The organism is Paenibacillus lycopersici, from assembly GCF_010119935.1.
Classification (GTDB): domain Bacteria; phylum Bacillota; class Bacilli; order Paenibacillales; family Paenibacillaceae; genus Paenibacillus_Z; species Paenibacillus_Z lycopersici.
In genome coordinates this window covers 195,001-252,335 of sequence record NZ_CP048209.1, presented here as the reverse complement: position 1 = coordinate 252,335, position 57,335 = coordinate 195,001, and the positions used below count along the sequence as shown (strand labels likewise).

General features: G+C 57.9%; 55 protein-coding genes, 2 rRNA genes, 1 pseudogene and 1 riboswitch (1 of these 59 running past the window's edge). Of the genes and pseudogenes, 4 read left to right on the top strand and 54 right to left on the bottom strand.

The annotated features are described in order from the left end of the window. Positions 1–188: 188 nt before the first annotated feature. The 18 genes from cysK to yabP all read right to left on the bottom strand — a co-directional run bounded on the left by cysK (position 189) and on the right by yabP (position 19,511). Positions 189–1,127, bottom strand: a complete 939-nt coding sequence (gene cysK / locus GXP70_RS01130; protein ID WP_162354791.1) for a cysteine synthase A — start codon at positions 1,125–1,127, stop codon at positions 189–191. A 115-nt stretch (positions 1,128–1,242) separates the two neighbouring features. Further along, a complete protein-coding gene (locus GXP70_RS01125) occupies positions 1,243–2,205 on the bottom strand; it encodes a peptidylprolyl isomerase (protein ID WP_162354790.1) in 963 nt (320 codons plus the stop codon). Positions 2,206–2,244: 39 nt separating this feature from the next. After that, a complete protein-coding gene (hslO, locus tag GXP70_RS01120; protein ID WP_162354789.1) occupies positions 2,245–3,159 on the bottom strand; it encodes an Hsp33 family molecular chaperone HslO in 915 nt (304 codons plus the stop codon). Between the two features lie 61 nt (positions 3,160–3,220). Then, positions 3,221–3,988, bottom strand: a complete 768-nt coding sequence (locus GXP70_RS01115; RefSeq protein ID WP_162354788.1) for a type III pantothenate kinase — start codon at positions 3,986–3,988, stop codon at positions 3,221–3,223. Then, the gene (nadC, locus tag GXP70_RS01110) at positions 3,985–4,881 is read right to left on the bottom strand and encodes a carboxylating nicotinate-nucleotide diphosphorylase (RefSeq protein ID WP_162354787.1); all 897 of its coding nucleotides are present in this window, start codon (positions 4,879–4,881) and stop codon (positions 3,985–3,987) included. The genes GXP70_RS01115 and nadC overlap by 4 nt, the downstream gene beginning before the upstream one ends. After that, positions 4,874–6,493, bottom strand: coding sequence for an L-aspartate oxidase (gene nadB, locus GXP70_RS01105; RefSeq protein WP_162354786.1), 1,620 nt, complete (start codon positions 6,491–6,493; stop codon positions 4,874–4,876). Before nadB ends, nadC begins: the two co-directional genes overlap by 8 nt. A 40-nt stretch (positions 6,494–6,533) precedes the next feature. Continuing rightward, on the bottom strand, positions 6,534–7,472 hold the full coding sequence (gene nadA, locus GXP70_RS01100) for a quinolinate synthase NadA (protein WP_162354785.1): 939 nt from the start codon (positions 7,470–7,472) through the stop codon (positions 6,534–6,536). A 474-nt stretch (positions 7,473–7,946) separates the two neighbouring features. After that, the gene (gene ftsH, locus GXP70_RS01095) at positions 7,947–9,959 is read right to left on the bottom strand and encodes an ATP-dependent zinc metalloprotease FtsH (protein WP_162354784.1); all 2,013 of its coding nucleotides are present in this window, start codon (positions 9,957–9,959) and stop codon (positions 7,947–7,949) included. Between the two features lie 98 nt (positions 9,960–10,057). Next, positions 10,058–10,597, bottom strand: a complete 540-nt coding sequence (gene hpt / locus GXP70_RS01090; protein WP_162354783.1) for a hypoxanthine phosphoribosyltransferase — start codon at positions 10,595–10,597, stop codon at positions 10,058–10,060. Between the two features lie 68 nt (positions 10,598–10,665). Beyond that, the gene (gene tilS, locus GXP70_RS01085; RefSeq protein WP_404822303.1) at positions 10,666–12,096 is read right to left on the bottom strand and encodes a tRNA lysidine(34) synthetase TilS; all 1,431 of its coding nucleotides are present in this window, start codon (positions 12,094–12,096) and stop codon (positions 10,666–10,668) included. A gap of 110 nt (positions 12,097–12,206) precedes the next feature. After that, complete coding sequence (locus tag GXP70_RS01080; RefSeq protein ID WP_162354781.1) at positions 12,207–13,145, bottom strand: serine/threonine protein kinase; 939 nt, start codon at positions 13,143–13,145, stop codon at positions 12,207–12,209. Next, on the bottom strand, positions 13,129–13,851 hold the full coding sequence (locus GXP70_RS01075; RefSeq protein WP_162354780.1) for a vWA domain-containing protein: 723 nt from the start codon (positions 13,849–13,851) through the stop codon (positions 13,129–13,131). Before GXP70_RS01075 ends, GXP70_RS01080 begins: the two co-directional genes overlap by 17 nt. Positions 13,852–14,070: 219 nt before the next feature. Further along, complete coding sequence (locus GXP70_RS01070; RefSeq protein ID WP_225442619.1) at positions 14,071–14,436, bottom strand: hypothetical protein; 366 nt, start codon at positions 14,434–14,436, stop codon at positions 14,071–14,073. Between the two features lie 184 nt (positions 14,437–14,620). Further along, positions 14,621–17,119 (bottom strand): stage II sporulation protein E, encoded by a 2,499-nt coding sequence (spoIIE, locus tag GXP70_RS01065; protein WP_162354778.1) that lies wholly within the window; start codon positions 17,117–17,119, stop codon positions 14,621–14,623. 422 nt (positions 17,120–17,541) lie between these two features. Next, on the bottom strand, positions 17,542–18,066 hold the full coding sequence (locus tag GXP70_RS01060) for a S1 domain-containing RNA-binding protein (protein WP_162354777.1): 525 nt from the start codon (positions 18,064–18,066) through the stop codon (positions 17,542–17,544). 174 nt (positions 18,067–18,240) lie between these two features. After that, on the bottom strand, positions 18,241–18,558 hold the full coding sequence (locus tag GXP70_RS01055) for an FtsB family cell division protein (RefSeq protein WP_162354776.1): 318 nt from the start codon (positions 18,556–18,558) through the stop codon (positions 18,241–18,243). A 24-nt stretch (positions 18,559–18,582) separates the two neighbouring features. Beyond that, positions 18,583–19,230 carry a spore cortex biosynthesis protein YabQ gene (gene yabQ / locus GXP70_RS01050; RefSeq protein WP_162354775.1) on the bottom strand — a complete coding sequence of 216 codons (648 nt, stop codon included), beginning with the start codon at positions 19,228–19,230 and terminating at the stop codon, positions 18,583–18,585. Continuing rightward, entirely contained in the window at positions 19,227–19,511 is a 285-nt protein-coding gene (yabP, locus tag GXP70_RS01045) for a sporulation protein YabP (protein WP_404822345.1), read from the bottom strand. Before yabP ends, yabQ begins: the two co-directional genes overlap by 4 nt. A 300-nt stretch (positions 19,512–19,811) precedes the next feature. On the opposite strand from yabP, the gene GXP70_RS01040 reads away from it, so the two are divergent. After that, positions 19,812–20,354 carry a hypothetical protein gene (locus GXP70_RS01040; RefSeq protein ID WP_162354773.1) on the top strand — a complete coding sequence of 181 codons (543 nt, stop codon included), beginning with the start codon at positions 19,812–19,814 and terminating at the stop codon, positions 20,352–20,354. A gap of 67 nt (positions 20,355–20,421) precedes the next feature. Here GXP70_RS01040 and GXP70_RS01035 read toward each other — a convergent pair whose 3' ends face one another. From GXP70_RS01035 to pth, 10 genes are all read right to left on the bottom strand, one after another. Further along, a complete protein-coding gene (locus tag GXP70_RS01035) occupies positions 20,422–20,700 on the bottom strand; it encodes an RNA-binding S4 domain-containing protein (RefSeq protein WP_162354772.1) in 279 nt (92 codons plus the stop codon). Further along, the gene (locus tag GXP70_RS01030; RefSeq protein WP_162354771.1) at positions 20,701–20,973 is read right to left on the bottom strand and encodes an HU family DNA-binding protein; all 273 of its coding nucleotides are present in this window, start codon (positions 20,971–20,973) and stop codon (positions 20,701–20,703) included. A gap of 177 nt (positions 20,974–21,150) precedes the next feature. After that, positions 21,151–22,629 (bottom strand): bifunctional methyltransferase/pyrophosphohydrolase YabN, encoded by a 1,479-nt coding sequence (locus GXP70_RS01025; RefSeq protein WP_162354770.1) that lies wholly within the window; start codon positions 22,627–22,629, stop codon positions 21,151–21,153. 245 nt (positions 22,630–22,874) lie between these two features. Further along, complete coding sequence (locus GXP70_RS01020) at positions 22,875–25,061, bottom strand: polysaccharide biosynthesis protein (protein ID WP_162354769.1); 2,187 nt, start codon at positions 25,059–25,061, stop codon at positions 22,875–22,877. Positions 25,062–25,265: 204 nt separating this feature from the next. Then, a complete protein-coding gene (gene spoVT, locus GXP70_RS01015; protein ID WP_162354768.1) occupies positions 25,266–25,808 on the bottom strand; it encodes a stage V sporulation protein T in 543 nt (180 codons plus the stop codon). A gap of 308 nt (positions 25,809–26,116) precedes the next feature. Beyond that, positions 26,117–27,160 carry a lactonase family protein gene (locus GXP70_RS01010; protein ID WP_162354767.1) on the bottom strand — a complete coding sequence of 348 codons (1,044 nt, stop codon included), beginning with the start codon at positions 27,158–27,160 and terminating at the stop codon, positions 26,117–26,119. A 97-nt stretch (positions 27,161–27,257) separates the two neighbouring features. Beyond that, positions 27,258–28,385, bottom strand: a complete 1,128-nt coding sequence (locus GXP70_RS01005; protein WP_162354766.1) for a peptidylprolyl isomerase — start codon at positions 28,383–28,385, stop codon at positions 27,258–27,260. Further along, positions 28,372–31,920, bottom strand: a complete 3,549-nt coding sequence (mfd, locus tag GXP70_RS01000; protein ID WP_162354765.1) for a transcription-repair coupling factor — start codon at positions 31,918–31,920, stop codon at positions 28,372–28,374. The genes GXP70_RS01005 and mfd overlap by 14 nt, the downstream gene beginning before the upstream one ends. Before the next feature lie 177 nt (positions 31,921–32,097). Beyond that, a complete protein-coding gene (locus tag GXP70_RS00995) occupies positions 32,098–32,328 on the bottom strand; it encodes an anti-sigma-F factor Fin (protein ID WP_162354764.1) in 231 nt (76 codons plus the stop codon). A gap of 141 nt (positions 32,329–32,469) precedes the next feature. Next, positions 32,470–33,030, bottom strand: a complete 561-nt coding sequence (gene pth / locus GXP70_RS00990) for an aminoacyl-tRNA hydrolase (RefSeq protein ID WP_162354763.1) — start codon at positions 33,028–33,030, stop codon at positions 32,470–32,472. A gap of 157 nt (positions 33,031–33,187) precedes the next feature. On the opposite strand from pth, the gene GXP70_RS00985 reads away from it, so the two are divergent. Continuing rightward, positions 33,188–33,388 carry a hypothetical protein gene (locus tag GXP70_RS00985; protein ID WP_162354762.1) on the top strand — a complete coding sequence of 67 codons (201 nt, stop codon included), beginning with the start codon at positions 33,188–33,190 and terminating at the stop codon, positions 33,386–33,388. Between the two features lie 47 nt (positions 33,389–33,435). Here GXP70_RS00985 and GXP70_RS00980 read toward each other — a convergent pair whose 3' ends face one another. The 14 genes and pseudogenes from GXP70_RS00980 to GXP70_RS00915 all read right to left on the bottom strand — a co-directional run bounded on the left by GXP70_RS00980 (position 33,436) and on the right by GXP70_RS00915 (position 46,046). After that, positions 33,436–34,092, bottom strand: coding sequence for a 50S ribosomal protein L25 (locus GXP70_RS00980; RefSeq protein WP_162354761.1), 657 nt, complete (start codon positions 34,090–34,092; stop codon positions 33,436–33,438). A gap of 201 nt (positions 34,093–34,293) precedes the next feature. Beyond that, on the bottom strand, positions 34,294–35,694 hold the full coding sequence (gene glmU / locus GXP70_RS00975; protein WP_162354760.1) for a bifunctional UDP-N-acetylglucosamine diphosphorylase/glucosamine-1-phosphate N-acetyltransferase GlmU: 1,401 nt from the start codon (positions 35,692–35,694) through the stop codon (positions 34,294–34,296). Between the two features lie 125 nt (positions 35,695–35,819). Continuing rightward, on the bottom strand, positions 35,820–36,104 hold the full coding sequence (gene spoVG, locus GXP70_RS00970) for a septation regulator SpoVG (protein ID WP_018759486.1): 285 nt from the start codon (positions 36,102–36,104) through the stop codon (positions 35,820–35,822). Between the two features lie 129 nt (positions 36,105–36,233). Then, positions 36,234–36,626 (bottom strand): RidA family protein, encoded by a 393-nt coding sequence (locus GXP70_RS00965; RefSeq protein ID WP_162354759.1) that lies wholly within the window; start codon positions 36,624–36,626, stop codon positions 36,234–36,236. Between the two features lie 16 nt (positions 36,627–36,642). Continuing rightward, positions 36,643–37,479, bottom strand: a complete 837-nt coding sequence (gene purR / locus GXP70_RS00960; RefSeq protein ID WP_162354758.1) for a pur operon repressor — start codon at positions 37,477–37,479, stop codon at positions 36,643–36,645. 83 nt (positions 37,480–37,562) lie between these two features. Beyond that, positions 37,563–38,417, bottom strand: coding sequence for a 4-(cytidine 5'-diphospho)-2-C-methyl-D-erythritol kinase (gene ispE / locus GXP70_RS00955; RefSeq protein WP_162354757.1), 855 nt, complete (start codon positions 38,415–38,417; stop codon positions 37,563–37,565). Between the two features lie 319 nt (positions 38,418–38,736). Further along, positions 38,737–38,910, bottom strand: a pseudogene (locus GXP70_RS00950) (small, acid-soluble spore protein, alpha/beta type); the annotation flags it as partial. Positions 38,911–39,095: 185 nt separating this feature from the next. Continuing rightward, entirely contained in the window at positions 39,096–39,368 is a 273-nt protein-coding gene (gene veg, locus GXP70_RS00945; protein ID WP_090648920.1) for a biofilm formation stimulator Veg, read from the bottom strand. A gap of 187 nt (positions 39,369–39,555) precedes the next feature. Beyond that, positions 39,556–40,431, bottom strand: a complete 876-nt coding sequence (gene yabG / locus GXP70_RS00940; protein WP_162354756.1) for a sporulation peptidase YabG — start codon at positions 40,429–40,431, stop codon at positions 39,556–39,558. Between the two features lie 100 nt (positions 40,432–40,531). Continuing rightward, a complete protein-coding gene (gene rsmA / locus GXP70_RS00935; protein ID WP_162354755.1) occupies positions 40,532–41,428 on the bottom strand; it encodes a 16S rRNA (adenine(1518)-N(6)/adenine(1519)-N(6))-dimethyltransferase RsmA in 897 nt (298 codons plus the stop codon). Further along, positions 41,425–41,988, bottom strand: a complete 564-nt coding sequence (gene rnmV, locus GXP70_RS00930; protein WP_162354754.1) for a ribonuclease M5 — start codon at positions 41,986–41,988, stop codon at positions 41,425–41,427. The genes rsmA and rnmV overlap by 4 nt, the downstream gene beginning before the upstream one ends. 195 nt (positions 41,989–42,183) lie before the next feature. Then, positions 42,184–43,149: a resuscitation-promoting factor gene (locus GXP70_RS00925; RefSeq protein ID WP_318652400.1), complete on the bottom strand. Its 966-nt coding sequence runs from the start codon at positions 43,147–43,149 to the stop codon at positions 42,184–42,186. A 413-nt stretch (positions 43,150–43,562) separates the two neighbouring features. Continuing rightward, a riboswitch (cyclic di-AMP (ydaO/yuaA leader) is annotated at positions 43,563–43,771 on the bottom strand. A 187-nt stretch (positions 43,772–43,958) separates the two neighbouring features. Further along, a complete protein-coding gene (locus GXP70_RS00920; protein WP_162354752.1) occupies positions 43,959–44,723 on the bottom strand; it encodes a TatD family hydrolase in 765 nt (254 codons plus the stop codon). A 21-nt stretch (positions 44,724–44,744) separates the two neighbouring features. Then, positions 44,745–46,046: an HD domain-containing protein gene (locus GXP70_RS00915; protein ID WP_162360242.1), complete on the bottom strand. Its 1,302-nt coding sequence runs from the start codon at positions 46,044–46,046 to the stop codon at positions 44,745–44,747. Between the two features lie 288 nt (positions 46,047–46,334). Here GXP70_RS00915 and GXP70_RS00910 point away from each other — a divergent pair, with 288 nt between their 5' ends. Continuing rightward, entirely contained in the window at positions 46,335–46,589 is a 255-nt protein-coding gene (locus GXP70_RS00910; RefSeq protein WP_161705218.1) for an AbrB/MazE/SpoVT family DNA-binding domain-containing protein, read from the top strand. Between the two features lie 113 nt (positions 46,590–46,702). On the opposite strand, the gene rsmI is transcribed toward GXP70_RS00910, so the two are convergent. From rsmI to GXP70_RS00860, 10 genes are all read right to left on the bottom strand, one after another. Then, entirely contained in the window at positions 46,703–47,602 is a 900-nt protein-coding gene (gene rsmI / locus GXP70_RS00905; protein WP_162354751.1) for a 16S rRNA (cytidine(1402)-2'-O)-methyltransferase, read from the bottom strand. Beyond that, on the bottom strand, positions 47,599–48,378 hold the full coding sequence (locus GXP70_RS00900) for a tRNA1(Val) (adenine(37)-N6)-methyltransferase (protein ID WP_162354750.1): 780 nt from the start codon (positions 48,376–48,378) through the stop codon (positions 47,599–47,601). Before GXP70_RS00900 ends, rsmI begins: the two co-directional genes overlap by 4 nt. 106 nt (positions 48,379–48,484) lie before the next feature. Next, positions 48,485–48,835, bottom strand: coding sequence for an initiation-control protein YabA (locus GXP70_RS00895; RefSeq protein ID WP_162360241.1), 351 nt, complete (start codon positions 48,833–48,835; stop codon positions 48,485–48,487). A 97-nt stretch (positions 48,836–48,932) separates the two neighbouring features. Then, on the bottom strand, positions 48,933–49,736 hold the full coding sequence (locus tag GXP70_RS00890) for a PSP1 domain-containing protein (RefSeq protein ID WP_162354749.1): 804 nt from the start codon (positions 49,734–49,736) through the stop codon (positions 48,933–48,935). Between the two features lie 4 nt (positions 49,737–49,740). Then, positions 49,741–50,715, bottom strand: a complete 975-nt coding sequence (gene holB, locus GXP70_RS00885) for a DNA polymerase III subunit delta' (protein ID WP_162354748.1) — start codon at positions 50,713–50,715, stop codon at positions 49,741–49,743. A 108-nt stretch (positions 50,716–50,823) separates the two neighbouring features. After that, positions 50,824–51,267 (bottom strand): YaaR family protein, encoded by a 444-nt coding sequence (locus GXP70_RS00880; protein ID WP_162354747.1) that lies wholly within the window; start codon positions 51,265–51,267, stop codon positions 50,824–50,826. Positions 51,268–51,284: 17 nt separating this feature from the next. Beyond that, the gene (locus GXP70_RS00875) at positions 51,285–51,614 is read right to left on the bottom strand and encodes a cyclic-di-AMP receptor (protein ID WP_162354746.1); all 330 of its coding nucleotides are present in this window, start codon (positions 51,612–51,614) and stop codon (positions 51,285–51,287) included. 140 nt (positions 51,615–51,754) lie between these two features. Further along, positions 51,755–52,417 (bottom strand): dTMP kinase, encoded by a 663-nt coding sequence (gene tmk / locus GXP70_RS00870; protein WP_162354745.1) that lies wholly within the window; start codon positions 52,415–52,417, stop codon positions 51,755–51,757. Between the two features lie 28 nt (positions 52,418–52,445). After that, on the bottom strand, positions 52,446–53,957 hold the full coding sequence (locus GXP70_RS00865) for an aminotransferase class I/II-fold pyridoxal phosphate-dependent enzyme (RefSeq protein ID WP_162354744.1): 1,512 nt from the start codon (positions 53,955–53,957) through the stop codon (positions 52,446–52,448). 163 nt (positions 53,958–54,120) lie between these two features. After that, positions 54,121–54,309: a sigma factor G inhibitor Gin gene (locus tag GXP70_RS00860; protein ID WP_162354743.1), complete on the bottom strand. Its 189-nt coding sequence runs from the start codon at positions 54,307–54,309 to the stop codon at positions 54,121–54,123. Between the two features lie 266 nt (positions 54,310–54,575). On the opposite strand from GXP70_RS00860, the gene GXP70_RS00855 reads away from it, so the two are divergent. After that, the gene (locus tag GXP70_RS00855) at positions 54,576–55,106 is read left to right on the top strand and encodes a transposase (RefSeq protein WP_162354742.1); all 531 of its coding nucleotides are present in this window, start codon (positions 54,576–54,578) and stop codon (positions 55,104–55,106) included. A gap of 120 nt (positions 55,107–55,226) precedes the next feature. Here the strand turns inward: GXP70_RS00855 and rrf are convergent. Both rrf and GXP70_RS00845 read right to left on the bottom strand, forming a co-directional pair. Next, positions 55,227–55,343, bottom strand: a 5S ribosomal RNA gene (gene rrf, locus GXP70_RS00850). A gap of 106 nt (positions 55,344–55,449) precedes the next feature. Beyond that, positions 55,450–57,335, bottom strand: a 23S ribosomal RNA gene (locus GXP70_RS00845) (it continues 1,040 nt past the right edge of the window).

Sequence of the window (57,335 nt, the reverse complement as noted above, 5' to 3'; positions counted from 1 at the left end):
CTCCGCTTCTACTTCCGTTCCGCAAGAGCGGTCGCTCTTTGTTGGAAGCTAGTATACCGAAATTGCATGGAAAAGGGAAGCGCGAAGAGACCGCGCCAAAACGTGCCTTCGATCCGCTTACTTGCCCCATGCAAAAGAGGACCTTCGCCGATGAAGGTCCTCTTCCGTATGTTCGGCAATGGCCGGAATTAGTTCTCGAAGTTGAACAGCGGCGTGGACAGGTAACGTTCGCCGTTGGACGGAACGACCGCAACGACGCGCTTGCCTTTGCCCAGCTCTTTCGCGACTTTCAATGCGGCGAAGATTGCAGCGCCGGACGAAATGCCGCACAGAATGCCTTCTTCTTTCGCAGCGCGGCGAGCTGTTTCGAACGCTTCCTCGTTCTCGATCGCAATGACTTGATCGTAGATGTCGCGGTTCAGGATTTCAGGGATGAAGTTGGCGCCGATCCCTTGGATTTTGTGACCGCCCGGATTGCCGCCGGACAGCAGCGGAGATGCCGCCGGCTCAACCGCAACGACGCGGATGCCAGGGAAGTTCTCCTTGAGCACTTCGCCTGCGCCGGAGATCGTGCCGCCGGTGCCGATCCCTGCAACGAACGCATCCAGCTTGCCGTCAAGCGAGTTGATCGCTTCGACGATTTCCGGACCCGTCGTTTCGCGGTGCACTTTCACGTTCGCTTGGTTCTTGAATTGTTGCGGAATGAAGTAGGAAGGATTCTCGGCTTGCAGCTCTTCTGCACGGCGAACAGCACCGTTCATGCCTTCTGCTCCTGGCGTCAGCACAAGCTCTGCGCCATAGGCGCGAAGCAGGTTGCGGCGCTCGATGCTCATCGTTTCCGGCATAACGAGAATCGCTTTGTAGCCTTTCGCCGCAGCGACCATCGCCAAACCGATACCGGTGTTGCCGCTCGTAGGCTCAACGATCGTATCGCCCGGCTTGATGCGTCCTTCTTGCTCGGCAACCTCGATCATGCTGATCGCGATCCGGTCTTTTACGCTAGCGCCTGGATTCTGGTATTCAAGTTTCACGTAAATTTCCGCGCTATCCTCAGGCACCAAACGGTTCAGACGGACAAGCGGCGTATCCCCGATGAGTTCTGTTACGCTTTGTACAATTTTAGCCATGAAAAGTAGCTCCTCCTTATTCCGACTAAATCAGTTGGTTTTGCTACTATCTTATCAATTCCCCCCAGTAGTTGTCAATAGTCAGTTTGGGAACGACAGGCTGTCGGCCCCCGTTCTACGGGATGACGACGGCGTTGTATTTGGTCAGCAATCCGTCCTCGATCGCCTGTTCGCCGTTCAGCTTGGCGATGGCGAGCTCGGTGCGCGCCTTATCGTGCATTTGTTGTTGATCCAGCTGCTCTTCCGTCTTCTTCTCCGTGAGCCTGATGATCGCCTGACCCTGTTCCACCTTGATCGGTCCTGCCGTCTCGCCGACCTCCAGCTTCTTCGCCGCAGCCAGCAAAGCGGGATCTATGATCGGATCGTCGGCGTCGATATAGCCCAGATCGCCGCCCTCGGGAGCCGTATCCGCATCGATGGAATAGGTCTGCGCCATCAAGCCGAAATCTTCGCCGTCCTCCAGCTTATCGAGCACCCCGTCGGCCGCCTTCCCGGTATCCGTTACGATCCAAGAAACGCGCAGCTGCGTATGCGCTGCGAATTCCTGATCGTTCTCGGCGATATACGCATCCTCCTCGGCCTCGCTGACCGAGGCCGTTCTCACCGCGATCTTCCGCAGCAGCAGCCTGTACTTCGCATCTTCTCTGATGTCGTCCGGCGTCAAGCCCAGCTGTTCCTTCATGGCATCGTAATATTCCTCTTCGCTGCCGTATCCCGCTATGGCAGAAGCCAGCTCCTGATCCAGCTCGGCGCTTGTGACCTGAAGCCCGTAAGCCAGCGCATCCATGCGAATCGCGGCGCGCACCATCAGCGTTCGCAGCGCGAGGTCGCCATACTGCCGCCGCAGCTGATCGTTCAATTCCTTGACCGTGATCGATTCGTCGCCGACTTTGGCCGCAATCGGTTCGGACGGTTCCGCGGAGGGCGGAATGACATTGTGATCCTGCGCATTGCCCCGCGGCACCTGCGGCTTCTCTTTCGGCGGCAAGAGCACGCGGAAGACGACGATAAACGCCAATATCATCAAACACAATGCTTGAAGCAGCACGATGCGCTTCAGCACCCGGTCTTTATTCATAATTGCTCGGCCTCCGATTAATGCATGGTCCATGCATCGTTATTGCATCGGTCTCGGCTTCGCCTGTTCGAGCAGCATCTCCAGCTGCGGTTGGTCAAATACATACTTCTCGTTGCAGAAATGGCACTCGACTTCAGCTTGTCCGTCCTCTTCGATGATCTTGTTGAGCTCATACTCGCCCATGCTGATCAAGGTGCGTTCTACGCGCTCTCGGGAGCATTGGCATCGGAAGACGATGGTGAGCTCGTCCATGAGCTGCACGTCTTCGCCAACAATCCGGCGCAATAATCCTTCCGGCGTCTCGCCCTGCTCCATCAGCGTAGAAATCGGCGGAAGCGCGGCAAGGGCCGACTCGAGCCGCTCGATCTCCGCGTCCGGCATGCCCGGCATGACCTGCACGATAAAACCGCCTGCCGTGATGACGCCGCCATATTCGTCGACCAGCACGCTTAGGCCGACGACGGAAGGCGTCTGCTCGGACGTCGCGAAGTAATACGTAAAGTCTTCCGCCAGCTCTCCCGAAACAATCGGCGTGCTGCCGCGATAAGGCTCTTTGAGTCCCAGATCCTTAATAATATGGATGTAACCCGAACGGCCCACGGCGCCCGCCACGTCGAGCTTGCCCAGCGCATTGCTTGGCAGCAGCACCTCGGGATTGTCCGCATAGCCGCGAACCTCTCCGTCCGCGTTGGCGTCCACGACGATTTGCCCGACCGGTCCGTCGCCTTTGACCTGGATGGTCAACCGTTCCTTGCCCTTCAACATGGCGCCCATTATCGCCCCGGCCGTAGCGGTGCGTCCCAGTGCGGCCGTAGCCGTCGGCAGCGTCCGATGCCGCCTGCGCAGTTCCTCCACAAGCTCCGTCGTCTGCACGGCAAATACGCGAAGCTGCCCGTTCCATGCGGTGCCTCGAACGAGGTAATCGTGCTTTGTTGTTCCCTGTACCATGTTCATGGCCTCCTTACCGGCATGCTTGTCTCTCTATGATGAATATACCGTCATGCGACAGCGCCCATTATTCCTGATTGCGCTCGTAAATCATTCTCAGGCCTTCCAGCGTAAGCAGCGGATCGACCTCTTCGATCGTCTCCGATTCCGCAGCGATCAAATCAGCCAAGCCGCCGGTTGCAATAACCCGGGGCTTGACATTGAATTCTTTCCGGATGCGGTTCACGATGCCGTCCACCTGACCCGCATAGCCGTAAATGATGCCGGCCTGCATGGACGTGACGGGATTGCGGCCGATGACGCTCTTCGGCTTGACCAGCTCGATGCGCGGCAGCTTCGCGGCGCGCTGGTACAGCGCCTCCGTCGAAATGCCGATGCCCGGCACGATCGCCCCACCCAAATAATTGCTGTCCGCGTCGATGTAATCGAACGTCGTCGCCGTGCCGAAATCGACGACGATCAGCGGCGCGCCGTATTTCTCGATGCCCGCCACGGAATTAACGATCCGGTCGGCGCCTACCTCGCGCGGATTCTCGTAGCGGATGTTCAGCCCCGTCTTGACGCCCGGCCCGACGACAAGCGGCGATTTCCGCATATATTTCAGGCATAGCTGCTCCAGCGTGCGCATCAGCGGCGGCACGACGGAGGAGATGATGACGCCTTGAATTTGCTCCAGCTTCACGCCCGCGATCGTAAACAGGTTGTGAATCATGATGCCGTATTCGTCCACGGTCGCCGAGCGGTTCGTGCTGAGGCGCCAGTGATACACCAGCTTGCGCCCTTGATAGATGCCAAGCACGATATTCGTGTTGCCAACGTCAACGACTACGATCAAGCGGTGACGCCTCCTTTTTTGCCATGCAAGTCCAAGCTGATGTCGAGCGACTGGAACGAATACGTCAAACCGCCGACCGAAATAACGTCCACGCCACATTCCGCGATCCCGCGAACCGTGTCCAGCCGGACATTGCCCGAGGCTTCCACGATCACATGCGGAGCGCGGGCCTTGATCATCGCGGAAGCTTCGCGCATCCGATCATGCGGCATGTTGTCGAGCATGATAATGTCGGCGCCGCATGCGATCGCCTCTTCGACCTGCGCCAGCGACTCCGTTTCCACCTCGATCTTCATCGTATGGGGAATGGCATGACGCGCCGCCTGCACCGCGCCCGTAATGCCGCCGGAGCCCTTGATATGATTGTCTTTGATCATGACGGCATCATACAGGCCGAACCGGTGGTTGAAGCCGCCGCCCACGCGAACGGCGTATTTCTCCAGCATCCGGTGCCCAGGCGTCGTCTTGCGCGTATCCACCAGCCGCGTCGGCAGGCCATCGAGCGCATCGACGAATGCGCGGGTCTTCGTCGCGATGCCGGACAGCCGCTGCATCAAGTTGAGCGCAAGCCGCTCGCCCGTAAGGATGCTGTGCGTGCTGCCTTCGACTTCGGCGATCACGTCGCCTTTCGTCACGGCATCGCCGTCTGCCCTAAGCGGACGGAATTCAAGCGCCGCGTCGACAACTTCAAAGACGAGCCGCGCAATCGGAATGCCGGCCAGAATGCCGGGTTCTTTCACGTGAATGACGGCTTTCGACTGGCTTCCCGCAGGAATGGTCGCCCAGCTCGTAATGTCGCCGGAACCGATATCTTCGGCAAGCCATGCCCGGATCTGCGCGCGCACCGCATCGGCGTTAACGCCTCCGGCCGCGGCCAACGATGGTTCAAACATGTTCGATCGTCTCCTCTGTTAAGCCGCGCTCCCGATGGAGCACGACGTGCTTGCGCCAAGCCTTATCGTCCCGTTCCGGGAAATCCTCGCGGCTATGCGCGCCCCGGCTCTCCTCGCGGGTGATGGCGGCCTTCGTCGTCAACATCGCGCAGGTAAGCAAATTCGCAAACTCGTATTCTTCGCGTTTCGTGATAACCGACCGGAAAATCGAGCTCAGCCGGTTCAGTTCTTCGGCTCCCTTATGCAGTCCGCGCGCATTGCGCCTCAAACCAGCGTAACGCACCATGATCTTCTGCAGCTTCAACCGTTTCTCGACGGCCGGCTGAATCGGGGTCTCGTGCCGTCCCAGCGAATTCATGCCCAGCCGTACATCCTCGTCTTCAAGCGGCGCCAGCGTGTTAATCCGCTCGACGATCCGGCGTCCGAAGACGATCGCCTCCGACAGCGAATTGCTTGCCAGCCGGTTCGCGCCATGCACGCCCGTCGACGAGCATTCGCCGCAGGCAAACAAGCGGGACAAATTCGTTTCGCCGTTCAGATCGGTTTTGACGCCGCCCATCATATAATGCGCCGCCGGCGCCACCGGAATCCAGTCCGATGTCAAATCGAGCCCGTAATTCAGGCAGAATTCATAGATGTTCGGAAAACGGTGCCGTACCATATCGGCCGATTCATGCGTGACATCCAGGAAGACGAACGTCGATTTGGTCGCTTCCATCTCGCTGACGATCGCCCTGGCCACGACATCCCGCGGCGCAAGCTCGAGCTGCTCGTGATACTTCTCCATGAACCGTTCACCGCGGATATTGCGCAGCACGGCCCCTTCGCCGCGGACGGCTTCCGATATCAGAAACCGCGGCGCGCCCGGGTAGCAAAGCGACGTCGGATGGAACTGCACGAATTCCATGTCCCGGATATCGGCGCCTGCCCGGTAAGCCATCGCGATGCCGTCTCCCGTCGCGACCTCCGGGTTGGTCGTATACCGGTACAATTGGCCCGTTCCTCCGGAACAGAGCACCGTCGCTTTGCCGCGCACGATGAGACGCTGCCCGTCCGGCTTCTGCACGAGCGCGCCGACGCAAACGTTTTCGTCCGTAACCAAATCAATGACAAAATGATCGTCCCACACTTCGATGCGGGGGTTGGCCACCGCTTTCTCCGATAGTGCACGAACGATCTCGAATCCGGTGGCATCGCCGTTGGCATGCAGAATACGCCGCTGGCTGTGCGCCCCTTCCTTGGTAAGCGCGAATTCGCCGTTCTCGACATCGAACTTGGTGCCCATCTTCACCAAATCCTCGACGCCCTTCGTACCTTCATGCACGAGCACGTCCACCGCCTCGTCCGAACACAGTCCGGCGCCTGCGATCAGCGTATCCTGGCGGTGATAATCCGGCGAGTCGTCTTCGGAGATGACCGCCGCGATGCCGCCTTGGGCATAACGGGTGTTGCTGTCGAGCAGCGATTTCTTCGTAATCATCAGCACGTCATTGTCATCGCTCGCTTTAATAGCGGTAAAAAGACCGGCGATGCCGGCCCCGATGACAATAACGTCTTTGTAAACAACCGGCAGCTCTTCGAGCCGCTCGTCGACAAGGTAACGTGGAATCATAGTCGATGCTTTCCTCTCTTCGGAAAGTAGCCCCCGCATCTTACTTCACCTGCAGCATTCGTTCCAGGGATAGACGAGCTTTGCTGGCGACATCTTCCGGTACGTAAATCTGAGGCTGCATCGTCTCCAGGCATTTGACAAGCTTCTTCAAGTTGTTGACCTTCATGTTCGGACAGACCAAATACTTCGTTGCGAAGTGGAATGTCTTGTTCGGGCTGTCAAGGCGCAGCTGGTAACCGGTTCCGTCCTCGGTGCCGACGATGAACTCCTGACAGTCGGATTCCTTGCAGTACTTAATGATCGCGGTCGTGCTGCCGACAAAATCGCCAAGCGCCACGACTTCCGGCCGGCATTCCGGATGCACGACGAACTGCGCGTTCGGATGCTTCGCCTTCATCTCCTCGACGTCTTTCACCGTCAGCATATCGTGGGTGTTGCAATAGCCTTCCCAGATGATCATCTTCTTGTCGGTCTTCTGCTGGACGTAGTGGCCCAGGTTCTTATCCGGCACCCAGATGATTTCTTCGGCATCGACCGAATTCACGACACGCACCGCATTGGCCGACGTGCAGCAAATATCGGTTTCGGCTTTGATCTCGGCGGAAGAGTTGATGTACGTAACCACTTTCGCGTTCGGATGCTGGGCTTTGAGCTTACGCAAGCCGTCGACGTTCACCATGTCGGCCATCGGGCAGCCCGCGCGTTCGTCGGGGATGATGACCGTCTTGTTCGGCGCAAGGATTTTGGCGCTTTCGCCCATGAAGTGAACACCGCAGAACACGATGACATCGGCGTCGGTTTCGGCCGCCTTCTGGGCAAGCAGGAACGAGTCTCCCCGGAAATCGGCGACTTCCTGAATTTCGTCACGCTGATAATAATGGGCGAGAATAATGGCATTGCGTTCTTTCTTCAGCTGCATCAAACGTTCCCGCAGTTCGCGGTTTTGTTCCGCTTTCCGCTCGAGAGCTAATGCTTCCATGGCTTCTTCTCCTCTTTTCACTAACTTTGTGAACAGATGCACAAACTCTGCCATAATAAAACGGGCGATTCGCCCTGATGTCTGTTTGTGCAGCTATATAATCGAGAATTGCGAGTCGCGCGCAGAAGAGCTGCCATTAGCATGCCCTCTTCGCCAAACCCTTGATTCACAGTCGGTGTTACAAGTGATTAACATTTAATTTACACAAGGCGCGGTATGCTGTCAACATACAAAAGCGGCCGTTTTGGCCGGTATTGGCAGGTTTACGCGGATTTCGATCGCACGCATCCCCTACGCTTGTTTCTTCTTGGTTTCCGGCCGCTTCATCGCCGATTGCGCATCGCGGATAAGCGGCAGCTCGTTTCCTTCCCGCAGCGCCTGGCTGAAGAACGCGGATCGCCACTAACGACAACAAAGGCTGCCCTTCGCGGATCGATCCGCGATGGACAGCCTTCTCGTTCTTACGCTTGTGCATTATGACTGCTTCGAGCCGTCGTCGTTGCCGCTGTCCGGATCGATCGGAGGGCCGATATCGCCGGCTTCCTTCGTCTGGATGCGCACTTTCACGCCGCCGATCGTGTCGACGATCGGTTCGCCCTTCGGCTCCTCGGTCGCCGTTACCGGTCCGCCCGTAGAGTCGTCTGCATCGCCGGCGATCGAGCCGCTCTCGATCAAACGCTTGATCTGATCGATGTCCAGCGTCTCTTCGCTGAGCAAGGTTTGCGCGATCAGATGCACTTCCTTGCTCTTCTCGGTGAGCAGCCGCTTCGCTTTATCGTAGCAGCCCTGAATGATCGACTGCATCTCTTGATCGATTTCGTAAGCAATGGCATCGGAGTAGTTCTGCTCATGTCCGATGTCTCTGCCCAGGAACACTTGCCCTTGCGAGCTGCCGAACTGCATCGGGCCGAGCTTGTCGCTCATGCCGTATTCCATGATCATGCTGCGCACGATGCTTGTCGCCTGCTTGAAGTCGCTGTAGGCGCCTGTGCCGATCTCGCCGATGAAGATTTCTTCGGCTACGCGGCCGCCGAGCAAGCCCGTGATCTTATCGAGCAGTTCCTGCTTGGTCGCCAGCATGCGGTCTTCCTTCGGAAGCATGATGACATAGCCGCCTGCGCGTCCGCGCGGGATAATGGTTACTTTATGAACCTGATCGGCATGCTCCAGGAAGTAGCCGACGATCGTATGGCCCGCTTCGTGGTAAGCGACGATCTTCTTCTCGCGGTCGCTGATGACGCGGCTGCGCTTCTCCGTGCCGACAATGACGCGATCGATGGCATCGTCCACTTCCAGCATGCCGATGTCTTTCTTGTTGCGGCGGGCCGCAAGAAGAGCCGCCTCGTTCAGCAAATTCTCCAGATCCGCGCCGGTGAAGCCGGTCGTGCGCTTCGCGATCACATCGAGCTTCACGTCGCGAGTGAGCGGCTTATTGCGCGCATGCACTTTCAGTACCGCTTCGCGGCCTTTCACGTCCGGACGGTCAACCGTAATTTGACGGTCGAAACGGCCTGGGCGGAGAAGTGCCGGGTCAAGAATGTCCGGACGGTTCGTCGCCGCTACGATGATGATGCCTTCGTTCGCGCCGAAGCCGTCCATTTCAACGAGGAGCTGGTTGAGCGTTTGTTCCCGCTCGTCATGTCCCCCGCCGAGTCCGGCGCCGCGCTGACGGCCGACGGCGTCAATCTCGTCAATGAAGATGATACAAGGCGCGTTCTTCTTCGCGTTCTCGAACAGGTCGCGTACGCGGGATGCGCCGACGCCGACGAACATTTCCACGAAATCGGAACCGGAGATGCTGAAGAACGGCACGCCCGCTTCGCCCGCAACCGCGCGCGCAAGGAGCGTTTTACCGGTACCCGGAGGTCCGACGAGGAGCACCCCTTTCGGGATGCGTGCGCCGACGGCCGCGAACTTGCGCGGATCCTTCAGGAACTCGACCACTTCGACAAGCTCTTGCTTCTCTTCGTCGGCACCAGCCACGTCCTCGAACGTGACGCGTTTCTTCTCTTCGTTATATAGACGGGCCCGGCTCTTGCCAAAGTTCATCACCTTGCCGCCGCCGCCTTGGGCTTGATTAATGAGGAAGAAGAACAGGATGAAGATTATGACGAACGGAATGATCGACGTCAGGAATGTGAGCCAGATGCTCTGTCCTTGCATCGGCTTGGTGTTGATCTGGAATCCGTTCTTGGCCTGCGCGTCGTAAACTTCCTTGACGACGAACTCTTCGACGTTGGAGTGGGTGTAGAATTGGTTGGAGTCTACGTTCTCCGGCTTCTTCTTGTACTCACCCGTAATCAAGTACGAATAGCCGTCGAACTGATACTTCAGCTCCGCGATATTATTGTTCTGCAGCTCCGTCCTGAATTGGTCGTAGCTGAGCTCGCTGCTGGAATCATTTTGGCTGCTGATAAACTGGAAGATCCCGACGGTCACCAAAAAAATAATCAAATAAAAGCCAGTATTGCGGATGATCCGATTCATCCCCTACCTCCTCTCAAGACGCAAAAAATAAGTGGACCCTGGAGAGGAGCCCCCGTGTCGGGAGCCGCCCCGCAAGGCGAATTGCATCTTCGCTTGCTTTATTTCTCGTAAACCTCGGGCTTCAAAATGCCGATGATCGGCAAATTGCGGTATTGTTCCGCATAATCGAGCCCATACCCGACGACGAACGCGTCAGGGAGCACAAAACCTTTATAGTCCGCTTCCAGCTCCACCTTGCGCCCCGCCGGTTTATCGAACAGCGTGACGAGCGTGATGGATTTGGCGTTGCGGCGCTCAAGCACGTCAATGAGGTAGCTGAGCGTAAGCCCGCTGTCGATAATGTCTTCGACAATAAGCACGTCTCGTCCCTGCACCGATGCGTCAAGGTCCTTGATGATCTTGACGACGCCGCTGGTCTTGGTCGATTGTCCGTAACTGGACACGGCCATGAAATCGATCTCGAGCGGAATCGTGATTGTCTTTACCAGATCTGCCATAAAAATAAATGCGCCTTTAAGCACGCAGATGACAAGCGGATTGCGTCCTTCAAACTCTTGGCTGATGGTTGCGCCAAGCTCTTGTACCTTCTGCTGAATCTGGTCTGCGTCGTAAAGCACCTCTTGAATGTCGTTCAGCAATACGGGCCCTCCTAATGTTTCTTGCCTATACTTATGAATGGTTCCGCGCACCTTATTCGGACAATTGGTCATCCGGTAAAATTCGACGCAAACCGCGCTTTCATGCGAATGACGCGTTGTGTCGAATCGGTAACCGGCGCCAGGCTCGACCTGCGGATGCCCGGAATCCATAGCACAGTTCCATTGGCGTCGGCAACGATCGGCACCGTCTCGCGGCGCGAGGGAGCAACACGATCGTCAACGAACATATCTTGTACTTTTTTGGTGCCGTTTAAACCAAGCACCGCCATACGGTCCCCGGGCCGCCGGTTTCGTATCGTGAGCGGGTAATGAAGGGCGTCGGCATCGAACAGCGCCTCGAGCCGGGTTCCCGGTCTTCGCGCGGATGCCGCCGAAGTTTCTTCGAACGTCAATATCCCTTCCGCCTCGGGCAGCTCCAAGGCAGCGTCGCCTCTTGCCACCGCATATGCGTATCCGCCCGGGGAGCGCTTCTCCCCTCGATCCGGACGGACAAAGAGCAAATGATCGTACTCGCGCACGAAACGGATTCCGCCGCCGGCATCGAAGCTCCACGTCGCGGCTCGGCTCTCCGAAGCTGCATGCCGCACCGTTTCGACGATGTCGAACGAAGTGGATTCCGCTTCCAAGCCCATATAGTTCAATATTAGTTTAATCAATCTCCTTTGTAAAGCGACGTGCAGACCGAGCAGCGCTTTGCGATTTAATTGGCATCCCTCGCGGTGCGGCAGGACATGGCTTTCGTAAACCGCCTTCGTTTCTTGCGCCAGCCAGTCGTCTTCGGCCGTCGCCAGCTCCGCCAATCGCACGAGCGACTGCGGGAGCTGCGGGTTGAAGCCCGACAAGTACGGCAGCATATCCAGGCGGACAAGGTTGCGGAAGTAATGCCGCTTGCCGTTGCTGCTGTCATGGCTGTACGGGATGGCCCACATTTCGCAGTAGCGCAGGATGTCTGCCTTGTATCTACGCAAAAGCGGCCGAATAAGTTCCACGTTTTTTTCGTATCTTGAAATGGGAATCCCGGCCAGGCCGCCGATGCCGGTTCCCCGCACGACGCGCATGAGCACCGTCTCCGCCTGGTCGTCGGCATGATGGGCGAGCGCGATGCGCGACGCGCCGTATGTATGGGCGACGCGATGAAGGTATTCGTAGCGTTTCTCGCGTGATGCCGCTTGGCCGTTCATGCGAGATTCTTCTATATAAGCAGGCATATTGATATAAGTAGATTCGCAAGGAACGCCGAGCTCGGCGGCGTAGCGCCGGACCGCTTCGGCTTCGTTCGCGGACTCCTCCCCGCGAAAGCCGTGATCGACATGGGCGGCAACGAGGCTCAGGCCTTCCGGACCGGACAGGCGATGCAGCAGATGAAGCAGCGCCATGGAATCCGGTCCGCCGGAGACGGCCACGACGACCGCGTCGCCCCGCTCCCACAATCGTTCTTCCCTGGCAAGTTCGATAAGATCGCTCAACCATTCGTCCACTGCGTTCATCCCTTCCTTCTCGTCTTGTTGCCAGTCACAGCGTCGATCCGATGAACATGATGCGTGATAATGCGAGGAATGGAGCAAGCATTCGGCCGATACGCTCCCGCCTACAGCCCGGAGCGCAGCAGCCAATAGACCGTCATAGCCAGGACAACCGCCGATAAAGCGAATAGCCCCTTCATCCAGCCCGGGGCGGGAGCGGCCGCATCGGAACGCTGGCGGCCCGGCCGGCGCATCAGCTGATGCCAGGACGCGGCGGCTTCGCGGGCGCTGCCGAACTCGCCGTACAGCGCCTTGCGCAGCCAGCCGCTGAACGGCCTCAGCTGCGGGCTCGTCGCCGCGAGCTTCGCAAGCTCTTCGTGCGTCCGCATCTGCGGAATCAGTCCCGCCGTCAGCTGCGCCAGCCTGCGGCCTTCATGCAGCTGCACGCAAAGAACGGCGAACGAGAACAGATCGTAGTCCGCGTTCGCCGTACGCGAGCCCGCATTCCAGTAGCCCCGGTCGTAGATTTCTGTAAACTGCCGCACCCCTTTGCCGAAGGCGGTGGCGCCGCCGTAATCGACCAGCTCGGGCCGCCCGTAATCGGCGACGATGACGTTCTCGACCTTCAAATCCCCGAAGGCCCAGCCCGCCTCGTGCAGCTCCGCCAGCTTGCCCAGCAGATGATAGCCGACGACGGGAAACCATTCCTTGCCCTGGCGCTGCAAGTAATCGCCCAGCGTCATGCCTTTGATATACCGCATGACGTAGAACGGATAGTCCTTCCCGTCCGAGGCCTGGTAATCGTCCACGTCGACAAGGAACGCGCCGGACTTGCCCTGCTTTTGCTTCTGCTTCGCGATCGATTGGAGCACGTTGACTTCGGACTGCAGGTCCACGGCGTCGGCGCCGATCTTCAGCGCATATAAGTATCGCTGCCGCTCTACCAGAAACACTTTGCCGTTGGCGCCCTCCCCGAGCGGCCTCTCGACCCGGTAAGCGCCCTGCTTCCACTTGCCCCGGACGAGCGTGCCGCGAGGGAGGCTCCAATCAAACGACGTAGTCACTCATCATCCCGTCCGTTTCATCATTCTTCCTACTACCATAATCGGCTTTCTGATAAAAATCAATGACATGCAAAATCGCCGGCCCCGTCGGCGTCGTGCCGCGCATCTGCAGGCGCGGGAAAATCGCGTGCACGCCGCCGATGTCCGTCGTCCAGTCCAGATCCATTCTGCAGTCCTCGCCGTAGGAGGAGCCCGGAAAATGAAACACGGACAGCTCGCTTCCGCCCTGCCGCGATTTCAAGCTGATGGCCAAGTCCCGGATCGCCTCTTCGACGGCATGCAGCTTCGGCTTCATGCTGGCGCTGGCGTCGATCAGCAACGCCACGCGCAGCTTGCTCGTCTCGCTCAGCTCGTCGATGACGCGGACCACCTCGCCGCGCTTCTCCGGCGGGAGCTCCTCGATCGAAGAGGTGCCGAGCACTTGCTTCAGCTCGCGGTGCACCGCATGCTGAATCGTCTGAACGACGGTCTTGCGCGTCAGCATCTGCACCGTCTGCGACAATTGACGCGTATGGGACAGCCGGCTCAAACCGCCGCCGGCTTTGGCGATTTCCTCGATTTCCGTCGTGCCGAATTCGGCAAGATCGCCATCGACGATGCCGACGACATTGACCGTAATGCCGGCGGCATGAGCTTCGGCTGCGGCGATGACGGGGCTTACGCCTACATTGGAACATCCGTCGGTCACTAATAGAATCTGCTTCATTGTTCATTCCCCCACTTGCATGAGATTCAAACGCTGGCGAAGGCTAGCACTCGTTCTATCAGCATTGCCAGATTCGAGAGGGGATAACCCTATTTCGGATCGAAAGACACGATAGGCGGCGGCCGGCGGGCAGCTCTCCGGTCGTCTGCGGCGCGCATGCAAAAAGCCCGCCGAATGAGGCGGGCTTCCGCTGCGCAGGCCGCCGCAGCGGCCCTGCTATCATTGATCCCACAGGATTGCCGGTTCACGTCCCGGCTTGAACGGTATGACGGTCGTTCGTTTCCGCTGCCTCTCGTCGGATACCGGCTTCGGCTTCGGCTGGCTGGATACAGCCTTCAGATGAAGCTGGCCGGCTGGCGGCTCCAGCTGATCCCCGCCGAAGAGCGGCTGCGGCTGCGGCTGCTGCTTAATCGTGCCGAACAGCGGTTTCTCCAGGGCCGCGCCCTTCATCTGCTTCCGGATCTCCGCGATCGGATCGAGCATGCGCGCCTCCGGCGCGCGCGGCTTGTTCTTATATGTGACGGGCGGCTGCTCGTGCGTCCATACGTGGATCGGAACCGTCTCGCGCGCCCGTTCATCCGGCATGCGCTGCTCCTTATCGCGAGCGCGGCGCTGGCGGGCATTCCTTCGTTCCAATGGAATGACCTGGGCCCTCTGCACCGCCGCTTCGGTTCCTCCGTCCGCTGCCGTTCCGCTGATGTCGGGCTCCATAGCTGGCTTTTTGCTTCTATTAAAAAATGCGTTTCGCATGAATTTAAAATTGATCATTTCAGCTCACCGTCCTTGGACGCTCGACCGTGGTTCTACCAGGCCAGCGGAATGTAGCCCACTCGGGCTGATGCTTGTCCACTCTCGCGACGACAACCGTCATATCGTCCACAATGTCGCCTTTGTGGTGCCGTACGACCGTATCCAGCAGCGTATCGGCGATTTCCTGCGGGTGATCCGTCTTGATATCGTGAATGATGCGCTTCATCCACATTTCCTTGTTCACGGCATATCCCGGCGCATCGTAGACACCGTCGGTCATCATGATGAGCGTGTCTCCGGGCTGTAATTGAACGCGTACCAGATCTATGTCAATGTCCTGCAAAATCCCTACCGGCAAATTGTTGGCCGAGATCGGAATCACTTCGTTCCCGCGCTTGATAAAGCTGGGCGTTGATCCGATTTTCATGAAGGTGGTCTTCGCCGAATACATGTCGATGAGAGCGACATCGACCGTCGCGAACACTTCGTCCGAGGAACGGAGCAGCAATACGGAATTGACTGACTTGATGGCCAGCTTCTCGTCCATGCCGGACTGCAGCAGCTGCTGCAAAATCGTGAGCGCCGTGCTGCTTTCCTGCTTCGCCCGCTCGCCGTTGCCCATGCCGTCGCTGATGGCTACGGCAAATTTGCCGTTGCCGAGCTCGACGGTGCTGAAGCTGTCTCCCGACAGCAGGTCGCCGCCTTTGGCGAGTCCGGCTACGCCGGTTTCCACCTCGAACGCCTTGGCCGTCCCGAAGATAACCAGCGCGGCCGCGCCGTCCCTCTCCGGAAGCCGTTCCGACATAACGGCGATCGGTTCGCCCAGAATGTCGGAGAGCAGCGGCGCGATAATTTTGCGGCACTCGTCATAGCCTTGTCCGAAGGTGTGGTACACCTCGATCTCGACATTTCCCTCCTCCAGATTAATGACTTCAATGCCCTGTATCGATAAACCGAGCCCCTCCAGCGCCTCTCGGATCTGTTCTTCCTGCAAATGAAGCTGCTGCCCTTCCCGCTGAATCTCCCTCGCCAAGTCTTCCATGACCTGCGAGACGCCGGACAACTGCTCCGCTACGAGCTGACGCGAATCGTTCAGCTGTTTCCGCCATTGCATATCGTGCTGATACAATTCATACTGCTGCTGCATAACCGTGAGCACCTGATGCGATTTGACGCAGTGCGTGCTCCACTCCTTCGGCACCTCCTTCGGCCCGACACGCCTTCCCTCCTCCACCGTGCTCATCATGCTCGTCATCATGCGGTACGTTTCATAAAATTTCCCCTCCCAACATAAGTCTTTCCGATGGCACGTGCTGCATGTCCGCTCTGCGGCTGCATTCATGAAGTGGCCGACGGTTTCTTCCTTGCTGTCCTTCGCTTCCCGGTCGCCGCCGAATTGCCCGAAGCTTCGGGACAGCTGGCGGAACACTTCCGAGAATTGCGCAACCCGCTGCGCCGTCACATCCCGTACGCGCTTGGCGTACTCATGCTGGGATTTGACATGTTCCTGCGTGCCTGGCACGTATTTGGAAATGATGCGAATAATCGATTTAGGCGTTGCCAGCAGCATCGCTGCCGCAACGACGGACTCCCAGGTGGAGTTCATGACATCGGCCTGATTGCCGATGTAGATCGAGAGAATGGATGCGCCGAGCAGCATGCCGAAGGCAACGGCCATTTTGCCGCCTTCGCGCAGCAGCCCGGCGAGCAGCCCGGCGAAGGCGAGCAGGCTCATCTGCACGATCGCGTTGGTATCGGCCAGGCTTAGAATCAGGCCGGCCACCACCCCGACCGAAGCGCCAAGCGGCGCGCCGCCGACCAGGGCGAACAGCAGCAGCATGTAGCGCGACAGAATATGCTCCACCGACAGCCCTTGCACGACCCAGCCGACCGCCCCCGTCATGATGGAAGCGAGCATGATCATCAGACAGATGATTTCTTCATTCTTCAGCGCCGACGTCTTCTTCGTAAACGTCAGCACCGGGATGGCCTGTACGAATACGAGCGTCAGCACGAAGCCGAGGGAAGCCTCCACGCCGACCATCATCAGCTCGTACCAGCCGAGCGTGCTCTGAATGACGACGCCGAAGAGCCGAACGAGCAAGGTGGCGATGAACACGAGCAGCGGCGCGTAGGAGAGCTCGGCCCGCTCGTAGGCTTCCAGCCCCTTCATGAGCAGATAGACAACAGCGAGCTCCATGGCGATCCATATCGGATCCGGCGCTAACGCGAACCAGCTCCCGGCGATGATCGAAGCGGCGACCGGCAAGAACAAGTCCCGCCTGAGGAAATAAATAACGGTGAAGTAAGCGACCGCGAACGGGGTCAGCGATTCCAGAATAACGGCTCGTCCGAGCAGGAAGCCGACGGCCATCAGAATGAACGTCCACTTGCGCGAGGCGATCAAACCCGCCAATTGAAAAGCGCCGGTGCGCTCCAACCCTTTATGAAGCGCCGACTGAACGAAGCTTGTCTTGCGCACGCCGGGGAACATCACGACTTTCGGTTTGACTGCCATGGCGAGTAGCACCACCCTTTTCGAAATAATGTATCGCCATTATAGAATCGTCCGAGCAGGAAAGTTTGTCAGAAAGCGTTGTCACGAACAAAGTTTTTTCCGACAATTTCGCCGCGGCGGGCGGCGCCGTGTCGCCGCGGCGCCATCCCTTGAATCCCGCGGGGTTTCCGATGGGCTGCGTCGTCCCGTCGCCTTCGTTTTCAACAAATTATGGGGCGCGTCCATATCGGATTCCTGACAAATCGCCGTCCGAACCTGTCGGGATTGCGTGAGAACAAGGGAAAACTTTTTGGCGTGGGCGGGTATATTTATTCGATCTGCCGCATATTAAAGGCTTGCAATGGGGAATCAGGGAGGGGAAGCAGGCCGGAAAATCAAAAAAGACAGTGCCCGAGGGCACTGTCCGACTTCATGCTATGCTATTAAACGCGCTTCGCTCCGCGTCCGCCGCGTTTGGATTCGGTGTTCTTCTTCAAAGAGGACATCCGCTCTTCGCTGTCTTTCAGGAAGCGAGACACTTTATCCTCGAACGATGGCTTGCCGTATGCTGGCTTGCCGCCGCCGGCTTTGTTGAATGGACGACCGCCGCCGCCGCCACCGCCTGGACGATTGAAGCCGCCGCCTGGTCCGCGATCGCCGCCGCCCGGACGATTGAAGCCGCCTGGACGATCTCCGGAACGCTCGCGTTGAGGAGGTACAGAACCTTCTGGCCGGTCGATTGCTTGTTTAATGGAAAGCCCGATCTTTCCGTCCTTGTCTACGTTAATGACCTTGACTGTCACGATATCGTCCAGCTTCAGGTGATCCTTAACGTCCTTGACGTAGTTATCGGCAATCTCTGAGATGTGAACTAGCCCTGTGACACCTCCCGACAAATCGACGAATGCTCCGAAATGCGTAATGCCTGTCACCTTGCCTTCTAACTTGGCGCCCACTTCAATTGCCATAGGTAAAAATGTTCCTCCCTAACCGTTATGCGAAGCTGCTTGCTTCGTGATCCGACGTCCTTGCGGGCTGCCGGCAAACAGAATGATGGTAAGCCGAAAAATGCGGTTACTTAAGGTGATTATACCCGAACAATAGAAGCAAGGCAACAGACGGATACCCGTTTCTGCGCCTATCTATGGCTGCTGAAGCACCTCGATCGGCCGTTCGCCCTTCTTGACCATGCCGAGCTCCTGCGTCGCCTTCAGGCTAATGTATTCCGGATCGTTCAACCGTTTCACTTCAAGCTTCAAATCCTCGGTTTTCTGGGCAGCCTCATTAAGTTTCGACTGGGCAGCCGCCAGCTTCTGCTCCGCTTTTCCTTGATGTTCCAACTGCGTGATGAATGTATAGAGCGCCCAGCCCATGAAAAGCAAGACGAACATCAGCCATATTTTCAATCTACGCTTCGTGCCCGTGCGTGCGGACGATGCGTTCGCGTTTGCCGTTGCCATCTCATGGACCTCCTGACGGTGGTGTTAGTCTTCCTTCTTCTCGTCCTTGCGGCTCTTCCGGCGCTGCCAGAATCCGCGAACGGCGCCGACGCCGGCCTTGAACCTGTCTGGGATCCGCCACTTGGCAATCATCGGATTCATCCGGTCGTCCCACCAGCGGAATACCGGTCTCCACAGCGGCTTCGTCATCCAGGCCAGCAATAGCCAGAAAGGACGAACCAATTGTACCACAATTCTGAAGAGGAAAATAGTAAACACCCTGAAAAAGGCCAGAAGGAGCTTCGCCAGCCTGTACAGCAGGATGAACGGTTTGACGATCAGCAGATTGACGGTTTGGACGACAAGCTTCGCGATCGCGCGGATCGTCCGGATAAGCAGCTTCACAAGCCGCACGGTAAGCTTGCTGAACAGCCAGTAATAACAGCCGATGCCGAGAAGAAGGCCGAGAAACACGTAGAGCCGCACTTCGCCGTGATTGCTGGAGGACAGCACCTGGAACACGGCGATCGTGGCGGCGATCCAATAGAGCAGATCGAAGACCGGCACCCAGATGCGGCTGATCCGCAGCTCGTCCGACACAACGCGGTAACCGTCGAAAACGATGCCCATCCCGATCCCAGAGAGAAGCATCGTCATCATGGTCAGCCATTGAACGCTTAAACTGACGTTCACTTGAAGATCTTCCCGAACAGGCCTTTGGATTTCGCGGCCGTGCTGCCGTCCAAATACGTCAATGAATGGACAAGCCCCTCAATGGCGACAAGCCCCTGCTCCAGGCTTAAATGCTTCATGTGCAGATTCTGTCCGCGAATCGCCAGGAAGCCCAGCTCCGTTTCCAGCAGAAACTCTTCCACGTCGAAGCTCTCCACGTTCATCACGCCGGTAATCTCAAGGATCTTGCGGTTAAGCATTTTGATTTCCTGGCGCTTCTGTCCCTTGCTCCCCTGCTCCATCATTGCCCCGTCCCCCTCCTAAGAGCGTACTGGTAACTGAGACTAGCCTATGGGCGAAGGAGGAAGTTTAGAACCTGTCCTGCCGCAGCATCTGCCCCTGCATGCACGGGCGAACGCCACTCCATCCCATTCATCCAAGCTCTCGGCCGAGGAAGGACATAGAATAGGGAGTAAAAGGGCAGATAAGGAGAGAATGCGAGGATGAAAGCAAGCAGGCTTAAGGAAGTACGGCGGTCGCGGTCGCGGAAAACAGGACATGCGCACAAGCAGCGGTCAGCTGGCGGAAGGACGGCCGCGGCAATGGCAAGCACTCCTCGAGCGGCTGCCGGCACAAGCGCCTTGGGCGGATCGACGGGAGAACAGGCGCCGCGCTTCTCGCCTGCCGTCCGTGCGATAACTCCGACTGCGGTCGGCGCGGGAACGGGGCCCGAAGGCGCAAGCGCCGCGCCAGGCTTGGCGGAGGGCGGTCTTCCCGGAGGCATGGGCGGAAATTCGGCTGCCGCTCCGGTTACGGGCGACGATGGGAGCCAGGCGGCAGCCGGTCCGGTTCAACCGGCTGAACAGGCGCAGTGGAACGCGGCGAGCTATAAGCCCGAGACCTGGTTCACCCGCATCGGCGGCATGGAAGGCATCATGGCCGGCATGTCGAACGCGCAGAAGCTGTACGGGATGTACAAACAGATCCAGCCTATGGTGAAATGGCTGAACGGTCTCGGCGGGGGCGCGACGGCCGCCATTCAATCCGTGGCGAAGGGCGCCCCGCGCCGCCGAAGCGGCCGAGGCGGCAAGCCGTCGGCTTCCGGCGCGCGCAGGACGGTTCGTGCCGGGATGAAGAACCGGTAGCATGGAAGGATGAAAAGACGGCCTACCCGGCATCGCGCCGGGTAGGCCGTCTTCTTTATTGCCGTCTTTATTGCCAGTCCATTTTGTCAGGCTGGCGCGATTCTTCTTTCAGCAAAGTATACATTCCGCTCGCCTCGTCCTTCTTGGTCGTCTCCACGATTCGCTCGACGCGGACGGTGACGATCTTCTGGCCGTATTGTATCTTGAGCTCGTCGCCGGCTTTGACGGTGCTGCTCGCTTTGGCTTCGCGGTCGTTGATCCAGACGCGTCCTTGTTCGGATACGTCCTTCGCGACGGTACGCCGCTTGATCAAACGCGATACTTTGAGAAATTTATCCAGACGCACTTACTTGATCGCGTCCTTCAGTTTATTGCCGGCTTTGAATGCAGGAACTTTCGATTCCGCGATCGTGATCGGGTTGCCCGTTTGCGGGTTGCGGCCCGTGCGGCCGGAACGCTTGCGAGTCTCGAACGTGCCGAAACCGATCAATTGCACTTTGTCGCCGCTCGCGAGAGCGTCCGTCACTTCGCCAAGGAAGCTGTTCAGGACAGCTTCGACATCGCGCTTCGTCAATCCGCTTTTTGCCGAAATGTTGTTCACCAGATCCGTTTTGTTCATCGTGATAATCCTCCTAATAATCCAAATATAGTTGTAGGCAGTTTGAAAGCCGCCGCATAGCTTGATTTCCTCAACGTACTATTCTGCTTGGTAGCAAATAAATCCTGCCTGACTGGAAAATATTTTTGCGCTTTTATGAGGAAATAAGCCGAATTTTGCCGAATCGTTCGAGATTTTCTACGGAAGCCGCTTCGCTTCCTCCCAGAATCGATCCATCTCTGTTAAATCAGTTTGGTCAAAGGTTCGGCCGCTTATACGAAGCTGCTCTTCAATATATGAAAATCTCTTCTTGAATTTCATATTCGTGCGGGCAAGCGCTTCTTCCGGATCGGCATGAACGAATCTCGCGGCATTCACCACCGCGAATAGTAGATCGCCCAGCTCGTTCGCCTGCTCGTCGGCGTCCTTGGCCTCGATCGCTTCGCGGAGCTCGTCGAGCTCTTCGGCGATCTTATCCAGCACCGGCTCGACCTGATCCCAGTCAAAGCCGACCTTGGACGCTTTCTTCTGCAGCTTGTACGCTTTCATGAGCGCGGGCAGATCCGGCGGAATGCCGTCCAGCTGAGAGGCTGCGGCAGGATCGATGCCCTTGCGGCGCTTCTCCTCGGCCTTCATCTGCTCCCAGTTCTTCAGCGCCTCCTGCGCATCGCCTGCCGCCGAGTCGCCGAACACATGCGGATGGCGGAACAGCAGCTTCTCGTTCAGCGTCTGGATGACGTCGTAGACCGTGAACGTGCCGACCTCCTCTTCCATCTGGCTATGGAGCATGACCTGCAATATGACGTCGCCGAACTCCTCGCGCATGCCGTCGGGATCGTCGTTGTCGATCGCTTCGATCGCTTCGTACGTTTCCTCGATGAAATTCTTGCGGATGGATTGGTGCGTCTGCTCCATGTCCCACGGGCAACCTTCCGGTCCGCGCAGGATCGAGACAATCTCGTGCAGCCGTTCGAAGCTGCGGTTGCGCAGCGACTCGTCCGTGGAGCGCGGCAGCCAGATGAGCGACAGATTGCCGTAGCCCGGCGTCCGGTCGAGCTCATACAGCGGCACAGTTACGATTCGTTCTTCCCCCGGAACGCCGAGCGCATGTCCGATCGTCACGGGATAGTCGTCCGGCAGCAGCTCCATGAGCGTCAGCTTCACGTCGGACGCCGTGAAGGCGTCGTACACTTGGCCGATGACGGTATGCAGCTCCGTGCGGATCAGCGACGGCTTCAGATCGGCGGCGTCCAGCAGCTGGAACCCTTCGATCGGGTCAAAGCCAAGCCGCGTGAACGCCTGGTCCAGGAAGCTCTCGCCGCCGAGGATGTCGAGCCTGACTCCGTGCTCGGGGCAGCGCTCCCGGAGCAGCTGCACCGCCCGCTCCGCCACCATCGGATGGCCGGGAACGGCGTAAATGAGGGATTGTTTCGCTTGGGCCTGCTCGATCAGCGCGTTCGCGATCGCTTCATAGACGTCCGGAAACGAGTCCAGCTGCTCGTAGAGCGCATCGAACGATTCATAGGCCAGGCCGTGCTCGGCGAACAGCCGCATCATCGGATGCTTGTCCGTGCGCACGTAGCGGTGCTCGGTCTCCTGCAGCCTGCGCCATACGCCCAGCGTGAGCTGGTCGGCGTCGCCGGAGCCTAGGCCGACGACGGTGATAGTCGATTGCATGTATGTATTCCTCCTTTATGGGGTTTGGGCGAGTTGGTTATTCGGTGCCTGCGGCGCCGGGTGCACAGCTTGGCGCCGGGTGCGCGGCTTGGCGCCGGGTGCGCGGCTCGGCGCCGGGTGCGCGGCTTGGCGCCGGGTGCGCGGCTCGGCGCCGGGTGCGCGGCTTGGCGCCGGGTGCGCGGCTCGGCGCCTCCGGAGTGCGCTGCGCGCACGGGCGCCGCAGCGCATGGCGGCGCGCTGACGGCCTAGGCGCCTCGGGGCAGCAGGCGCCAACGGCTCAAGCGGGCGGCGAGCGCATCGCCGCCCGGCAGCGCGCGCAGCTCGCGCGCGGTAACGCCGCCGAAGCGCAGCACGGCGGCGGCAAAGGCCGCTCCGCCGAGGGCGGTGCCCCCGAGCGCGAGCGCGGCCGCTGCCGCCCGCGGCGGCAGCGCAAGGCCGAGCAGCGGAGCCCCGCCGCGCTCGGCCAGGACCAGCACCGCGGCCATGCACGCGAGTGCGAGTCCCATGCCCGCGGCGCGCCGCGCGGGCATCGCCGCGCCGGCGGCGCGGCTGACGGCCGCCGAGCCGAGCAGGGCGGCCGCCGTGAGCGCGGCGATGCCGGCGCAGGCCGCGCCGACGGTGCCGAGCGCCGGCACGAGGGCGGCGTTGAACGCCGCCTTCATCGCAGCGGCGGCCAGCATGAGCAGGGCGGGGGTGCGAACCGCCCCCAGCCCTTGAAGCACGGCCGCGGCGAGCGCGCTGACGGTGCCCGCGAGCGCCGTGCACCCGACAAGGGCGAACGTGCGCGTCCCGGCAGCGTCCGCGTACAGCATGACATTGATGGGCTCGGCCAGCAGCGCGAGCCCCAAAGCCGCGGCTGCGCCGATCCCCCACGCGGCGCGCAGGATGAGGGCCGCCTGCTGCCGGACAGCGGCTCCGTCGCCGCTCGCGCGGGCGCCCGCCAGCGCGGGAACGAGCGCCCCGCCCATCGCGCCGGCAACCATGACGACCAGCTGCACAAGCGGCTGGCCCCGGCTGTACAGACCGAAGAGCGCCATCGCCTCGTCCTGCGCCAGACCGGTGCCGCGAAGCAGCCGCGGAACGGTGAACGCGTCCACGACGTTCAGCACGGGCACCGCCAGCGCCCCAAGCGTTACGGGGACGGCAAGCCAAGCTAGCCGCCGCATCAGGCCAAGCAGCCCTGCCCCGCGTTCATTCGCTGCACGCTCAGCCATAGGCCCGCGCGCAGCTGCGGGCCCCGAGCCGTCTTGCTCCGCTCGCGCTTGCTGCATCTCCGTGCGACGCGCCTGCTGCCGCCCGGACGTCCCCTCCTGTTCCAACTGTCCGAGCGCCACATGCTTATGCTCCGCCTGCATCCCGGACGCTTGGACATCCGTCTCATTCGGATCGGCTCTGTCTCCGACCCGCCCATCCGGCCGGCTGTCTCTGTCCGCCAGCTTGTCCGCTCGTCGTTCCCGCAGCCAATAGGCCGCGATGACGATAAGCCCGGCCAGTCCGCCGATGGCCGACCCTGCCGTCGCGCCCGCCGCAAGCCGGTCGTCCGGCCAGCCGAGATGCCAGCCCAGCATGAGCAGCAGCAGCATGCCGGCGACGCGCACGGTCTGCTCGGACAGCTGCGATACGGCCGAGGGCAGCATCTGGCCGCGTCCCTGATAATAGCCGCGGAACGCGGCCATGGCCGGGGCAACCCAGAACGCCAGCGCGGAAGCGCGCACCGCGGAGGCCGCCGCGTCGTCGCCGAGCCAGGCGGCGACGTTCCGCGAACCGGTCCACAGCAGCAGGAACCCGGCCGCGCCTCCGGCGGACAACAGCCAGACGCTCGCCGTCAGCACGCGCGACGAGCCTTCCCGATCGCCGGCCGCTTCCCGCTCCGCGACGAGCAGCGACACCGCGACGGGGAAACCCGCCGTCACCATCACGAGCAGCAGCTGGTAGAGCGGATAGACGGCGTTGTAGATGCCGAATACCCGGTCGCCGGCAATGTTCTGAAGCGGAATTTTCTGCAGCGTGCCAAGCGTCTTGCTAGCCAGCATTGCAATCCCCATCACCGCGGCGCCCTTCATTAGCCGGGGGCCGCCGCCTCCGGCGTTCCTTCTCCGACCGCCAGGCGCGTTCGGGCTGTCGCCGCCGGCTCGCCTAACCTCGTTCCGCTCGGCGCGTCCGGATCCGTCTTCGGATCGAGCCCCGACCAGCGGGCCGCCGTAGGGCTCTTCTATCCGCGCTGCGAAGCCCCCGCCATTCCCCGCCGCGGCTTCGGCCCGCAGACCGTCGCCGCCGGTCCGCCCCGCAGGCACGGCGCCTTCGCCCGCAGCCGCTCTTCCGGCTTCGGGCCCGCTCTCCGCCGCCGCGAGCCGTTCTTCCGCATCGCCGCGCAATGCCGAACGCCCGCTCCCCGGCGCGGCTCCGCGGATCTCCGCTTGCTTTTGCTTCAACTTCCGCACCTGCCTGTCTCTTCTCCTGTCTCCATTATACCCTAAACGCAGACGCGATGAGTCCGGACGGCGGCAAGAAACGGCAGACGCGGCCGAGATTACGCGAGGCAAGCGCCATGAATCGCAAAAAAGCTTCCCCGAAGGTATCTCCTTCAAAGGAAGCTGCTGCGTTATCAGGTCTCTAATTCCAGCCCGCCGGCTATGCTATTGCTCCATTTGCTTCGCCAGGAAGCCGGCGGCGGTTTCCACCATTTTCGTTTCCATCTGCGACATCTTCACCGCTTCGTCCTTGCTCAGCAGCACGACCGTTCCGATCGGATCGCCCCCGGCCACGATAGGCGCCGCCACGAAAGAGCTGAACGTCTCGCCGATATCCTTCACGACCTCGAACGAGCCGCCGCCGGACTCCACCACCGTTTTACGGTTGTCCATGCAGCCTTCAAGCATCGAGCCGATCTGTTTCTCCAGGTATTCCTTCTTCGGCGCACCGGCCACGGCAATGATGTTGTCACGGTCCGTGATGAGCGTAATATGGTTGGTGCTCTCCGACAAGGACTCCGCATACTCCTTCGCGAAATCGCCGAGCTCGCCGATCGGGGAATACTTCTTGAGGATGACTTCTCCGTCGCGATCGACGAAGATTTCAAGCGGATCGCCTTCGCGAATACGCAAGGTGCGGCGGATTTCCTTGGGAATGACGACCCTGCCGAGATCATCGATACGACGGACAATTCCAGTTGCTTTCATGTTCTAGTTGCCCCACTTTCCTTGAAGGTTTTGAATTCGACTGGACAATTGTACTGCTGATGCACTGCCGGCCAAGCTTTATTATTCAAGAGGAGAGAATCCTTGAAAAGAGGTGTTGATCGAACTGACCATAGTATTCATCCCCTCCCATTTTCTTATGCATTGTGTAAACGCCGCACGTCCCGCCCGAAACACCGACGGCGGCATGCTGCCGGAGAATGACGAAAACCGCCCCTCCCGATCCGGAGAGACGGTCCTCGCATGGACAAGCATCCTGCATTATTCACGATCGCCGAAGCGATCGTTGCTTACAGAAAAGCGATGCACACCGGCTTCACCGACGCGAACGCGTCTCCGGTCGGCTGCAGTCGTCCGGTTGCCGCATCGATCCGGAACGAGACGATCGAGTCGCTGTCTTGATTGGCTGCCAGCATGAATCCTCCATCGGGCGAAATCGCGAAGTTTCGCGGCGTCCTGCCTCCGCTGGACATGATTTCGACAAGCTCGAGCAGCCCGTTCCCGTCCTGCGCGATCCGGTAGACGGCGATGCTGTCATGCCCCCGATTGGATGCGTACAAGAAGCGGCCGTCGTTCGATACATGAATGTCCGCGCAGGTGCTCTCGCCCTCGAACGTCTCCGGGAGCGTCGGCACGGTCTGCAGCAGGGTCAGCTCGGACGCCTCTCCCGCGTAGCCGTATACGGCCACCGTGCAGTCCAGCTCATGGACGACATACAGCCGGTCGCCCGCCGGATGGAATGCCATATGGCGGGGCCCCGCTCCGGCGGCCGTCTTGGTCGCATGATGACGGACCAGCTTCCGCGCTTCATGGTCGATCCGGTAATGCACGATTTCGTCGGTCCCCAGGTCGGCCACGAGCGCGAAGCGATTGCCCGCATCGATAATCGACGAATGCGGATGCGGCGCTTCCTGCCTGTCATTCCTCGGCCCGCGTCCCTCATGGACGGCTTGGTCGGCAAGCGTCAGCGCCCCGTCTTCCCCGATCGCGAACAAGCAGACGTTGCCGCCGGAATAGTTCGTCGCGATCAGCAGCCGTTCCTTCGCATCCAGCGTCAGGTGGCATGGCGACCCGCCCAAGGTGGACGTCTCGTTAATGGGCGACAGCGTGCCATGCCCGGCGTCAATGGCGAAGCTGAACACGCTGCCGGGCTCCGCTCCCGTCTCGCTGACGGCGAAGAGACGCGTCCCCGCCGCGTTAACGGCGAGGAACGAAGGGTGATGTATGCCCGCCAATCCCGAGCCCTCGGCCAGTCCGCCGTTATCCAGCAGCCGCATCGCTTTAATGCCTTCCTGTTCCTTCGTCGCGTAAGAACCCGTATAGAATTGTCCCATGTTTCTTCCTCCCCGCGTTCATCTATTGCAAAACAAGCCCAACCGTTCCCGGCTGGGCTTGTCCGACAACCACTGTCTTCGAAGTAAAGCCGATCGCTTATTTGCTTTCGGTTTTGCTCTCGTTCCCGGCTGCATCGTCTTTCTTATCGGTATTCGTCGTGCCTGTGTCGGTCGTGCCGCCGTTCGTCGTACCGCTGTTTTTGCCCGAATCCGTGCCGGTACCCGAGTTCGTCGTGCCCGTACCCGAATCGGCCGCTTTCGGCAGGCTGATATTCGTGATCAGGCTCGGCAGCTCGTCCGTCATGTACGCCTGCAATTTCGCCGATCCCGCTTCCTGCTTCAGGCCCGCCTTGTCCGCGTCGGACAGCTTGTCGAACGGCGTAGGCGTGCGCTTCTCGACTTTCATGACGTGATAGCCGTACTGCGATTGAACCGGATCGCCGACTTTGCCGATTGCCTGCTTGTTGGCCGCGTCCTTGAATTCCTGCACCCAGCCTTTCGCCTGCTTGTCCTCGTACAGACCGCCGTTCTCCTTGGAGCCGTCGTCGTCGGAATATTGCTTCGCGAGCTCTTTCCAGTCGCCGCCCGCGTCCAGCTTCGCCTTCACTTCTTTCGCTATCTTGAGCGCGTCCTCGTCCTTGCGTTTCTCGGCGCCCGTTGTCGGATCGACCGTGGCGATCAGAATATGGCGGACGCTGACGATATTGTAATCGTCCTTGGTCGATTCATACTGCTTCTGCACTTCGGCGTCGGTCACTTTGCTCTCTTCGTCTTTCATGATGCTTGTGATCATCGTGTAGAAGTGACGGATGTCCGCCTCTTTCAGGCCGGCGTCGTCCGCCTTCTTCTTCGTATCCGCGTCGTTCGCGAACACCTGCTCCACCTGTGCGTAGAAGTCGTCGATATTCTTCTGGTCCGCATCGCTCAGCTTTTTGTCGGAGAGGGGCTTGTACAGAATTTTATAGCCGATGTACTCCCGCAGGAACTGCTCCTGCAGCTCCGGAATGCTCAGATACGCTTCCGTCTGCGGTTGCACGATGCCGAAGAACGTGGAATACTTCTTGAACTCGGTGTCCGTGACGGTGCCGTCCTTGTACGTCGCGATGACCTTGCCCGCCGCTTCCCCCTCCTCCTTCTTCTTGCCGCAGCCTGCCGCAAGCACGACCACGAGCACGGCGACAAGCGCAAGCAGGATCGTTCTTCTTGCCGGTTTAATGCGTAACATCCTGTAGTTCCCCTTTCGATTGGATAGTATCTTTATACTGCGTCAAAAACCGTTCCAACAGCTCCAGCTTCAGCTCTACGGACAGCCCTTTGCCGCGCAGCAGCACGGCCGGATGAGGCTCTTGTCCCGGAATGCGCGCGAACCTGTTCTCCAATTGCAGGCAGATGCGGTCCACCTTCTTCGCATCGAACCGCTTCTTCTCCCGTTCCGCGAATTTAAGCGTAATATCGTCGCCCTTGCCGCCGATCTGTTCGATGCCGCAAATCGCGCCGTACACCTTGAGACGGGCCACGGACAGCAGATTGTCCACCGACTGCGGCAGATCGCCGAACCGGTCGACCAGCTCGTCGCGCAGATCGTCGCCTTCTTCGAAGGTGCGGACCGCGGCGACCTTTTTGTAAATCTCTATCTTTTGTATGCTATCGTAAATATAAGAGGAGGGCAAGTAGGCATCGATGCTCATATCGATCGACGTGCTCACTTCCTTCGGCTGCTCCTCGACCTCGCCGCCCATTTCGGCTTTGCGCTTGGCGATCTCGTCGGCCAGCATTTGCGAATACAGATCGAAGCCGACGGACGCGATGAAGCCGTGCTGCTCCGCGCCGAGCAGGTTGCCCGCGCCGCGAATCGACAAGTCGCGCATCGCGATCTTGAACCCGGAGCCGAGCTCCGTGAATTCCTTGATCGACTGCAGTCGTTTCTCGGCGACCTCCGTCAGTACTTTATCCCGCTGGTACGTGAAATACGCGTACGCGATCCGATTGGAACGTCCGACCCGGCCCCGCAGCTGGTACAGCTGGGACAAGCCCATTTTATCCGCGTCGTGCACGATCAGCGTGTTGACGTTCGGAATGTCGACGCCCGTCTCGATAATGCTGGTGCTGACGAGCACGTCCGACTCCCCGTCGAGGAAGTCGAGAATCGTCTTCTCCAGCTCCTGCTCGGACATTTGGCCGTGGCCGACCGCCACCCGCGCATCCGGCACCAGCGCGTTGATCTGCTCCGCCATTTGATAGATCCCCTGCACCCGGTTGTACAGGTAGTACACCTGTCCGCCGCGCGCCAGCTCGCGCTCGATCGATTCCCGCACGAGCGACGGGCTGTATTCCACGACGTACGTCTGCACCGGGAACCGGTTCTCCGGCGGCGTCTCGATGACCGACAAGTCGCGCACGCCGAGCATGGACATGTGAAGCGTACGCGGAATCGGCGTCGCCGTCAGCGTCAGCACGTCGACGTTCGTCTTGAGCCGCTTCAGCTTCTCCTTGTGCGACACGCCGAAACGCTGCTCCTCGTCGACGATGAGCAGTCCCAAATCCTTGAAAATAACGTCCTGCGACAGCAGGCGGTGCGTGCCGATCACGACGTCCACCGTGCCCGCCTTCAATCCTTTCATCGTCGCCGTCTGTTCCTTCTTGGACCGGAACCGGCTTAACACCTGCACGTTGAACGGGAAGCCCGAGAACCGTTCGCGGAAGGTCTCGTAATGCTGCTGCGCGAGAATCGTCGTCGGCACGAGCACCGCGACCTGCTTGCCCTCGATCGCCGCCTTGAACGCGGCGCGCACCGCCACCTCGGTCTTGCCGTAACCGACGTCGCCGCACAACAAGCGATCCATCGGACGCGGCGTCTGCATATCCTTCTTGATCTCCGCGATCGCGCGGAGCTGGTCGCTCGTCTCGTCGTACGGGAACATCGCTTCGAATTCCTGCTGGTACGACGTATCCGCCCCGAAGCCGAACCCGGACGTCGCCTGCCGCTCGGCGTACAGCTTGATGAGCTCGTCGGCGATATCCTTGACGGACGACTGCGCCTTGCTCTTCACGCGGGTCCATTCGCTGCCGCCCAGCTTATAGACCTTCGGCTCCTTGTCCTCGTTGCCGACATACTTCTGAATCAGGTCGATCTGCTCGATCGGCACGGACAGCTTGTCGCCGCCCGCGTACATGATATGCATGTAGTCCTTGTGGATACCGGCAATCTCCAAGGTGCCGATGCCCATGTATTTGCCGATGCCATGGTTCTGGTGCACGACGTAGTCGCCGACCTTCAGCTCGGTATAGCTCTTGATCCGCTCCGCATTGTCCATCTTCTTGTCGAGGCGGCGCGCCTTGCGCTGCTTCTGCGAGAACATCTCGCCCTCGGTGATGACGATGAGGTGCACGGACGGCAGCTCGAACCCGCTCTGCAGGTTGCCTTCGATCAGGATCGGCGGCTCGATGCCGTAATCCTGCAGCACCCGCCGCATGCGGTCCATCCGCTCCGCGCTGCCGGCGAGCATCATAACGGTCGCCCCCGCCTTGCGCCACCGCTCCATCTCGGTTTTGAGCACGTTCATCTGGCCGTGGAAGTTCTGCATCGCGCGGCTGACGACGTTCAGGATGTTCTGCGGCTGCGTATGCGGAATTTGGCGCAGGAACAGCGACAGGAACAGCGTCGGGAACGGACGGTGGAACAGGACGTCGTCCGACGGGCGCGCCAAAGCAAGCGCCGGAAGCGCTTTGCCGTTCGTCATCAGATGCGTCGACCATTCCGCTTCGTCCCGCTCCAGCTGGCGGCCGGTTTCGATCAGCCGGGTCGGCTCGTCGTAGATCAGCAGCGTATCGCTTGGCACATAATCGAATAAGGTCTGCCGCTCCGGATAGAGCAGCGAAATATATTTATAGAGTTCCGGAAAATACTGATGCTCCCGCAGCTTCTCGATCTCGGCCCCGATCTCCGCGCGCAGCCGGTCCTTGGCCGTGCGGTCCGTCATCTTCTGCAGCTGCTGCTCAAGCAGCTCCGACGCATGCTGCGCTGCATTCTGGAACCGGCGCAGATCGGCCGTCAGTTCCTTGCACGGCGGCACGGTGTACGCGTCCAGCTTCTCGATCGAGCGCTGGTCGGAGGAGTCGAACGTCCGAATGGAGTCGATTTCGTCGTCGAACCATTCCACCCGGTACGGATGCGGCGACGTCAGCGGGAAGAAATCGACGATTCCGCCCCGGACGCTCATTTCGCCCTTGCCTTCTACTTTATCGACGCGCTCGTAGCCGAGCTCTACCATCTGCCGTAAAAACGCTTCCAAAGCTAGCGTCTCGCCGACCTTGACCAGGATGCGCGCGTTCGCCATGAAGGCGTTCAGCGGCAGAAAGCGGCGAACGCCGGAGAACGGCACGACAACGATCCCGCGAAATCCTTGCGACAGCCGGATAAGCACATCCATCCGCTGGGCAAGCACTTCCGGGCTCGATATCGCCGATTCGGCGGCGACCAGCTCATTGGCGGGGAAGAGCAGCACTTCCCCCGGCGACAGACATTCCACGAGATCCTCTGCGATCTTCTGCGCCGCGAACATATTGTGGGTGACGACGAGCATCGGGCGGTCGAACTCACGCTTGAGCGCGGCGATCATGACCTGCCGCGACGAGCCGGCCAGTCCCGAGACGAGCTGCTCGCGCATCCCTTTCTTGATTCCGGATACGATGGAGCCAAAATCCGTATCCGCGGCGTAAGCTTCCAATAATGCTTTCAAGTTAGCGGCACCTCGTTTCATTCCAAACCAAAACCGTTCCTGGGCAGCGTAACGGGAAGAAGCCGCCTGCGCTGCCGGACGGCGGCGGGCAGGCTCTATCCCTTCCTGCTATTGCGGCGGCAGGACCGCGCAACAGGCTTGTTTCCAATAGATCAAAAAAGAAGCCTCAGCCGTTCGCCAAGGCTCTTCTATCGCGCATCACTGCAGCGGATTCACCACGAGCAGCAGCTCGGGATTGCTCTCGATCGCTTCACGGCAGTAGTCGCATACGACGTTGACCGTTACGTCTCCATTCGAGTTATACGCTATTATATCGCTGCGCTCTTCGGGGGTCAAGAAATGGAAACCCAGCTGCGCCTCCGAGACATGCGCGTTGTCGATCGAGCCCATGGGCGTTTTGCAATGCCGGCAAACGTAATTCACAGCCATATTTATGCCTCCTGAGTGGTCGTTATACCCTGGCCAGCGAACTTTCTCTGATCCGCGAGCTTCTCTCAGCGTTCAGTCGTACGTTCCCGTTCGCTCTCCGGGTATGCATCCTATCCTCAGTATGCCCGCGCCCGCCGAAATTTAACGGTTATATTTGGCCATCGTCCGCTCGAACGGATTCGTCAGCGCGAATTCGACCGCGTCGCAGCTCTCTTCCACCATCGTCTTCAGCAGCTCGTTCTCGCTCTTCGGGAAATTCGAGAGGACGTAGTCCGAGATAATCATGCCGTTCTTCGGACGCGAGATGCCCAGCCGAATCCGGTTGAACGTCTGCGTGCCCGTATGCTGAATAATCGATTTGATGCCGTTGTGCCCGCCGGCGCTGCCCTGATACCGCAGCCGGATTTTGCCCGTCTCCGTATCCAGATCGTCATAGACGATGATGGCATCCTCCAGCTCGGCCTTATAATAGTCCATGAACCCGCGCACCGTCTCGCCGGACAGGTTCATATACGTCATCGGCTTGATCAGCGCCACCTTCGTGCCCGCGACATGTCCTTCGCCGATCAGCCCCTTGCATTTGCTCTGGGTTACCGCGATGCCCCACCGTCTGGCCAGCTCGTCCACGACCATAAAACCGACGTTATGCCTTGTTCCCTGATAAGCGGTTCCGGGGTTGCCGAGACCTACGATCCATTTCATGCTGCAATCGTCAACTCCTATAAGTAATCTTAGAATTCCCGATAAGAATCCCCGAAAATTTTCTTCGTCCCCCATGCAACGAATCATCAGCCCAAATGATCATATGTATAGTGGCGGCGTACTGCCGAACTTCGTATGCAAAGGGGCGTTTAATGCGATGTATGTAAACGGACAGCGGATCTACGACGACAGCCATTTCCAGGATCATCGTGATTGCAACGTGCCTGTGCAGGTGTATTGGCGCGACGTGCACCATGATATCGGCTTCGTCGACGAGATCAGTTCATCGTACATCAAGATGAATAATATTTTCTACAGCCGCAAGCAATTTACCTTCGTCTCCAGGCCCGGCTACTGAAAAAAATAAAGGGGCTGCGCCAGGCAGCCCCGATTAACCCGATCATGCTATTCCGATTCCGAGGTGTGCACGGCCATCTTGGCGCCATGCGACCGCTCCGCGGCTGCTTCCGCTTCCTCGGCCGCTTCCTCCGCTTCTTCCGCGGTCAGGTCTTTCTGCGGCATGAGGATGGTCACGACGACCTGATCGGCGTCCATCCGCGTCGTTACGCCCGCAGGCAGCTTCAAGTCCCCGACAAGCAAGTTCTCGCCGATACCGAGCCCCGCGACATCGACTTCGATCGCTTCCGGTATCCGATTCGGCAAACAATGAATCTCCAGCTCGTGCAGCATGGCCTGCAGAATGCCGCCTTCGCGCACGCCTGCGGAGTCGCCGGCCATATCCAGGCGCACCATCGTCTTGATCTCTTGATTCATATTCACTTGATGAAAATCGACATGCAGCACGTTTCGCGACAGCGGCTCGCGCTGTACCTCCGTCATCATGACGGGGCGCTTGCCCTCGCCGGGAATGTCTAGCTCCAGCAGGGCATGGGGATGCGCCCGGAGCAGCGAAGTGAGCTCCTTCTCGCTCACCGCCACATGGAGCGGCTCCGTTAGTTGCGTGCCATATACGACGCCGGGAACGCTGCCTCTCTGCCTCATCTGGCGCAATTCGCCCTGCGTGCCGGTTTTCCGTTGTTCAGCCTGAAACGGGATTGCCATGGTGGAAACCTCCTTGTACAAATCGATTTCCATATATTCATACCCATTCCGGCACGGAATTAAACGAGTCCGCATGACGCGGCGGCGCCTCGGCAGCCGTCGGCGGACGCGCAGAAGAGCCCCGGGCATCGGAGCGCCCCGGGGCTCGCGGCTTGTGCAGCGCTTCTGCCCAAGCTGCCGGCCGTTCTTCGCTGCCGGCCGTTATTTCTTCGATTTCGCTTCCTTCTTCGCCTTCGCGCGTCCGCGCAGCTTCTCGGCGTAGCCCGGCTTGTTGACCTGGCGCTCGCGCGCGATGGCCACATCGTTCGCGGGCACGTCGTTCGTGATCGTCGAGCCGGCCACGACGTACGCGCCGTCGCCGATTTTCACCGGAGCGATGAGGTTGACGTTGCTGCCGACGAAGGCATTGTCGCCGATTTCCGTCATCGCCTTGTTGTACCCGTCGTAGTTGACCGTAATCGCGCCGCAGCCGACGTTAACGTCTTTGCCGACTTTGGCATCGCCGACATAGCTGAGATGCGATACTTTCGTGCCGTCGCCCAGCTCCGCGTTCTTGATCTCGACGAAATCGCCGATTTTCACGCCCGTGCCGAGCTTCGAGCCCGGACGAAGATAGGCGAACGGACCGACGGCGCTCTCGTCGCCGATCGCCGCTTCCACGGCGACGGACTGCTTCACCGTGACGCCGTTGCCGATTGTCGTGTCCGTGATGTCCGCATTCGGGCCGATGACGCAATCCTCGCCGATCACCGTCGCTCCCCGCAGCACCGTCCCCGGATAGATAACCGTGTCGGAACCGATCGCGACGTCAGCTTCGATGTACGTCGCGGCCGGATCGATGATCGTCACGCCGCCGAGCTGATGCTTGCGTACGATGCGCGCGCGCATGAGCGCTTCCGCTTCGCCCAGGCCGACGCGGTCGTTGACGCCGATGCCCTCGGCGAAATCCGGCGTGCAGTAAGCGCCGACGGTTTCCCCGGCGTTCTTCAGGATTTCCATCACGTCCGTTAAGTAATACTCGCCCTGCGCGTTGTTGTTCGTCACTTGGGCAAGCGCCCGGAACAGCTTCTTATTATCGAAGCAGTACATGCCCGTGTTGATCTCCGTGATCGCCGCCTGCTCCGGCGTGCAGTCCTTCTGCTCGACGATGCGCAGCACGTTGCCGGCGTCGTCGCGAATGATGCGGCCAAGGCCCTGCGGATTCGGCACGACCGCCGTCAGCACGGTTGCGGCCGAACGGGTCTCCGCATGGATGCGCAGCAGCGACTGGATCGTCCCCGACGTGACGAGCGGCGTATCGCCGTACAGGATGACCGTCGTGCCTTCTTCGCCGCCAAGCAGCGGCTCCGCCTGCTGGACCGCGTGGCCGGTGCCGAGCTGCTGCTCCTGAAGCACGATCTCAACGTCGCTTCCGAGATAAGCGCGAACGGTTTCCGCCCCGTGCCCGACCACGACGACGGTGCGCTCGCAAGCAGCGTCCTTGACCGTCTGAAGCACATGCGCCACCATCGGCTTGCCGCAAACGGGATGCAAGACTTTATATAATTTGGATTTCATGCGTTTTCCTTGACCTGCCGCAAGGACGATAGCCATTACTTTCACCGAATGTTCCTCCTGCCCCGAGCCAATTGCGGCTCATATCAATGCTCTACTGAATATAGCGTATCCCGGGGCAAAAGAAAAGAGAGCCGAACGGCTCTCTTCCTCTCTGCCCCAATATTCCCAATTTAAGCGCCTTCTTCAATAACTTCTTCTTCCGTGGCCGCACGCTCGTACTCAGCAAGAACGGCAGCTTGGATCTTCTCCCGTGTCGTCGAAGAGATCGGATGTGCGATATCCCGGAACTCTCCATCCGGCGTACGCTTGCTCGGCATTGCCACGAACATACCATTGTTGCCGTCTATCACGCGAATATCGTGAACGACAAACTCATTGTCAATGGTAATGGAGGCGATAGCCTTCATGCGACCTTCGGAATTTACTCGGCGGAGTCTAACATCGGTAATTTGCATCTGTGTTCACCACCTTTGCCTATCGAAGACTTGGTGTATACTTCCACACAGCAATACGATTTCCTTCATAGTTCTGGAAAATAATTGGCTGAATTTTAAATATTTTTTTAAATGAAAGATTATTCTATTTTATTCGACTTCAATCGCTACAATCAGTTCAATTTCGACAAGGACATCCTTCGGAAGCCGCGCCACCTCTACGGTTGAGCGAGCGGGCTTATGATCGCCAAAGTAGGAAGCATAGATGGCGTTGACGGCCGCGAACTGGTCCATGTCTTTGATGAAGACGGTCGCTTTGGCAACGTCGGCGAATGTCGCGCCCGCCTCGGTTAGCACCGCTTCCAGGTTGCGGAACACTTGATGCGTCTGTTCCTCGATGCCGCCCTCGACGAGTACGCCGTCCGCGTTCAGCGGAATTTGGCCGGACGTGAAGAGCAGATTGCCGAGCTTGATCGCTTGCGAATAAGGTCCGATCGCTGCAGGAGCTTTCGTAGTCGAGACGATTTGCGGTTGTTGTTTCATCGTTCAATAACCTCCGTTAGTTCTCAATGGGATTGAAATAGTTGCCCGGGACGACGGTCGTCTGCTTCGTCTTCATGTCCACGGCCGTCAGTTTGGCGAGGGACACATAGTCCTCCAGCAGCCGCTCCTCGGTATCGAGCTCGCCGGATTCCACGAACACCCCGACGCCCGCGACCTTCGCGTTGAATTCATAGAGCAGGTCCATCATACCTTGAATCGTGCCGCCGGCTTTCATGAAATCGTCCACGATCAGCACCCGCGCCCCTTCCTTCAGCGCGCGGCGGGCCAAGGACATCGTCTGGATGCGCTTATTGGAGCCCGAGACGTAGTTGATGCTCACGGCGGAGCCTTCCGTCACCTTGTTGTCCCTGCGGACGATGACGACCGGCAGGTTCATGCATGCCGCCGTCGCATAGGCGAGCGGGATGCCCTTGGTTTCCACCGTCATGATGACGTCGATCTCCGCGTTGGCGAAAGCCGTCGCGAACATGCGGCCGACATCGGCAAGCAAGCCCGGCTGGCCCAGCATATCCGTCATATATAGATAACCGCCGGCAAGCACGCGCTCCGGCTGCTCCAGCTGGCGGCATATGCCGTTCATGATGGATAAGGCCTCGGCGTCAGCCATCTTCGGCGTATACTTCACGCCGCCGGCAGCGCCGGCAAGCGTATGCAGCTCGCCAAGTCCTTCTTCTTCGAACACTTCTTTAATAATGGCCAAATCCTCGCTGATGGACGACTTGGCAGACTGATAACGATCTGCAAATGCTGTTAGAGAAATTAACGTATGGGGGCGCGTAAGTAAGTACTGCGTCATTTCCACTAACCTTGCACTCCGTTTTAATTTCTTCAAACCGTACCCCCCCATGCTAAATCCGAATATTATAAAGTCAATATACCATTTTCATACGGATTTAATCAAGATTTACGTAGGCTTTATGTTAGCATTCTTACCACATAAACTTCTTTACAGAAGCCGCGCAGCCCATTATAGATGCGGGACACCTTGGCCTCCTTGCTTACCAGGCCGAAGACGGTCGGGCCGCTGCCGGACATGAGCACGCCGTCGGCGCCCAGCCGCTGCATGATGTCCTTCATCTGCAGCACTTCCGGATGCAGCTGCAGCGTGACCGTTTCCAGCACGTTGCCGAGATTCGCGCACACGTCGGCGAAGGATCCTTGTGAAATCGCTTCCACCATATCTTGGGTCGAAGGATGCTGCTTCAGCTCCGAAGCGCGCAATTTCCCGTATACGTCGGCTGTCGACACATTGATCGGCGGCTTCGCCAGAATGACCCAGCATTGCGGCGGGTTCGGAATGCGCTCGAGCTTCTCGCCGCGGCCGCGCGCGATGGCCGTGCCTCCCGTTACGCAGAACGGCACGTCCGAGCCGAGCTCCGCGCCGAGCGTGCACAGCTCGTCCTCCGAGATGCCGAGCTGCCATAACCGGTTCAGTCCGCGCAGCGTCGCGGCCGCATCGCTGCTCCCGCCCGCAAGGCCCGCGGCCACCGGAATGTTCTTGTCCAAATGAATATATACGCCCTTGCGAACGTTATAGCGGTCCTTGATCAGCCTGGCCGCCTGAAAGGCCAGGTTCTTCTCGTCCAGCGGTATGTATCCGGCCTGGCTGGATATAAAGATGGAGTCGCTCTGCAGCTCCTCCATTTCGAGCCGGTCCGCCAAGTCGACCATCGTCATGATCATTTCGACTTCGTGAAAACCGTCTTCGCGCTTGCGCATGACGTCCAAGAGCAGATTGATCTTGGCCGGCGCCTTCTCATAAATCTTCATGTTCGATTCACCCGTCCATTATCGTTAAACTTCACATATTATAACAAAAGGTCATAAGAAAAGCTAAGATGCGGACGAGTCGGCTGACGCCTCCTCTTCATCTTAGCCCGTCTTCCCGCTGTTATTGGAACATGTGGGGCGATTGCTGCCGCGCATTCGCCATCGCCTGCTGCATATAAGGCGGCACGGTCGATGCGGCCGCGCCCGGATTAGGCTGCGCTGCGGCATAGGATTGCCCTGACGCATAAGGCTGCGGCGTCGGCCGATAGCTCTGTGCGGGCGGCGCCTGCACCTGCGCGGCTTGCTGCTGCGCCTGGTACTGCTTCGCCGCGGCCTGCTCCGCGATCTGAATCGCTCGCTTCACCATATTGCCGGCGTCCTTCGCCTTAATGCCTCCCCAGCCTTCCTTCTGGACGGTGTCGTAAAATCCAAGATCCCTGGCCAGCTCCTTCTTCAAATCCTCGCTCATCGTGCCGCCTCGTCTTCTCGTCATCCTGTTCGTCTCCTCCTTGGAATCGTCATGGTACCGTTAGTATGGATGATTAGGACGTTCTCAATTCCGGCGAAGCCGAAGCCGCAGCGGCCGTATGCGGACAAAAAAAATGCAAGCAACCCAAACGCTCTCGCGCTTGCCGTTGCCTGCATCTTAAATAGAAGCCAAACTTGCCGTTTGATTTGCTACTGTATATAGGTAATGCGTACCTGACCATCGTCGCTGTCAACCATCACTTCAACGGATTCCGTCAAAATATCGGCATAGCTGTAGGACACGCGCTTGAACGCATGCTGTTCCTGATCAAGTCTGACAATAAATACAGAAGGGTAGATTTCTTCTAATACACCGGTCCGTTCAATAGTCTTTCGACGACCACCGTTTGCACGAAGACGTATTTTGGAGCCGACGTGGGTTTCCAAACTGCGTTTAATCTCCAATAGCGCATTTTTAGCCATTGTGCACTACCACCTCTTTCCTTGTCCATTATAACCAAGGAGAGGCGATTTGTCAAAAAAATTTAATTATAACAGCGGATTTAATAAAATGTCAATATAAAAAATACTTATTTTTTCGACTCCCACTTTATTTTATCCCGACTTTTGTAACTTATACGATTGCCCTGTACAAGGCCACTGCGGCTGTTTATACGGTCGCTTTGACGCCCGTTAACGTCTGCGGTTTCGGAAGCCCCATCCGGTACTTGCCAAGCGTCTCGATACCGCCCACGCCGTCGATGCCGCTGATCGTCCCGTGGATCACGTCCGCCAGGTTGATCGTTTCCCGGATCGGCGTGTAGCTGGCTTTAATCGCGATGTACACCGGATCGAGCGCATGGATGAGCACCCGTGCCGGGGAACTGGCGAAATTCGATCCCGACTGCAGCAGGGCCTCATAATGCGATTGGCATGCGCCCGCCACGACGACCAGGCTGTCTTTGTTCTTCTCATACTCGCGCGCGATGCGGACCGCGTCGACGAAGTTCTGCGAGTTCTTGTAGGAGGTCAAGTTATGCAGGTCATTCGGCTCCCGGTTCTTCAGCACGCCGTCGTGACCCGTAATGACGATAATATCCGGCTTGATCTGCGGAAGCAGCCGCAAGACCGCCTCGGCCATCTGCGACTCGTGCACGTATAAGCCGTGGGCGGGTACGCGCATCGACGTGTATAGCTGCATGCTTTTCTTCATATAATTCAGGTCGCCGTCCAAATGCAGCACTCTGCCGGGCACCTCGAAATAAGGCTGGTTCTGATTCTGCGCGCGCAGCAGCTCCCGCTGAATGATTTGCTGCTGGCGCTCCTCCTGCATGCGCTGCGTCGATTCTCCGGCCTTCTGCCGCGCCTGCCGGATCGCGACGGGCAGATCGCCGTCCTTGACGACCGCTAAATCCGACAAGGGCGCATCCGCCAGCAGACGATAGTCCGTACCCTTCAGAATCGCCGTTTGCTGTTCAATTATCGCAACACGAAAAAGGACGTCCCCGCCATAGGATTTGCGGACGACCAGGTCCCCTTGCATCATGGGCAAATCACCTCTTCGTCTATCCTATGGGAAGACGCCCCCGATGGTGCGCTTCTTTGTCATGTTTTACGGGCATTTCCCCATGAAAGCAGCCGTTCGTTCAGCCGGGCAAACCCGCTTTGCGCAGCGCGTCGCTGAGCGCCGCGAATTCCGCCAGCGACAGCGTCTCGCCGCGGCGGGACGGGTCGATGCCGCAGCTCTCCAGCAGCGGACCCAGCCGTTCGCGGTTCGCCTTGCCGACGAAAGCGGTCAAATTGTTCGCGATCGTCTTGCGCCGCTGGGCGAAGCACGCCTGAACGGTCCGGAAGAAGAACGCTTCGTCCTCGACGTCGACGGGCGGCTTGTCGCGCAGCGCCAGCTTGATGACCGCCGAATCGACGTTCGGCTGCGGAATGAACACCGTATGCGGCACGATGCAGACGAGCTCCGGCTCGCAGTAATACTGCACGGCGACGCTCAGGCTGCCGTACTCCTTGCCGCCCGGCTTGGCGGCCATGCGCTGCGCCACTTCCTTCTGAATCATCACGACGATATTCTCGAGCGGCAGCTTCTCCTCCAGCAGCTTCATCAGAATCGGCGTCGTCACGTAGTACGGCAAGTTAGCAACGACGCTCACGCCGCCGAGACCGGCGAATTGCCGTTCCATCAGCGCGGGAAGATCAAGCTTGAGCACGTCGCCGTGCTCGATATGCACGTTCGGCGTATCCGCCAGCACGTCCCGCAGAATCGGGATCAACCGGTTGTCGATTTCAACCGCGGTGACGCGTCCCGCTTCCGAAGCCAACTGCTGCGTCAGCGCGCCGATGCCGGGGCCGATTTCGAGCGCGCCTTTCGTCTTATCGAGATTCGCCGCGCCGACGATCTTACGCAATATATTCTGATCGATCAGGAAATTCTGACCGAGACTCTTCTTGAACGTAAAGCCGTACTTGGCGATGATATCCTTCGTACGCTTGGGCGATCCGACTTCCGCCGTCGCCTTCGATCCTTCTGTCATGCCTTATAGTCTCCTTCGCTCTCCATCGTTTGCAGCGCGCGCTGAAATTCTTCCCGCGTAATCCGGAACGTCGAGCACCGTTTGTAGAACTGCTTGCCGTTGGCATAGCCGATGCCGAGCAGATTGCCCATGATCAGCCTGCGCTCCGACGCCTGCGGATGTACGAGCAGGCCGGCCTGCATGAGGTCGTCCATCGTCACTTCCGCGAGCCCGCCGGTCTCCGCGGTCGCCTCCGTCCGCAAATTCGCCAGCGCATGGCGGATCGCTTCGGGGGAAGCATTCTCCACGCCGATATCGCCTTTATAGAGCGCCTCCGACTGGGGCAAGAAGGCATGCTTGCAGCCGGGCACGCGCTGCGCGACGATTTTGCGGATCCGCTCCCCGGCATGGTCGGGATCGGTGAAGATTATGATTCCCCGCCGTTGCTGCGCCAGCTCGATACGTTTCAGTACCGCCTCGCCGATGGCGGATCCGCCCGTTTCGATCGTCTCGGCCTCTACGGCGCGTTTGATGGCCACCGTATCGTCCTTGCCTTCGACGACAATGATTTCTTTGATCATGGTAGCCTGTTTCCTTCCCTTCTAACCGTGCATTTCAACCTGACGACGAACATGCAAAAAGAAGAGGCATCGCCTCTCCTTATCATGGCATATTTAAAGCTGAATTACGATATGAATGAAGAAGAAACGGTTTCGTCGGCTCCGTTCCTGCCGCCGCTTCCGATCGTCAGATTCGAGCCGAACGCAAACCGGGATCTATAGAGACTCCGGCTTTTTCGGTCCCAGCACGTATACCGTATAGCCCCGCTTCAAGCCGAAACGGTTGGCGTACGATTCGCTTTCGAAATAAACGTCGATCTTGTTGCCCTTGACGGCACTGCCCGTGTCTTCCGCGCGGCGGAAGCCGATGCCTTCAATATAGACCCAGTAGCCGATCGGAATGACCTTCGGATCGACCGCGATCGTACGGCCTTCGGTGACCCGCGTTCCCGATGCGGTAATGCCGTACTCGGGGTGGCTCGTTCCTTTGCCCGTCGAAGCGACGCCCGCGGAATAAGCCGTGAGCGTTACGTTCTTGATCACTCTCTTCGGGCTGAACGTCACGCCGCGTTTCGTCATCGTCGACGTATTGGCGTTGGCGGACAGCGTCGTTACCTTCGGCTCCGGCTTCTTCGTCCCGATCGAGACGACTTGACTCACCGCCGGCTGCGGCGTCAATTTCTCGACGAGCGATTGGGACACGAGGACGCCGTCGGCGTACACCGTCTCATAACGCTTGACGACCTTGCCCTGCTTGCCTTGACGGACAAGCTTCTGTTTCCCGAGCGACATATTCGCATCGTTCTTCTTCACGACCGTGAACGGCACGTCATAGGACGTCTCGGAATATTTTTTGTCGATCCGGGTGACCGTGACGGTCATGTTCGGTTCCAGCGCGGCCGTTAGCGAAGGGAATACCTTGTCTTGACCGCGAACCGCTATATCTGCCTGATCGATCGCCGCCTGTACAGTTCTTTCTGTCGTGTACAACGTTCTTGTTTTGCCGTCAGCCTTTACAATAAGCGGAACCGCTTGATCGATGACGATCCGGTCGCCGTCGCTTATTCCGCCATCCAGCGGCATCGACACTTTGTCGTGTTCGCCGATCGTAATGGCTTGTTCATCCAGTAGGCGTTGAAGGACCCATTGCTTCGTCGATACGATAGTTTCCCGTCCATTCAATACTACGGAGACATGCTTATCAGCCGTTCCGTACAACAACACCAGAAACATGAAAGTCATAGCGATTGAGATCATGGCGCTTAGCACAATTAAACGCACATTCTCATGCTTCCATCGCAATGCGAAAGACATGCTGGATGATCGTTTCCCATGGGTGTCCTTAAGCTGGAGTGCTCCCACTTCTTCGGTCCTCCTTACATAGCCCCGCCGCCTTGTTATGCATGATACTAGACGCGACTATTGAGTATTAGCGTGCATAGCACGCATTTTCCGTCTTCCCCCCGGCGCCGCCTCCACGAAACACTCTATGTCGTCAGTTTGCGCATTATTCAAACAAAAAGAAGCCCGACGACAGAGGATCTGGTTCGTGGCTTCCATCGGAAAATGGCAGCATAAATTGCTTACACGAGGTTGATCTCTCTTATTGACGCTTGCGAGGTTAGCTGTCGGATTCGGGCGTGAGAGTCGCCCTATTCGCCCGGGAGGCCTTAGACCTCGATGCCCCGACGCGAAATTCACCCCAAGAAGAATTTCCATGCCTCCGCTGTCCGTAACGATACAAACAGTTTCAACATTTGGTTCCCCCGCTCTCCGAAGACCGGAGATTAAGCGATTAATTGGAAAACGAATACAGGTTGTGTTGCTCTGAAATGAATGATACAGTCTAGCGCAGCACATTGTAAAGAACTGATTAATGACGATTTTAGTGAATTTCAAGGAAATATCCGATAAAATGAAGCGATTCTCTGATCAAAAATCATTTTTTTCACCGGATTCCTCCTAAATGCTTACTTTCACTCGCATTTTCATTAGATTCCAAAACATCTCTTTGCATTCTCCGTCGTAATTTCCCCAATTTCAACTAAAGATTTGTTTAAAATTTCGGCCATCGTGCTTGCTACAAGACGGACGAAAGCGGACTCGTTGCGTTTCCCGCGATGGGGGTGAGGAGCCAGATAAGGCGCGTCGGTCTCGATCAGCAGCCGGTCCAGCGGTACCTTGGCCATGACTTCTTTCGGCACCCGTGCGTTCTGGAATGTAAGCGGTCCCCCGAAGGAAATGTAGAAATTCATATCCAGGCATTGCTTGGCCGTCTCCCAGCTGCCGGAGAAGCAATGCATCACGCCCCCGACATTGCTTGCCCCTTCCTCGCGGAGAATCCGAACGACATCCTCGTGCGCGTCCCGGTTATGGATGACGATCGGCTTGCGCTTCTCTTTGGCCAGGGCGATTTGTTGGCGGAACGCGAGCTGCTGAACGTCCTTCGGCGACGTATCCCAGTGGTAGTCGAGGCCGATTTCCCCGATGGCGACGACTTTGGGATGGTCGCAGAGCGAAGCGATCCACTCGAGATCCTCCGGCTTCATATCAATACTGTCGACGGGATGCCAGCCGACGGCGGCATAGATGAACGGGTACTTCTCGGCGAGCGCCATCGTCGTCGGAATCGTCTCCCGGTTAAACCCGACGTTAATGAGCTTATGTACGCCCTCGGCCAATGCTCGTTCTATGACCTCTTCGCGGTCTGCGTCGAATTTATGCGAGTCCAAATGCGTATGCGTGTCGATTAACATAACGTTGCGCGGATCCCCTTTCTACATTAAAGCAAATAATTCGCGTATATTCGCGGGAAGAAGCTGCGCCGATTCAAGCAGCGGTTCTTCCGGGTAATACAAGTGGTACTTTCCCTGATGGATGCCCGTGATGGAGCGGACGATATCGGAACGGCCGGAAATTTCCGACAATTGATCCTCGCCGGACAACAGCAGAATCGGCGGTTTTTCTTCTTTGCCCGCGTTCCTCGTCTTGCCCGGACGATAAACATGGTAGGGCATGTCATACGGAAAGTCAATTTCCAAGTGATAGTCCGGATGAAGGCCGATGGAGAGGATTGCGCTGCGGATGTCCTGCCACAGCTTCTCGTCGGGCCTGTCCATCGTAACGTATTTGTACAGCCTTCGATCCAGGAAACGGCGACATAGGTCGGACAGCACGGGATCCGGCTCACTGGCCCATGCCGCAAAGGCCGTCTGGACAAGCGCTTCGTCCAGCGCCAGGTAATCGCCGATATCGATCGTACCGGTAATCAGCTTCTCGAGCGGAGGCATCATCCAACTAAAGTCATAGCCACCCCCTTGAAGCTCCTTCGCTCTGCGAAAGATTTGCCTGAGTATGATTTCCGAGCTTCGCGTCACCGGGTGAAAATAAACCTGCCAATACATTTGGTACCGAGACATCAAATAGTCTTCGACGGCGTGCATGCCGCTTTCTTTGACGACGATCCGTCCCTGATGCGGCCGAAGCACCCGCAGGATCCGCTCCAAATCAAAGGTGCCGTAGTTCACCCCCGTAAAGTACGCGTCCCGCAGCAAATAGTCCATCCGGTCCGCATCCATTTGACTCGAGACAAGAGAGACGACGATCGGTTCATGATACGTTTTGCATATGACCGCGGCCACGCGCTCGGGATAGGAAGGGTCGAACGCCCGAAGCACGCGGTTGATTGCGGTGTCCTCGAGCAGAATGCGGCACGTCCAGGCTTCATGATGCGTTTCGAAGACATCTTCGATGGAATGGGAGAATGGTCCATGCCCGATATCGTGAAGCAGCGCGGCGCAGAGCGCGACGAGCTTCTCTTCTTTCGGCCAGCCGGGATACCCGCTTCGTTCGAACTGCGAAATGATTTTGCGCGTAATTTCATATACGCCGAGCGAATGGGAGAATCGGCTGTGCTCGGCCCCGTGGAAAGTCAGATACGAGGTTCCGAGCTGCCGGATGCGGCGCAGACGCTGAAATTCGCGGGTGTTGATCAAATTCCAAATCAATTGATCCTGTACATAGATGTACTTGTGAACCGGGTCCTTGAATACTTTCTCTTCAGGCAGACGATCTTTGATGGCATCTCCCGTCATTTCCCACACGCTCCAATCGTTCGTTATTTCGACATAATTGTCGAACAGTTGTCGAATTGTGTCATAATTCTATTTCCAATATGTACGAGGTTGTTGTACTATAATAAGTATAATTAAATGCCATAAAGTAGAGAACTACTGGCTGTTATCGCTCTTGTTCGCCATGGAGAGCGTGTTGACTATTATGGGAAACGTTGGTATTATTAAGACATAAATTGCTAGAATTTTGTCGAATCGTGGCGACTGTATAATATGGAAGGGGAATGATTGCAAATGATGAAGTCTACTGGTATCGTTCGGAAAGTTGATGAGCTCGGCCGTGTCGTAATTCCAATCGAATTGCGCCGTACGCTCGGCATCGGAGAGAAGGACGCCTTGGAAATTTACGTGGACGGCGAACGCATCATGCTGAAGAAATACGAGCCTGCCTGCATCTTCTGCGGCAACGCCGAGAACGTCGCTTATTTCAAAGGAAAAATCGTCTGCAACGTTTGTTTGACGGAAATGCCAACTCCGATTACAAAATAAGAGACAAATCAAAAAATATAGGTTATAATGGTATTATCGAATTTGTTAATTCTAACCTTTTTCATACTCCTTGATGCCTTCCTGGGCCAGCATGGCCAGGAAGGTCTTTTTTTTTATTTCTTCATTACTTCATTATAGACGTCCCGCTTCTGCAGCCCCCGGTCGAGCGCCGTACGTTTAATGGCCTCCTTGCGATCTCCGCTAAGCGTCTCGTAATGCGCGACATGCTCTTCTAAGCTCAACGCGGTCCACCACATGGTTTCTTCTTGCTGCGCGGCGGCGGCTTCTTCGCCGCTCAATCCTGCGATGACGATGCAGTATTCGCCAAGGGGCGGATGCTCCTCCAGCCATGCGATGCATTCCGCTATCGTCCCGCGGACGATTTCTTCATGCCGCTTGGTCAACTCCCGGACCATCGCGATTCTTCGATCGCCGAGCACCTCCAGCATGACCGGCAGCGTCTTGGCAACGCGATGCGGCGATTCATAGCAGATCAGCGTCTCTTCCTGCCGCTGCAGCTTGGTTAGCCAAGCGGCAAGCGGTTTGCGTTCGCGGGGCGGAAACCCGGCGAACAGGAATCGCTCCGTCGGCAGCCCGGAGACGATCAGCGCCGATAACGCCGCATTGGCGCCCGGGACCGGCACGACCGCAAGCTGCCGCGCCGCGGCCGCGGCCGCCAAGTCGGCCCCCGGATCGGAGATCGCCGGCATGCCGGCGTCGCTCACGAGCGCAATCGACTGCCCCGCTTCCAGCAGCCGGATCAGCTCCGGTCCGCTCGCCTCCTTATTATGCTCATGGTAGCTGACAAGCCGGTTGTTGATTTCGAAATGCGCCAGCAGCTTCCTTGTCTGCCTCGTGTCCTCGGCGGCGATCAGATCGACCTCCTTCAAGATCCGGATCGCCCGGAACGTCATGTCCTCCAGATTGCCGATCGGGGTGCCTACCAAATACAATGTACCCCCGGACTGTCCGTTTGACGCCCCGGCCGTTTGAAAGCTGTGCTGTACGATCATTTGCCTGTCTCCTTCGCAGCCGCGCTCGCTGCTTGTTCTCCATAATAGATCCGCATTAATTCCTCGTTGTACTGCCGCTGCTCATTATACACGATAAGCGGCGGAAGCATCCGCAGCTCCGGCTTGGCATCCCGGACCGCCTCGATCAGCACCATGTTCGCTTCCGATTCCGCGCTCGGATGAACGAAGCGCATCCGTTTCGGCTCGAGCTTCCATTTGCGCATCGTCTCCATGATTTCCGCGAGTCTGGCAGGCCGATGCACCATTGCAACCCGTCCGCCCGTTCGGACAAGCCGCGCGCAGGCGGCGACGATGTCGTCCAATGTGCCCTTGCGTTCATGGCGGGCCATGGCGAAATGCTCATTCTCGTTCTGGTCTCCCGTCCCGGCCGGCATGTACGGCGGATTAACCGTCACGACATCGTAGATGCCATGCCCTCTCTGCTTATGGAAGTCGCGCAAATCCCCTTCGTACACCTTGATGCGCTCTTCCAATCCATTCGCGGCAACGCTTCTGCGCGCCATATCCGCCAGCCGCGGCTGGATTTCGACGGCGTCGATCACCGCTTTCGTGCGCGTTGTCAGCAGCAGCGGAATGACTCCGTTACCGCTGCATAGATCGAGAATCCTCCCGCGCGGCGGCACCGCGGCGAACCGGGCCAGCAATACGGCGTCCATCGAGAAGCTGAACACCTCCCGGCTTTGAATAATATGCAATTGATGCGTCAACAAGTCATCCAGTCTTTCGCCTTCTGCCAATACGACGTCTTTCCCCATGTGATATGCTCCTTAATCCGATCATCTCTAATATGCAAACAAGACCCTGTGTTAGAGGGTCTTGTCAACGAACCGCGCCGTGATTCGGCCGCGTAGAGGCGTCCTATTAATCTTTATTGAGAAACGAGAGGCAGAACAAGCAATCGCCTTCCGTACGCAAATGCCCATAATACAAATTACAGATATGAAATCCTTCATGATACAGTCTTGCCAAATTATCATATCCTTGGCCGACCGCCGAAGGATCGCCCGTGATTACCGGTTCCTCGCTCGTTTCGGCTTCGTCGATCGTCTCCGGAACGATAGCCGGTTCCGGCTTGCTCGTCGCATGAACCGCCGTTTCCCGCTTTAATACTTTGCGCAGCTGACCGTTTTCTATGCTGAGCCGGTTATTCTCTTCAAGCAGCGTCTTAATCTTGTGCTTCAAGGAACCAAGCTCCGTATACAAGCTGCCCATATGCGCTTCCAAATTGCTGATTTCGCTAAAAATGTCTTTTTTCAAGTTTCCACCCCAAGGCTATGCAGCTTCGGATTTCACATGGCCGGATCCGGCCTTACTTTACGACGACATCATCAAGCGGTAGTTCCTTCGGTTTGCCGCCGACATCGAACAATTGCACATACACCGATTTGGAGCCGGCATTGATGCCCGTTACTTTGCCTTCCCCGTAAGAGGTGACGACGATTTTGCCAATGGCCGGAAGCTCCTCGCGGATGCTTTCGTAATTGTCGTGCTCGTACTTGAGGCAGCACATCAGCCGTCCGCATAAACCGGAAATTTTCGTCGGGTTCAGCGACAAATTCTGATCCTTCGCCATCTTGATCGATACCGGCTCGAAATCGCCGAGCCATGTCGAGCAGCAGAGCACGCGCCCGCACGGACCGATGCCGCCCAGCATTTTCGCTTCGTCGCGAACGCCGATCTGCCTCAGTTCGATCCGGGTGCGGAATACGCTGGCCAGATCCTTAACCAGCTCGCGGAAGTCGACCCGCCCTTCGGCCGTGAAATAAAAGATGATTTTATTGCGGTCAAACGTAAATTCGACATCGACCAGCTTCATCTTCAGCTGATGATCGCGAATCTTCTCCAGGCATGTCGCAAAGGCGTTGCGCGCCGCCGACTTGTTCTCTTCGACGATTCTCGCGTCATTGTCGCCCGCGATGCGGATGACCTTCTTCAACGGCAGGACCACGTCCGATTCACCGACTTGCTTCGGTCCTACCACGACTTTTCCGTATTCAATCCCTCTTGCCGTCTCCACGATGACATATTGCTCCTTGTCCACCTGGAAATCGACGGGGTCAAAGTAGTAGATCTTGCCCGCTTTCTTAAAACGGACACCGACGACGGTATACAAGTATTCAACCCTCCTGTACGCGGATGAGCAGCTGCTCAAGCGCCAATTGCGCCGAAACGTGCGCACGGATGCGTTTGCCCGCTTCCAGCGTGTACTCCATGCATGCCACCCAGCCCTCGGCCGGACGCGCATAGGCATGTTTGCCAATCCAATCAAGCTGATCTATAAAAACGAGCGACTCATGTCTTCCGGCTTGAAAATGAATCATATCTTTGTACCACAGCATCAACAATGACAAAAGAAGCTGCGGCTGTTCACCAAGCTCCGTCTTCATGATTTGCTGCAAGGACATCATCGCCGCGGTGAACCGGTTCAGACTGTCCTTTCCCAATTGTATCACTACGTTTCTCATTTCTGCAAACCCATTCTGCTGGATAAGCGCCCTGCACGCATCAAGGCCGGAAGCCAGATGCACGGCGGCGCGGACTGGCAGCTGGGGCAAGCCCTCATTCACGAGCGCCTGCAGCATCTCCTGCGGGGCAAGCGGCATGAACGGAACAAGCTGCGTACGCGAGCGGATCGTCGGCAGCATCGCTTGTCCGTTCTCGGTCAGCAGCATCGCCACGACGGGCGAGCCCGGCTCCTCCAGAAACTTGAGCAGGCTGTTGGCCGCCTGCAGCGTCATCGTCTCCGCCCGCTGCATAATGTAGATTTTTCGGGCGCTGCCCGTATTCCGATAAGCGAACTCTCGCTGAAGCTCGCGAATTTGGTCGATTTTAATGGAACTGCCATCCGGCTCGACGATGTGCAGATCCGGTTGGTTGCCATGCTCGAATTTCCGGCATTCCAGGCAGCGGCCGCACGCATCGTCCCCGCTCTCGGTGCAGAACAGCGCCTTCGCGAAAGCCATGGCCATCTGCAAGCGTCCGCTTCCCGCCGGCCCGCTGAATAAGTAGGCATGCGATACTTTGCCGCTCGTCAGCGCGTACTGCAAGATCCGTTTCGCCTTCGGTTGTCCGGCAACCTCTGCAATGCTCATTACGCCATATCCTTTCTGTCAGGTGAACCCGGTGCCGCCGCCCATTGATCAGCGCAGCGCGATTCTACTTGCTTGATTTGAAAAAGAAGCGGCTTTCGCCGCTTTCCGTTAGAAAAATAAATTGATCAGCATGCCGCGAATATCGCCCACCGATTGAAGGAGCTGCAATCGCCCTTCTTCGCTTTCCAGCAGCTCGTCGCCCATGGCGACAAGCGAGGCGTCGATTTCGTCCAGCAGCTTATATCGTTTCGTGCGGCCGCGCCGGTCGAAACCGCGCGACTCTCGCAAGCCCACGCCCCGTCTGACGGTATCCTCGAGAAACTTCTTGACCATTTGACGATAGAGCTTCAGCTCCCTGACCGTCATCGAGCGCGCCAAGCGCTCCCCTTGATTATGAATATCGTTCAGCTTCTCCTGAAGCTGCTCGATCGTCCGCTGTTCGTCCTGAACATTCATAACGTCCGCGAAGCTTCTGACCGCAGCGGGCCTTGCGCCGGAATCCGGGCGCGAACGATCGGCGCCCAGAGGCCGCCAGCCGGGATTGATCTTCATCGTATGCTCACGCCCAATCAGAAATGTTCGAACCGTTCGACAGGAACGACGAATACCGCCGCGCCGCCAACCTGTACCTCGACGGGGAACGGAATATAGGAATCGGTGGTGCTTCCCATCGGAGAAACCGGAGAAACAAGCTGATCGCGAACTTTACAATTGGCACGGATCACATTCAACACTTCATGAACGCGCTCATCCTCGATCCCGATGATAAAGGTCGTATTGCCTGCGCGCAGGAACCCGCCCGTACTCGCGAGCTTCGTCGCCCGGAATCCCTCTCTTACGAGTGCATTTGACAGTCGATTGCTGTCCTTATCTTGAACGATCGCAATAACTAATTTCATCCTAATCCCTCCTATTATACTTCCAGCTGGAAGAACCGCTGCCGCCTTCGCCCGGCGGCGAGGCATGCCTTATTCCGAAACAATCGCAATGCAATTATGATTCCTCTATATATTATTTGACATGGATTGTAAAAAATCCTTCATAACCGCGCATTTAGTATCGAAAGAACATCGTTTAGGACGGATTCGGGCGCTTGCTCCGCATCGATTCGGACGATCCTTCCGGGATCGGACTCATGGAGCTGCCGGTAGCCTTCTCTTACCGCCTCATGGAAGGCAAACCCCTCCAGATCAAGCCGGTTCACTTCCCGCCCGTCACCCGCATGGACGCGTGCCAATCCGACCTCGGGCGAAATATCCAGCCAGAACGTCAATGCCGGCATATGATCGCCGATGGCGAATGCATTGACGGCACGGATTTCATCGATGCCCAGCCCGCGCGCATACCCTTGATAGGCCAGGCTGCTGTCGATAAACCGATCGCAGATGACGATCGCCCCTCTCGCGAGCGCGGGGATCACTCTCTCCGCCAAATGCTGGCGCCGCGCCGCCGCATAGAGCAAAGCTTCGGTGCGCGGATCCATCGCGGTATGGTTCCGGTCCAGCAGAATCCCGCGAATCTGCTCCGCGATCGGAATGCCGCCCGGTTCTCTTGTCGTCAGCACATCCCTGCCTTGACAACGAAGCGTTTTGGCGAGCTCGTCGATCAATGTCGTTTTTCCTGCACCTTCGCCGCCTTCAAACGTTACAAACAAACCTTTATCCAATTGCCGTACTCCTCTGTCTGTTAGTACCCTAATCATATCAGAGCCAACCAATCGCGTAAATCCGCTATGCTTCTGCAATAACGGCTATCGTTCGCATCGCCGAATCGGCAGCGCCCTGACATCTGGCCCCGTCGGCGACGAGCCGTTCAATAATCGCGATGACATCGGCGGATATCCGTTCGCCTTCATACAACAAAGGAATGCCTGGCGGATACGGGATTACGGCTTCCGCCGCATATCTTCCCTCCGCTTCTTCCAGAAGGATGCGCTCCGTACCTGTGCCTCTGCAGGAATGGGCGCCATGCCTGTTGAATCTGACAGGCTCCGATATCCGGGATCGCGCTGTCGAATGCTGCGCCGCCTCGTCTATCGGAACTAACGTTTCATTAGCATTGTCATTCGCGTCATCCAGGATGGCCAGCAGGGCATGCTTCAGTCTATCCACGTCTTCGAATGTCGCCGCCATTCCGAAGAGCAGGACGACATAGCTGGAATCGGCCAGTTCCGCATAACAGCCGTGAGCCTCCAGCCGCTTCTGCAGCTCGAACCCCGTCCGTTTGCCTGCCGCGTCGCATAGCGCGATGCGGAGCGGATCGACACGCACCCCATCCGCCGTTGACGCAGCAATACGGTAACCGCCCTGCTCCTGCATCCATGCCCGGAAGACAGCGGCAGCGGCCAAACCTCGTTCAAACATCCCTGGACCATGCATATCGATCATTGCCCGGGTAATATCAAGCGAGGCGAGGATCGGGTACGAAGGACTGGAGCTTTGGATCATGCGCAGCGCTTCGGCAACGGCCTGCCGCGGAATCCGCTCGCCTTGCAGATGCAGCATCGCCCCCATCGTAAGCGCCTGCAGCGTCTTATGCGTCGACTGAACGACCGCATCCGCGCCCGCCCGAACGGCCGATTGCGGAAATGCCGGATGGAGCCCGTAATGGGCGCCGTGCGCTTCATCGACAAGCAGCATTTTGCCGTAACGGTGTACAAGATCGGCGTAGGGCTCAAGCCGGGCATGAAGCCCATAGTAGCTTGGGTTGGTTAAGAAGACGGCCTTCGCCTCCGGATATCGCTGCAAGGCCTGCTCCACGAGCGCAAGCGAAGGGACAACGTCCAGACCGTTCGCCGCATCGCGTTCCGGCATCAGGAACACCGCCCTGGCCCCAGCCAGCTTCAATCCGTTCAGCACGGATTTGTGCGCATTGCGCTGGACGATCATCAGATCGTCGGGCTCGCATACCGCAAGCAGCATCGCCAAGTTGCCGGCCGTGCTTCCGCCCACCAGGAAGAACGTCTGCTCCGCCCCGAACGAAGCGGCAGCTAGGCGCTGCGCTTCATCGATGACACCCGACGGTGCGTGAAGATCATCGGTCATCGACAGTTCCGTGACGTCGATGTTCATTACGTTCGTTAAGGCTTGGAGGGCCTGCAGCGGAACGCCGTCATGGGCCATAACCGATTGCCCGTATTTGTGACCCGGAACGTGGAAGCTAACGGGATTCGCCGCATGAAGCCTAGTCAGTGTATCGAACAATGGGGCATGCCAGGTTTTGTTGGTTTTTCGTTGGCGCAATGCTATATTCCTCCGGTTCCATCGCATTTCTATCCTTCCATCATAATGGATTCGGAGACCGACATAAACCCTTGCCACGGGCGTATACAAAATAATCCCGAACTCTCCCGCATGACATGCTTGACGAGAAAATCAAGGATTAACGGCGGCCGGCTATCGGCAGTTAGGCGTTATTTTGAAGCCAGATGCGTCTAAGCTGATGAATGAAAAAAGGGTATTTCTCATCCTGTACGTCCGTCTGCACCATCTCAATCTCGCAAGTATCGCAAATAAAACCATCGATGATCCGTATGCCTTCCTGCTTCGCGATTCCGCAAATCATGCATACGCTGACCGGAGATTCTTCCGTCATTTCGCTTCACCTCACCCATGGGCAAATAAGTCATTGCTTCTAGTATGCCACAAAGTCTAGCAACCTATACGACTTTCATAGCCCATTTCAAATAGTAATACAGTTTATGTCGAAACGCCCAGATCGGTGACTGAATGCTTGTACTTCTTTGGGAAGGAAGTCTACATAATCCCGCTCTAAAATCCGATACATGGTGTACAAGGTGATACGGCGCGACACAGGCGCATTCATTGCAGTTGCAGGCAGAAGGGACGGAGAAATGATCTATGCGGGGAACGCTCGCCGAGCAAGCACAAGCAACGATTTATCAATACCATCTAATGAAGAAGGTCGTCGTGCGCGGTGAGCTCTACCGCAGTTATCTGTGCGCGATAGTGATCCTTGCCGCTTTCCTCGTCCTCATGTATCGGCTTGAGGGCGTGAAAGCATTCGGCATCGGCATCCTCTGCAGCCAATTCATTCACTTCATTATTATCCGCTTGACGCTCATCCGTGTCGATGAACCCGATTATAGACGGTGGGGCTGGCGGGTATTAGGCATATGGATCGGTTATATTCCGGTAGCCTATATCGAACTAGGGCTGTTCCGCCGCGTGCACCGTCATATCTTCTGGCTGGGCATTTGTGCGATCGCCGTATTGTATCCGTGGACGAATGAAGCAACCATGATCAGCCTGATGATGTGCCACTTCTGGTTCCTTGCGCCAAGGCTTGTCACCCTGACAAGACTGCGGAAGTCCAAACGGGATGGCGTGATCAAGATCACGGCCAACGAAGTCAGCTACTATCATCGCTAATGCGCTCCATCGAGCGCAGATGACGGCAGTTGACTTTTTTCACGTGGAACAATTTGAAGAACAACAATGGATGAAATAAACAACAAAAAACCGACTGCAATCATGCAGTCGGTTCATCGTGCTTGGCAACGTCCTACTCTCCCAGGACCCTGCGGTCCAAGTACCATCGGCGCTGAAGGGCTTAACGGTCGTGTTCGGGATGGGTACGCGTGGTTCCCCTTCGCCATCGCCACCAAACGGGCGTCTTCCTTGTCGGAATGCGCGATGTAACTCAGAGCTTTACACCCTGAAAACTGGATACGAACCTTTGCGAAGGTCTTTCATTAGCTGAAGAGCATGCATGTTGGATAAGCCCTCGACCGATTAGTATTCGTCAGCTCCACGCATTGCTGCGCTTCCACCTCGAACCTATCAACCTCGTCGTCTTCAAGGGGTCTTACGTACTGGGAAATCTCATCTTGAGGGGGGCTTCACGCTTAGATGCTTTCAGCGCTTATCCCGTCCGCACTTGGCTACCCAGCGGTGCTCCTGGCGGAACAACTGGTACACCAGCGGTGCGTCCATCCCGGTCCTCTCGTACTAAGGACAGCTCCTCTCAAATTTCCTACGCCCACGACAGATAGGGACCGAACTGTCTCACGACGTTCTGAACCCAGCTCGCGTACCGCTTTAATGGGCGAACAGCCCAACCCTTGGGACCTACTTCAGCCCCAGGATGCGATGAGCCGACATCGAGGTGCCAAACCTCCCCGTCGATGTGGACTCTTGGGGGAGATAAGCCTGTTATCCCCAGGGTAGCTTTTATCCGTTGAGCGATGGCCCTTCCATGCGGTACCACCGGATCACTAAGCCCGACTTTCGTCCCTGCTCGACTTGTAGGTCTCGCAGTCAAGCTCCCTTATGCCTTTGCACGCTTCGAATGATTTCCAACCATTCTGAGGGAACCTTTGGGCGCCTCCGTTACATTTTAGGAGGCGACCGCCCCAGTCAAACTGCCCACCTGACACGGTCCCTGTACCGGATCACGGTACCAGGTTAGAACTCCGATACGATCAGGGTGGTATCCCAACGATGCCTCCACCGAAGCTGGCGCTCCGGCTTCCTAGGCTCCCACCTATCCTGTACAGATCGTACCAAAGTCCAATATCAAGCTGCAGTAAAGCTCCATGGGGTCTTTCCGTCTTGTCGCGGGTAACCTGCATCTTCACAGGTATTAAAATTTCACCGGATCTCTCGTTGAGACAGCGCCCAAGTCGTTACGCCATTCGTGCGGGTCAGAATTTACCTGACAAGGAATTTCGCTACCTTAGGACCGTTATAGTTACGGCCGCCGTTTACTGGGGCTTCGGTTCATAGCTTCGGGTTGCCCCTAACCACTCCCCTTAACCTTCCAGCACCGGGCAGGCGTCAGCCCGTATACTTCGCCTTACGGCTTCGCACAGACCTGTGTTTTTGCTAAACAGTCGCTTGGGCCTTTTCACTGCGGCCCCCTCGGGCTATTCACCCTACCGAGGCACCCCTTCTCCCGAAGTTACGGGGTCATTTTGCCGAGTTCCTTAACGAGAGTTCTTCCGAGCGCCTTAGCATACTCTGCTCGCCTACCTGTGTCGGTTTGCGGTACGGGCACCTTCACCTGGCTAGAGGCTTTTCTTGGCAGCCTGAACGCATGACCTTCGCTACTGCAATTTTCGCTCCCCATCACAGCCCAGCCTTACGATGCGCGGATTTGCCTACGCACCAGCCTCACTGCTTGGACGGGCATCCATCAGCCCGCGTCACTATCCTTCTGCGTCACCCCATTGCTCGTAACGGCTTACGGTGGTACAGGAATATCAACCTGTTGTCCTTCGACTACGCCTTTCGGCCTCGCCTTAGGTCCCGACTTACCCTGAGCGGACGAACCTTCCTCAGGAACCCTTAGGCTTACGGCGGACAAGATTCTCACTTGTCTTTTCGTTACTCATACCGGCATTCTCACTCGTGTATTGTCCACCAGTCCTTACGGTCTGACTTCAACCTATACACGACGCTCCCCTACCCCTGATGCAAAGCATCAAGCCATAGCTTCGGTGGTGTGTTTAGCCCCGTTACATTTTCGGCGCAGAGTCACTCGACCAGTGAGCTATTACGCACTCTTTAAATGGTGGCTGCTTCTAAGCCAACATCCTGGTTGTCTTTGCAACTCCACATCCTTTCCCACTTAACACACACTTGGGGACCTTAGCTGAT

What these genes read in the sequence shown, in the direction of transcription:
- cysK (WP_162354791.1), bottom strand. Translation starts at nt 1,127, where the DNA reads ATGGCTAAAATTGTACAAAGCGTAACAGAACTCATCGGGGATACGCCG.
- GXP70_RS01125 (WP_162354790.1), bottom strand. Translation starts at nt 2,205, where the DNA reads ATGAATAAAGACCGGGTGCTGAAGCGCATCGTGCTGCTTCAAGCATTG.
- hslO (WP_162354789.1), bottom strand. Translation starts at nt 3,159, where the DNA reads ATGAACATGGTACAGGGAACAACAAAGCACGATTACCTCGTTCGAGGC.
- nadC (WP_162354787.1), bottom strand. Translation starts at nt 4,881, where the DNA reads ATGTTTGAACCATCGTTGGCCGCGGCCGGAGGCGTTAACGCCGATGCG.
- nadB (WP_162354786.1), bottom strand. Translation starts at nt 6,493, where the DNA reads ATGATTCCACGTTACCTTGTCGACGAGCGGCTCGAAGAGCTGCCGGTT.
- nadA (WP_162354785.1), bottom strand. Translation starts at nt 7,472, where the DNA reads ATGGAAGCATTAGCTCTCGAGCGGAAAGCGGAACAAAACCGCGAACTG.
- ftsH (WP_162354784.1), bottom strand. Translation starts at nt 9,959, where the DNA reads ATGAATCGGATCATCCGCAATACTGGCTTTTATTTGATTATTTTTTTG.
- GXP70_RS01075 (WP_162354780.1), bottom strand. Translation starts at nt 13,851, where the DNA reads ATGAAGCAGATTCTATTAGTGACCGACGGATGTTCCAATGTAGGCGTA.
- GXP70_RS01070 (WP_225442619.1), bottom strand. Translation starts at nt 14,436, where the DNA reads ATGCCGGATGAACGGGCGCGCGAGACGGTTCCGATCCACGTATGGACG.
- spoIIE (WP_162354778.1), bottom strand. Translation starts at nt 17,119, where the DNA reads ATGGCAGTCAAACCGAAAGTCGTGATGTTCCCCGGCGTGCGCAAGACA.
- GXP70_RS01060 (WP_162354777.1), bottom strand. Translation starts at nt 18,066, where the DNA reads ATGGCAATTGAAGTGGGCGCCAAGTTAGAAGGCAAGGTGACAGGCATT.
- GXP70_RS01055 (WP_162354776.1), bottom strand. Translation starts at nt 18,558, where the DNA reads ATGGCAACGGCAAACGCGAACGCATCGTCCGCACGCACGGGCACGAAG.
- yabP (WP_404822345.1), bottom strand. Translation starts at nt 19,511, where the DNA reads ATGGAGCAGGGGAGCAAGGGACAGAAGCGCCAGGAAATCAAAATGCTT.
- GXP70_RS01040 (WP_162354773.1), top strand. Translation starts at nt 19,812, where the DNA reads ATGGCAAGCACTCCTCGAGCGGCTGCCGGCACAAGCGCCTTGGGCGGA.
- GXP70_RS01030 (WP_162354771.1), bottom strand. Translation starts at nt 20,973, where the DNA reads ATGAACAAAACGGATCTGGTGAACAACATTTCGGCAAAAAGCGGATTG.
- GXP70_RS01025 (WP_162354770.1), bottom strand. Translation starts at nt 22,629, where the DNA reads ATGCAATCGACTATCACCGTCGTCGGCCTAGGCTCCGGCGACGCCGAC.
- spoVT (WP_162354768.1), bottom strand. Translation starts at nt 25,808, where the DNA reads ATGAAAGCAACTGGAATTGTCCGTCGTATCGATGATCTCGGCAGGGTC.
- GXP70_RS01010 (WP_162354767.1), bottom strand. Translation starts at nt 27,160, where the DNA reads ATGGGACAATTCTATACGGGTTCTTACGCGACGAAGGAACAGGAAGGC.
- GXP70_RS01005 (WP_162354766.1), bottom strand. Translation starts at nt 28,385, where the DNA reads ATGTTACGCATTAAACCGGCAAGAAGAACGATCCTGCTTGCGCTTGTC.
- mfd (WP_162354765.1), bottom strand. Translation starts at nt 31,920, where the DNA reads ATGAAACGAGGTGCCGCTAACTTGAAAGCATTATTGGAAGCTTACGCC.
- GXP70_RS00995 (WP_162354764.1), bottom strand. Translation starts at nt 32,328, where the DNA reads ATGGCTGTGAATTACGTTTGCCGGCATTGCAAAACGCCCATGGGCTCG.
- pth (WP_162354763.1), bottom strand. Translation starts at nt 33,030, where the DNA reads ATGAAATGGATCGTAGGTCTCGGCAACCCCGGAACCGCTTATCAGGGA.
- GXP70_RS00985 (WP_162354762.1), top strand. Translation starts at nt 33,188, where the DNA reads ATGTATGTAAACGGACAGCGGATCTACGACGACAGCCATTTCCAGGAT.
- GXP70_RS00980 (WP_162354761.1), bottom strand. Translation starts at nt 34,092, where the DNA reads ATGGCAATCCCGTTTCAGGCTGAACAACGGAAAACCGGCACGCAGGGC.
- spoVG (WP_018759486.1), bottom strand. Translation starts at nt 36,104, where the DNA reads ATGCAAATTACCGATGTTAGACTCCGCCGAGTAAATTCCGAAGGTCGC.
- GXP70_RS00965 (WP_162354759.1), bottom strand. Translation starts at nt 36,626, where the DNA reads ATGAAACAACAACCGCAAATCGTCTCGACTACGAAAGCTCCTGCAGCG.
- ispE (WP_162354757.1), bottom strand. Translation starts at nt 38,417, where the DNA reads ATGAAGATTTATGAGAAGGCGCCGGCCAAGATCAATCTGCTCTTGGAC.
- veg (WP_090648920.1), bottom strand. Translation starts at nt 39,368, where the DNA reads ATGGCTAAAAATGCGCTATTGGAGATTAAACGCAGTTTGGAAACCCAC.
- yabG (WP_162354756.1), bottom strand. Translation starts at nt 40,431, where the DNA reads ATGATGCAAGGGGACCTGGTCGTCCGCAAATCCTATGGCGGGGACGTC.
- rsmA (WP_162354755.1), bottom strand. Translation starts at nt 41,428, where the DNA reads ATGACAGAAGGATCGAAGGCGACGGCGGAAGTCGGATCGCCCAAGCGT.
- rnmV (WP_162354754.1), bottom strand. Translation starts at nt 41,988, where the DNA reads ATGATCAAAGAAATCATTGTCGTCGAAGGCAAGGACGATACGGTGGCC.
- GXP70_RS00920 (WP_162354752.1), bottom strand. Translation starts at nt 44,723, where the DNA reads ATGTTAATCGACACGCATACGCATTTGGACTCGCATAAATTCGACGCA.
- GXP70_RS00910 (WP_161705218.1), top strand. Translation starts at nt 46,335, where the DNA reads ATGATGAAGTCTACTGGTATCGTTCGGAAAGTTGATGAGCTCGGCCGT.
- rsmI (WP_162354751.1), bottom strand. Translation starts at nt 47,602, where the DNA reads ATGATCGTACAGCACAGCTTTCAAACGGCCGGGGCGTCAAACGGACAG.
- GXP70_RS00900 (WP_162354750.1), bottom strand. Translation starts at nt 48,378, where the DNA reads ATGGGGAAAGACGTCGTATTGGCAGAAGGCGAAAGACTGGATGACTTG.
- GXP70_RS00895 (WP_162360241.1), bottom strand. Translation starts at nt 48,835, where the DNA reads ATGGGCAGCTTGTATACGGAGCTTGGTTCCTTGAAGCACAAGATTAAG.
- holB (WP_162354748.1), bottom strand. Translation starts at nt 50,715, where the DNA reads ATGAGCATTGCAGAGGTTGCCGGACAACCGAAGGCGAAACGGATCTTG.
- GXP70_RS00880 (WP_162354747.1), bottom strand. Translation starts at nt 51,267, where the DNA reads ATGAAGATCAATCCCGGCTGGCGGCCTCTGGGCGCCGATCGTTCGCGC.
- GXP70_RS00875 (WP_162354746.1), bottom strand. Translation starts at nt 51,614, where the DNA reads ATGAAATTAGTTATTGCGATCGTTCAAGATAAGGACAGCAATCGACTG.
- tmk (WP_162354745.1), bottom strand. Translation starts at nt 52,417, where the DNA reads ATGATTAGGGTACTAACAGACAGAGGAGTACGGCAATTGGATAAAGGT.
- GXP70_RS00860 (WP_162354743.1), bottom strand. Translation starts at nt 54,309, where the DNA reads ATGACGGAAGAATCTCCGGTCAGCGTATGCATGATTTGCGGAATCGCG.
- GXP70_RS00855 (WP_162354742.1), top strand. Translation starts at nt 54,576, where the DNA reads ATGCGGGGAACGCTCGCCGAGCAAGCACAAGCAACGATTTATCAATAC.